Here is a 54,350-nt window from a genome sequence, read left to right as displayed (position 1 = left end):
CGGAACTCGCCCTGGCGCGTGAACATCCAGCCCGGATACTCGGGCGGCAGCGCGCTTACCTGATCCAACGCCGCCAGCTCGTCGTCCGTCAGACGGATCGCCGTGGCCGCCAGGTTGTCGTCGAGCTGATCGACGCGCTTGGCGCCGATGATGACGCTGGTGACCGCCTTCTGGTGCAGCAGCCAGGCCAGCGCCACCTGCGCCACCGACACGCCGCGCGCGTCGGCCACCCGGCGCAAGGCGTCGATGCTGTCGAAAGCGCGTTCGCGGTCGACCGGCGGGAAGTCGAACTGGGCGCGGCGATCGCCGGCGGCGGCCTGGCCGTCGCGGCTGTACTTGCCGCTGAGCAGGCCGCCCGCCAGCGGGCTCCACACCATCAGGCCCACGCCCTCGCTTTGCAGCATGGGCACGATCTCGCGCTCCAGGTCGCGCCCGGCGATGGTGTAGTAGGCCTGCAGCGATTCGAAGCGGGCCAGGCCCAGGCGCTCGGCGATGCCCAGCGCCTTCATGATCTGCCAGGCCGCCCAGTTGGACACGCCGACGTAGCGCACGTGGCCGTGTTGCACCAGGTTGTCGAGCGCCCGCACGGTTTCCTCGATCGGCGTGGCCGGATCGAAACCATGGATCTGGTAGAGGTCGATGTGGTCCAGCTGCAGGCGCGCCAGGCTCTTCTTGACGCCCTCCATGATGTGGACGCGCGAATTGCCCCGGGCGTTGACGCCCGCGCCGGTCTGGCCGAACACCTTGGTGGCGACGACGACGTCGTCACGCGCCACCTTCAGGTCGCGCAGCGCCTGGCCGGTGATCACCTCGGAACGGCCCTCCGAATACACGTCGGCCGTGTCGATGAGGTTGACGCCCGCCTCCAGCGCGCGGCCCACCAGGCGGTTGGCGTCCTCCTGCTGCAGGGCGCCGATCTTGCTCCACAGTTCGCCTTCGCCGCCGAAGGTCATCGTGCCCAGGCACAGTTCCGAGACGAACAGGCCGGTGCTGCCGAATTTCTTGTACCGCATCATTGCACTCCTTCCAGGGCGCGGCGCGGCGGCCGTCCCGGGATGGGCGGCGCCGGCATGGCCGGGGTGAAAACAGTATGCGTCGCCGGCGTCGGCGGATGGATGCTCGATCCTGCCCTTTTTTTGCCCGATTCTCTGACCGTCGACCGGCCTGGTGCGGGACGCGCCCGATCCTCCGCATTTTTTGCCTATTTCTCCGCACTCCGCTCGACACACGCCCGCACAAGTTCTGCCTGGGTCTACACTCGACATCGCCTGATTCTCCGGCGGCCCGCGCCACGCGCGCGCCAGGCCGCCTTGCCCGGAGCCCGCCCATGCCTCCCGCCGACCACACCCCCAATCCCGTCTTCGAGCCCGCCCGGCACGAATTGCTGTGCCTGCTGGAACGCATGACCGGCACGCTGGAAGGTTCCCTCGACACGCCCATCGAGGGCCTCTTCCTGCACCGCCTGTCACAGCCGACCGGCCCCAAGCCCGGCCTGCAGAAGGCCGCGCTGGCGGTCATCGCCCAAGGCTCCAAACGGATCCTGATCGGCGAGGAGACCTACGAGTACGACCCGTTCCACTACCTGATTTCGTCGGTCGACCTGCCGGTGGTGGCCAAGGTGTCCGTGGCCAGCCCGACCCTGCCCTACCTGGGGCTGCGGCTGGACCTGAATCCCGAAGAGATCACCGAGCTGATCAGCGACGAGAACCTGCCGCCGCTGGTGCCGGCCGAATCTTCGCGCGCGCTGTGCATCAACCCGCTCGGCGGCACGCTGCTGGACGTGATGCTGCGCATGCTGCGGCTGCTGGACACGCCGCGCGACATCCCGATCCTGGCGCCGATGATCAAGCGCGAGCTGCTGTACCGCCTGCTGATGAACGGCCAGGGCGTGGTGCTGCGCCAGACGGTGCTGCAGGACAGCCAGCTCAACCGCGTCGCCAAGGCCATCCGCATCCTGCGCGACAACTACGCCCTGCCGCTACGGGTCGAGGAAATCGCCCGCGACGTCCACATGAGCGTGTCGTCGCTGCACCATCATTTCAAGCAAGCCACGGCCATGAGTCCGCTGCAGTACCAGAAGCACCTGCGGTTGCAGGAGGCGCGCCGGCTGATGCTGACGGACGACGCCGGCGTGGCGCTGGCCGCCCACGCCGTGGGCTACGAGAGCTCGTCGCAGTTCAGCCGCGAATACAGCCGCCTGTTCGGCACCCCGCCCCTGCGCGACAAGCAACGCTGGAAGGACGAGGCGCTGGCGGCTGCCTGATCCTCCGGCGCACGGCCGCCGCCATCTCGCGGCGATGGCCGGCTCGGCCGCAATCGGCGATATGCTTGGGGATTGCCCATCGCGGAGGCCGGCGCGCCCATGCAAGACCTGAACGATCTCTACTACTTCGTCCAAGTCGTGCGCAACGGCGGCTTCGCGCCGGCCGGACGCGCCCTGGACATCCCCAAGTCCCGCCTCAGCCGGCGCATCGCGCTCCTGGAAGAGCGGCTCGGCGTGCGGCTGATCCAGCGTTCGACGCGCACCTTCGCCGTCACCGAACTGGGCCAGGAGTATTTTGAGCAATGCCTATCCATGCTGGCGGGCGCCGAAGCGGCGCAGGACGTCATCGACCGCACCCACGCCGAGCCGCAAGGCACCATCCGCATGAGCGCGCCGCCCGCGCTGATCTACTACTTCCTGGGCGACGTGGTAGCGCGGTTCATGGAAAAGTGCCCCAAGGTACACGTCTACATGAAGAGCTTCAGCCGCCCCGTGGACGTGCTGCGCGAGGGCTATGACCTGGCGGTCCGAGTGCGCTTCGGCGCCATCGAGAGCAGCGACCTGGTGATGAAGCATCTGGGCATCGGCCGCCAATGCCTGGTGGCCAGCCCCGAGCTGGCCCGCAGCCTGCCCGCCGGCGCCGATCCGCAGTTGCTCGGCCAGATGCCGACGCTGGCGCTGGGCGTCGAACAGCGCGAATGCCGCTGGAAACTGGATGGCGTCGATGGCGCGCGCGTCGAGGTGCCGTTCTCGCCCAGGCTGGTGACGGACGACATGCTGGCGCTGAAACAGGCCGCCCTGCGCGGCGTGGGCATCGTGGCGCTGCCGCTCCTGATGATCCACGAGGAGCTGGATGCCGGGCGCCTGGTCAACGTCGGCGGCCCCTGGCAGCCCGAGCAGGGCAACGTGCACGCCGTGTTTCCCTCGCGCCGGGGATTGCTGCCGGCGGTGCGCGAACTGCTGGACTTCATGGCGGACGAATATGACCGGATTGCCGAGCAGGAGGCGTCGACCCAGCAGCGGCACGCGTCACCGCTGTCATGGCTGCCACAGGCATCGTCCGAAAAATAGAACGCTGCGGATCAGTTTGGTGTACTACCGATGTATTCGGCTTGTATTTAGGATGAAGGCTCTCTCGGTTACCCCACCCCGGCGGCCACCGGCCCGCCATCCCCCAACGGAGCAAAGCCATGACCAAACCCTACGTGAAGCTGGACAAGAACGAAGCAGCGGTGCTGCTGGTGGACCACCAGGCCGGCCTGCTGTCCCTGGTGCGCGACTTCCAGCCCGACCAGTTCAAGAACAACGTGCTGGCGCTGGCCGACCTGGCCGCCTATTTCAAGCTGCCCACCATCCTGACCACCAGCTTCGAGGATGGCCCCAACGGCCCGCTGGTGCAGGAACTCAAGGACAAATTCCCCAAAGCGCCGTACATCGCCCGCCCCGGCAACATCAACGCCTGGGACAACGAGGACTTCGTCAAGGCGGTCAAGGCCACCGGCAAGAAGCAACTGATCATCGCCGGCGTGGTGACGGAAGTGTGCGTGGCCTTCCCCGCCCTGTCGGCGCTGGAGGAAGGCTTCGACGTGTTCGTGGTGACCGACGCCTCGGGCACCTTCAACGAAGTGACCCGCAACGCCGCCTGGAGCCGCATGGAACAGGCCGGCGCGCAACTGATGTCGTGGTTCGGCGTGGCCTGCGAACTGCATCGCGACTGGCGCAATGACATCGAGGGCCTGGGCACGCTGTTCGCCAACCACATTCCCGACTACCGCAACCTGATGGCCTCCTACTCGGCCACCAAGGGCAAGTAAACCGCGACGCGCGGGCCTACTTCTTGCGGAAGGGGTAGGCCTGCTGCGCCAGGAACGTGCCCGGCATGTCGTTGTCGAGGATGCCGTAGTTCTCCGGCAGGCGCTTGCCCGTGCCGCGCACCGCGGTGCCGAACAGGTAGTCGATGAACGACAGGTGGGCCGCGTAGTTGCGGTCGATCGCCTCGGTGTCCGACGAGTGATGCCAGTGGTGGAAGTCCGGCGTCACGATGATGTAGCGCAGCCAGCCCCACGGCAGCTTGACGTTCGAGTGGATCAGCACCGCCTGGAAGCCGACGATGATGATGTAGGCGTCCAGCACCGGCTTGGAGAAGCCCAGCGCGAACAGCACGCCCAGCACCGCCACGCGCGTGATCAGCAGCTCGACGATGTGCAGGCGCGAGCCGGCGAGCCAGTCGAGCGTGCGGGTGCTGTGGTGCACCGCGTGGATGCGCCACAGGAACGGCACCTCGTGATACGCGCGATGCGCGGCGTACTGCACTAGGTCGGCCACCAGCACCGCCACGAACAGCTCGGCCAGATACGGCAGCGACTGGATCGCCTGCTGCAGCGGTTCGTACGCCGCCCACGAGAACAGCCGGTGCACGAAGAAGTTGATGCACAGCAGCACCGCTCCCACCGAGAGGTGGTTGAACAGGAAGTGCTTCATGTCCACCTGCCACTCGCCGCGGAACACCGGTTGCCCCGGATAAAGCGGGAACAGCTTTTCGAAGATGATGAACACGGTGCTGGAGGCCAGCAGGTCGAGGATGAACCAGTCCAGGCCCAGGTAGGGATGGTGGCCGGTGTTGGACGTGGTCACCACCACCTGGCTGCCGCCGGCGGCGACCGCGCCGCACACCAGCACGAACGCGGCGATGTTGAGCCAGCGCTGGCGGCCGAACACGATGTTGGTCAGGGCGATGGTGCCGGACGCCAGCAACGCCGCGAACAACAGCGTGCGCATCGCGTCGACGGTATAGAAGGTGCGCAGTTCGGGCGTCGTCAGATACGCCGGAAAATGGAATGCCAAGACGCCCAGGACCGACAGGATCGCCAGGAACAGCGCGATCACGCCAGTGATCATCCCGGTGCCCGGGTGGATGCGGCCGTCCTGCTTGAACAAGTCCAGGACCCGGCGATGGATGGACGCGCGCTGATTCATTTCACTTTTATGGCAGACCACGGGGAAGCGAGTGTATCCCCCGCCTCCAAAAGCCATGTAAAGAAACGTGAGGAGATAAGACCAACCGATCTTCGCCCGCCCCCCCTTGCGCCGTGTCAATTCTCGCGCACCGCCGCGGCCGCGTCGGGTTGACTTTGAAGGGCCATTGCGCTGTCATGGAACCGACAGCTCATTTACGGGCCGGCCCGCCGGCCCCGCGCAGCCCCCCCCTTCAACCGGATCACGCAAGAGGCCGTCATGTTCCCTGAGTATCGCCAACTGATTACCCGCCTGAAAGCCGAAAACGGACATTTCTCCGCCCTGTTCCAACGCCACAACGACCTGGACCAGGAAATCAAGAACATGGAGGCGGGCATCGTGCCGGCCTCGGACACCAACGTCGAAGTCCTGAAAAAGGAAAAGCTGCTGCTCAAGGACAAGCTCTACAGCCTGCTGCGCGCGGCGGATCAGAACGCCGGCTAGCCTGGCTTCACGGATTCCCCTGCGACAAGGCGCCCATCCACGGGCGCCTTTTTGTTGCCCGCCTCCCACGCAGCGCTCATCGCTCGGTCCGAGTTTCGGCCACCACGCCGCTCCGCGGGTGAATGAGTCCGGCAACAGGATCCGCGTTTCCCCGGTCGGCTTGGGCCGCCATGCGATCCCGGCCCCGCCGCCCTCGCGCACTGCCCGTTCCGGCGCACTTGCTGACATTAAGCTGAATAAATAAAATCGCCGCATACGGCCGCCCGTCGGCCGCGTGAACAGGATGCCAAGGTGCAAGACAGAGATTTCAAGGCAGGCGAGGCCGTATCGCCAGTGACCGGCTGGGCCATGATGCCGCTGGTGGAACACGATTCACTGTTGCTGCGATTGGACTTCCTGACCGACCCATCGCCCGCGGCCGCCACGCGCAGCGAACGAGGCCGCGTCTATGCCGTGACCTCCGAGCAACTGCAACTGTTGCTCGATTCATTACAGGCCCAGCTCGCCAAGCTGCAGCCCGGCCAGGGCGGCCCGCGCCATTGAGCCGGGGCGGCGCCATGACGCCGCCACCCAATCTTCAGGATTGCTAAAGATAGATTAGGATCTTTAGATTCTCTAATTACACTGCAACCGCTAGTCTGTCGCCCTTGATTCAGGGTACGACATGACCAGCGCCTTTTTCCCCGGTTTTTTCCTCAGCCTCAGCCTGATCCTCGCGATCGGCGCGCAGAATGCCTTCGTCCTGCGGCAAGGCCTGCGCCAGGAACACGTCTTCGCCGTCTGCCTGGTCTGCGCCGTGTCGGACGCCGTGCTGATCGCCGCGGGCGTGGCCGGCTTCGGCCTGGCGTCGAACGCCCTGCCCTGGCTGGAGCCGGTGCTGCGCTACGGCGGCGCGCTGTTCCTGCTGACCTACGCGGCGCGCAGCTTCCGCTCCGCGCTGCGCAACCACGGCAGCCTGACGCCATCGTCGCGCCAGGCCGCCGGGCTGGGCGCCACGCTGGCGACCTGCCTGGCCTTCACCTGGCTCAACCCGCACGTCTACCTGGATACCGTGGTCCTGCTGGGCTCGATCTCCAGCCAGTACGAGGGCCGCAAGGTGGCCTTCGCGCTGGGGGCCATGACAGCCTCGTTCGCCTTTTTCTTCACGCTGGGCTTCGGCGCCCGCCTGCTTCGGCCGGTGTTCGCCAGCCAGACCGCCTGGCGGATACTGGATGCCCTGGTCGGCCTGGCCATGCTGGCGATCGCGGTCAAGCTGCTGTGGCCGTAACGGCGGCCTTGCGGGCGGCGGCCGGCGTATTGCGGAACGTGACGCCCAGGCGGTTGAACGCATTCATCAGCCCGATGGCATAGGCCAGGTCCGCCAGTTCCTTGTCGCTGAATTCGGCCGCCGCGGCCGCATAGTCGGCATCCGGCACGCCGGTTTCGGCCACCCGCGTCACGCATTCGGCCCAGGCCAGCGCGGCCTGTTCGCGGGCGCTGAACACCGCGCCGCCTTCGCGCCACACCGGCACCAGCACCAGCTTGTCCACCGTCACGCCCTGCTTGAGCAGGTCGCGGCTGTGCATGTCGATGCAGTAGGCGCAGCCGTTTATCTGCGAGACGCGCAGGTACACGAGGTTGACCAGCGCCTCCGGCAGGCCGCATTGGCGCAGATAGGCGTGAACGGCGCCGAAGGCCTTGTAGCCCTCCGGGGCGGCTTGGGCATAGTCGAGGCGATGACTCATGATGAAAGTCCTGATAACTGTGTGTCGAAGGCTCCATGCTGCGCCCGCGCCGCGTTTTGCGGTAGATCCAAGAACCGGGTTCCGGCGTGGGCCATGTCGCCGCGGAGCGGCGCCAGCCCCGGCGGCGCCTGGAGTATCCTGCGCGACAGCACAGCACGCCGCCACGCGGCGCCAACGGTTCGACCGGACACAAGGAACCCCCGCATGAAACGCCTCCTGCCCCTGGTGTTTTCCCTTCTCGCCTGGCCCGCCCACGCCGCCTGCCCGGCGCCGGCGGAGTGGGCACGCACGTTCCAGCAGGCGCACGCCGACTTCCACGTCGCGCCGGACCGCGACGAACCCTCGCTGTTCACCCCGGCCTTCGACGCGGCCTTGCGCCGCGAATGGAACTACGCCCAGGGCGAGGTCGGCCATCTCGACTACGATCCCTGGCTCGGCGCGCAGGATGGCGAGATCGGAGGCAAACCGGTGTTCGAGACCGAATCAGAAACCCGCGGCACCGCGATCGTGGCGATGCGCTACCCCTTCGTGCTGGAACCCGGCGGCCCGCGCACCCCGCAGGTCGTGCACCTGGTGCTCAAGCGCGAGGCGTCGCAATGCTGGCGCCTGGACGACTTCATCACCCCGCTGGGCGATTCGCTGCAACGGTTGTATGCGGCGCGCGAGGACACGCCCCAGGAACACAAGCCTACGAGTCCGCCTGCTGCCGATACGCACGCTCGTTAGCCTCATCCTTGTCGATGACCCAGACCATGAACATGCAGGCAAGGAGCAGGCCGAAGCCGATCCAGACCATGGCGGCGGGCGCGGCCTCCCGCCCCTGACGGATATCCGCGACGACTTTATCCGGCGACACCAGCAGCCGTCCGTCGTGTTCCATCAACAGGACGCGCCGGTTGCTGAAGAACGGATAGACCGACTGCTTGAACCAGACGATCTTCAGCTTTTCCCCCTCCATCGCCTCACGCACCTGCGCGACCTTACCGACGAAGCAATTGGGGCTTGCGTAAGCCGGCCCCGCACAGACATATTCCTGCCCGTCCACCACCAGCAACGCCGCGCGTGATTTGCCGACGGACTTGAACGTCGCGAGCCCTTCCGTGATACGTATCTCGGACTGTTCGGGAAAGCGCAGCTTCATATCGTAGATGCGCGGCAGGATCAGCCCCGCGAAGAAGACCAGGCAGAGGACGGCCACCCAGGTTGTCCGAGGATGGGCCTGCATGTGCCGCCATATCGTCCGTATTTTCATGCGACGGCAATATAGGCATGCGGGATGACGGGCCGATGACGCCTGCCGCGCGCCCAAATGCGCAAGGCCTTGCAGACGGATGCCTGCAAGGCCTTGATTGGATTGGTCGGGGCGGCGGGATTCGAACTCGCGACCCTCTGCTCCCAAAGCAGATGCGCTACCAGGCTGCGCTACGCCCCGAGGGTCGCAACTATACCAGATACCGGCGCGCCCCCGGCAAATCCCGGCAGGCCACGCCCGCGCAACGCGCAGCCCGGCGATCCCCTGATTGACACCTATATAGTTGAAGCATAAATTAATTCGACATACCTAATAACGACATTCATCGGGAACCACATGGCCAACGCCTCCTCTCCATCCGCCTGGGCCACGCCCACGCGGACCACCTACACCGTATTGTTCGTCTGCTGGCTGGCGATCCTGTTCGAGGGCTACGACGTCGGCGTCATGGGCGCGGTGCTGCCCGCCCTGGCCGACGACAAGAGCTGGAACCTGACGCCGATCGAACTCGGCATGCTCGGCAGCTACGCACTGGCGGGCATGTTCGTCGGCTCGTTCGCCGTCGGCACGCTGTCCGACCTGCTGGGCCGCCGGCGCATGCTGCTGGCCTGCGTGACGCTGTTCTCGCTGACCATGATCGGCGCGGCCTGGGCGCCGACGCCGACCTGGTTCGCCACCTTCCGCTTCATCGGCGGCCTGGGGCTGGGCGGCGTGATCCCGGTGGCGGCGGCGCTGACGATCGAGTATTCCCCGCCCGCCAAACGGGGCTTCAACTACGGCGTGATGTATTCCGGCTATTCGCTTGGCATCCTGTGCTCCGCCGCGGTGGCCATGGCCGTGCTGCAGCACTGGGGCTGGCGCGCGGTGATCCTGGTGGGCGCGGCGCCGCTGCTGCTGGTGCCGGTGCTGGCGCGCCTGCTGCCCGAATCGCTGGAATACCTGCTGGCCAAGGGCGACGAGGCCGGCGCCCGCGGCGTGGCGCAGCGCCTGGGCATCGCCTCGCTGGAACCGTTCCGTCCGCGCGAAGTGACGGGTGAAAAGACCACCTGGCGCGATGTGATGGCCGCGGTGTTCGCGCCGCGCCACCTGCGGGCCACGCTGTGCTTCTGGGGCGCGCTGTTCCTGGGGATGATGCTGGTGTATGGCCTGAACACCTGGCTGCCGCAGATCATGCGCAAGAACGGCTACGACCTGGGCTCTAGCATCTCGTTCCTGCTGGTCTTCAGCCTGGCGTCGGCCATCGGCGGCCTGGTGCTGGGCCAGTTCGCCGACAAGAGCGAGCCGCGCAAGATCGTGGCGCTGTTCTACCTGGTGGGCGCGATCGGCATCTACTGCCTGACCTACAACAATCCGCTGGCGGTCAATTACCTGTGGGTGGCGCTGGCCGGCATCGGCAGCATTTCGTCGTCGCTGATCCTGACCGGCTACCTGGCCGGCTACTACCCGGCGCACGCGCGCGGCGCGGCCACCGGCTGGGCGCTGTCGTTCGCCCGCATCGGCGCCATGAGCGGCCCCATCGTCGGCGGCTATCTGGCGGGATTGAAATTGCCGCTGGCCTGGAACTTCATCGCCTTCTCGTGCGCGGCGGTGCTGGCGGCGGTGTTCGTGATCCTGATTCCGGGCCGCTACGCGGGCGGCGCGCCGGCACGGCCGGCGGCCGGCACGCGGCCCGTGGAGCAACAACAGTCCTGACACGTCGATTGTCCGGCACCGCGACGCTCGCCGCGGAATCGGACTGACGGAAACGACAACGGCGCACCAAAAGGTGCGCCGTTGTTTCGCATGGGATCCGTGCCGGACCGCGCCGCCTGCCGGTTGCCCGCCAGGCTTGCGCTGCGGCGGACGATCAGCCGAAACGGCCGGTGATGTAGTCTTCGGTTTCCTTGCGCGACGGCTTCACGAAGATCTGGTCGGTCTGGCCGAATTCCATCAGCTCGCCCAGGTACATGTAGGCCGTGAAGTCCGAGCAACGGGCGGCCTGCTGCATGTTGTGGGTCACGATGACGACGGTGTAGTCGTTCTTCAGTTCGGCGATCAGTTCCTCGATCTTGGCGGTCGAGATCGGATCCAGCGCCGAACACGGCTCGTCCAGCAGCAGCACTTCCGGCTTGATGGCCACGCCGCGCGCGATGCACAGACGCTGTTGCTGGCCGCCCGACAGGCTGTTGCCGCTCTGGTGCAGCTTGTCCTTCACTTCATTCCACAGCGCGGCCTTGCTCAGCGCCCATTCCACGCGCTCGTCCATCTCGCCCTTGGACAGGCGCTCGAACAGACGCACGCCGAAGGCGATGTTGTCGTAGATGCTCATGGGGAACGGCGTGGGCTTCTGGAACACCATGCCGACCTTGGCGCGGATCAGCGAGATATCGGTCTTGGCCGTCAGCAGGTTTTCGCCGTCCAGGATGATTTCGCCCTCGGCGCGCTGGCCCGGGTACAGCTCGAACATGCGGTTGAAGGTGCGCAGCAGCGTCGACTTGCCGCAGCCCGACGGGCCGATGAAGGCGGTGACCTTCTTCTCCTGGATCGACATGTTCACATTGCGGATCGCATGGAACTTGCCGTAGTAGAAGTTCAGGTTCTTGACCTCGATCTTGTTCTTGACGGCGGTAGCGGTGTTTTCCATTTGGTTTCCCTAGGTCCGGCGCGGCGGGCGCGCCGGCAAAGCGATCTTTACTTGCGGAACATGTTGCGGGCAATGATGTTGATGCCCAGCACCAGCAGCGTAATCAGGGTGGCGCCGGCCCACGCCAGGTCGTTCCAGTCCTTGAAGGGGCTGGCGGCGTATTGGTAGATCACGACCGGCAGGTTGGCCATCGGGCCGTTCATGTTGGTCGACATGAACTGGTTCGACAACGCCGTGAACAGCAGCGGCGCGGTTTCGCCCGAGATGCGGGCGATGGCCAGCAGCACGCCGGTGATGATGCCGGTCTTGGCGGCGCGATAGCACACCAGGGTGATCATGCGCCACTTGGGGCAGCCCAGCGCGGCCGCGGCTTCGCGCAGGCTGTTGGGCACCAGCAGCAGCATGTTGTCGGTGGTGCGCACCACCACCGGGATCACCAGGATCGACAGCGCGATGGCGCCGGCCCAGCCCGAGTAGTGCCCGACCTGCGCCACGTACACGGCGTAGATGAACAGACCGATGATGATGGACGGCGCCGACAGCAGCACGTCGTTCAGGAAGCGCGTGGCCGGCGCCAGCCAGCCACGCTGGCCGTATTCGGCCAGGTAGGTGCCGGCCAGGATGCCGACCGGCGTGCCGATCAGCGTGCCCACGCCCGCCATCATCACGCTGCCGAAAATGGCGTTGACCAGGCCGCCGGACTGCCCCGGCGGCGGCGTGATTTCGGTGAAGAGCGTGTACGACAGCGCCGGCGCGCCCTTGAACAGCAGGGTCTGGATGATCCAGAACAGCCAGAACAGCCCGAACACCAGCGTGGCCAGCGAGATGGTCAGCATGATGCGGTTGACCACCCGGCGCCGGCGATACACGCCGTTCTGCATATTGAGTACGGATACAGCCATGATCTTTTCCTTGTGCGGCGGGATCAGGATTTCTTGCCTTCACCGGCCGACAGGCGGACCAGCAGCATCTTCGCCAGGGCCAGCACGATCGTGGTGATCAGGAACAGGATCAGGCCCAGTTCCAGCAGCGCCGACTTCTGGATGCCACCGGCTTCATTGAATTCGTTGGCCAGCGCCGAGGCGATCGAGTTGCCCGGCGAGAACAGCGAACCGGACCACTTGAAGGCGTTGCCGATCACGAAGGTCACCGCCATGGTCTCGCCCAGCGCGCGTCCCAGGCCCAGCATGATGCCGCCGATGACGCCCGACTTGGTGAAGGGCAGCACCACGCGCCACATCACTTCCCAGGTCGTGCTGCCCAGGCCGTAGGCCGATTCCTTCAGCATCGCCGGCACCAGTTCGAACACGTCGCGCATCACCGCGGCGATGAACGGGATGATCATGATCGACAGGATCAGGCCGGCGGTGAAGATACCGATGCCGAACGGCGGCCCGGCGAACATGCCGCCAATGATGGGCACGCTGCCCAGCGTGGCGATCAGGAACGGCTGCACGTACTGCTGGAACACCGGCACGAAGACGAACAGGCCCCACATGCCGTAGATGATCGACGGAATCGCCGCCAGCATCTCGACCGCGGTGCCCAGCGGGCGGCGCAGCCAGGTCGGCGACAGTTCGGTCAGGAAGATGGCGATGCCGAACGACACCGGCACCGCGATGATCAGGGCGATGGCCGAGGTCAGCAGCGTGCCGATGATGGGCACCACCGCGCCGTAATTCTGTTTGACCGGATCCCAGTCGTTCAACCACAGGAACGACAGGCCGTACTTGGCCAGCGATTCGCGGCTGCCGTAGATCAGGGATACCAGGATCGCCGCCAGCAGAATGAACACCAGGAAGGCGAACAGGCGGGTCAGGTTCTTGAACAGCGCATCCATCAGCGCGTTTTTATTTTGCTTCATAGGCGAAGGCGTGCCGGTAGTCACGGAATCCGCCACGCTGGGCGGGAGCGGCACACTATTATCCATTACCGCGCTCATGGATGGACTTTCCTTAGGAAACCTTGGGGGAAACTACAGGTGGGTCCGGGAGACCCGCCCTGGTAGCCGGCGGACCGGATACCAGGGCAGTTGGCCGATGCCGGCGCGGGGCGGAGCCGCCGCGCCAGGCACCTGCCTTACTTCCAGACGGCCTTGCCGTCGGCAGCCTTGACCTCGCCCCAGGCGGCGCGGATTTCCTTGGTCACGGCGTCGGGCAGCGGCACGTAGTCCATGGCTTCAGCCGACTTGGCGCCGTTCTTGAAGGCCCAGTCGAAGAATTCCAGGACAGCCTTGCCCTGAACCGGCTTGTCTTGCGACTTGTGGATCAGGATGAAGGTGGCGGCGGTGACGGGCCACGAATCGGCGCCCGGCTCGTCGGTCAGGACCACGCCCATGCCAGGCGCGCTCTTCCAGTCGGCGTTCGCGGCAGCGGCGGCGAAGGCCTTCTGTTCCGGCTGGACGAACTTGCCGGCCTTGTTCTGCAGTTGCGTCCAGGCCAGCTTGTTCTGCTTGGCGTAGGCGTATTCGACGTAGCCGATCGAGTTCTTCAGCTGGCCGACGTAGGCGGCGACGCCTTCGTTACCCTTGCCACCCTGACCCACGGGCCACTTGACGGCCTTGCCTTCGCCGACTTGTTCCTTCCACTCCGGCGACACCTTGGACAGGTAGTTGGTCCAGCCGAAGGTGGTGCCCGAGCCGTCCGAACGGTGCACGACGATGATGTCGGCCGAGGGCAGCTTCACGTCGGGGTTCAGCGCCTTGATGGCGGCGTCGTCCCACTTCTTGATCTTGCCCAGGAAGATGTCGCCCAGGACCTTGCCCGACAGCTTCAGCTTGCCCGGCTCGACGCCGTCGATGTTCACCACGGCAACCGTGCCGCCGATGACGGCCGGGAATTGCAGCAGGCCGTTCTTTTCCAGGTCAGCCGCCTTCATGGGATCGTCCGAAGCGCCGAAATCGACGGTCTTGGCGATGATCTGTTGCTGGCCGCCGCCCGAACCGATCGACTGGTAGTTCACGGCGTTGTTGGTCGCGGCCTTGTAGTCCGACGCCCACTTGGCGTAGATCGGGTACGGGAACGAAGCGCCGGCGCCGGTCACATCGGCGGCCTGGACGGCAAAAACGGCGGCGCTCAGCGCGACACCCAGGGAAACTTGTTTGAAGACACGTTTGAACATCTTGGTTCCTTCTGTGCTCGTTAGAGGAGTCTTTGGCAGGCTTTCTACTGCCTGTCTTTCAGCGACCCTCGCATCTTAGAAGCCCAACGTGACAAGATAGTGACAGTCATAAACCCCCCCCGGAGCGCTGCGCGCTTCCCCCCCAGGGGGGCGCCGGTGGCGGACCGGCGGAGCCGGATCCGCGCGGCCTGGCTTGGGAGGGGGGTGGCCTGGGGGGTGGTTTTCTGACGGTGATGAGGGTTGGGGACGGATGGTTTGGCTCGGGGGGAGCCTGCGTCGAGCGGCTTGGCTTTGTCTGGCGGATCTGGGGGACGGATAGGAAAGGCCCCGCTGGGCGGGGCCTGGTTCCGTTTCCGCATGGCCTGCGCGGAAGGGGTAAGGACGGGCGGGGCTATACGCCCAGCTTCTGCATCAGGTACTGGTGCAGGTTGAACGGCTCGCGGCGGCTGCGCACGCGGACGTAGTCGCCGTCGGCCTGTTGCTGCCAGGCCAGCTGGTTGTCGCGCAGCGCGAAGGTGAAGGCTTCGTCGATGACGCGCTTCTTGAGCGTCTTGTCGTAGATCGGGAAGGCGATTTCCACGCGGCGGAAGAAATTGCGGTCCATCCAGTCGGCCGACGACAGATACACCGTCTCGGCGCCCTCGGCGTAGAAATAGAACACGCGCGAGTGCTCCAGGAAGCGGCCGACGATGGAGCGCACCCGGATGTTCTCGGACAGCCCCGGCACGCCGGCGCGCAGCGCGCAGACGCCGCGCACGATCAGGTCGATCTTCACGCCGGCCTGGCTGGCCTTGTAGAGCTCCTCGATGATCTGCTCTTCCAGCAGCGAGTTCATCTTGGCCATGATGCGCGATCGCTTGCCCGCCTTGGCGGCGCGGGCCTCGGCGCGGATCAGCGCCACCATACCCTCGTGCATGGTGAACGGCGACTGCATCAGCGACTTGAGCGAGCGGCGCGCCCCCAGGCCGGTCAGCTGCGCGAACACCTTGTCCATGTCCTCGCACAGCTTGGGATCGGCGGTCAGCAGGCCGAAATCGGTGTACAGCCGCGCGGTGCGCGGGTGGTAGTTGCCGGTGCCCAGGTGGGCGTAGCGGCGCAGGCGGCCCTTTTCGCGCCGCAGCACCACCGCCATCTTGGCGTGGGTCTTGTGCGCCACCACGCCGTAGACCACGTGCGCCCCCACCTCTTCCAGCTTGGAGGCCCAGTTGATGTTGGTCTGCTCGTCAAAGCGCGCCATCAGCTCCACCACCACCGTCACTTCCTTGCCGGCGCGCGCCGCGGCCAGCAGGATCTTCATCAGCTCGGAATCCTCGCCGGTGCGGTAGATGGTCTGCTTGATGGCCATCACGTCCGGATCCAGCGCGGCGGCGGTCAGGAAGTCGATGACGGGCTGGAACGACTGATAGGGATGGTGCAGCAGGCGGTCCTGCTCGGCCACGGCCTCGAACAGCTCGGCCGGCTTGTCGCCGATGCGGTCGAACGGCGCCGGCACCGGCGCGCGGTAGTCGGGGAACAGCAGGTCGGGCCGGTTGGGCGAGTTGCACAGCTGCATCAGGCGCGACAGGTTCACCGGACCCGGCACGCGGTAGGTGTCCTCGGCCTTGAGCGAGAACTCGCGCTGCAGGAAGGTCTCCAGCTCGACCGGCGTCAGCTTGTCGATCTCCAGGCGCACGGCGGCGCCGAAGTTGCGCTGCGACAGCTCGCCCTGCAGGGCGTGGCGCAGGTTGGTGACTTCTTCCTCGTCCACGAACAGGTCGCTGTTGCGCGTCACCCGCCACTGGTAGCAGCCCAGCATCTCCAGCCCCGGGAACAGCTCGCCAACGAAGGCGCGCAGCAGCGAGGTCAGCAGGATGTAGCCTTCCGGATGGCCGGACAGCTCCGGCGGCATCTTGATCAGGCGCGGCAGCGCGCGCGGCGCCTGCACCACGGCGATCGAGGCCTGGCGGCCGAAGGCGTCGGCGCCGGACAGCGAGACGATGAAGTTCAGGCTCTTGTTGTAGACCCGCGGGAACGGGTGCGCCGGGTCCAGCCCGATCGGGGTCAGCAGCGGCATCACGTCGCGGTTGAAGACCTCGCGCGCCCATTCCTGCTGCTCTGCGTTCCATTCCGACGCATGGTGCAGCGCGATACCCTCGGCCTGCAGCGCCGGCAGGATGGCGTCGTTGAGCAGCGCGTACTGCCGTCCCACCAGTTCGTGCACCGCCTGCTGCACGTTCTCGAACGCCTGGTCCGGCGTCATGCCGTCCGGGCCGACCGAGTTGGGCGACTGGCGTTGCTGCTCTTTCAGGCTCGAGATCCGGATCTCGAAGAATTCGTCCAGGTTGGAACTGACGATACAGACATAGCGCAGCCGTTCGAGCAGGGGCGTACTGGGATTCTCAGCCATCGCCAGCACGCGTTCGTTGAATTTGAGCAGCGACAACTCGCGATTCAGGAGCAAGGGCTCGGCGGGCGGGCGTGTGGTCATACCGGATTCCATACGTAGGGAGAGCGTGGAGTTTTACTGCAAAATAGTGACGGTTCTATGACACAACGCCAAATGCGTAGCGTACGACAAAACCGGGACGCATGGAGCATGGTCTCCCGCCGCCAACTGCCTGTTCCATAAGCGAAAACCCGCAGCGGAAGGCGCTGTCATATGGGGTCTCTATAATCAGGCCACCTCACAGCCAATATTACGAGCCGCATGGATCAACTTCTGGCCGCCGTGGACCTCGGGTCCAACAGCTTCCGCCTCTCCATCGGACGCATCGTTCAGCAGGACGGTACGCCCCAGATCTACCAGATCGATCGCCTCAAGGAAACCGTCCGGCTCGCCGCCGGGCTGGACGCCGAAAAACGCCTCGGCGACGACGCCATCGAGCGCGCCATCGCCGTCCTGGAACGTTTCGGCGAACGCCTGCGCAGTTTCCATCCCAACCGCGTGCGCGCGGTCGCCACCAACACCTTCCGGGTGGCGCGCAATACCCGCGATTTCCTGCCCCGGGCCGAAGCCGCCCTGGGCTTCCCGATCGAAGTCATCGCCGGCCGCGAAGAGGCCCGCCTGATCTTCTCGGGCGTGGTCCACACCCTGCCGCCCTCGCCCAACAAGCGCCTGGTCATCGACATCGGCGGCGGTTCCACCGAAGTCATCATCGGCAAGGGCCACGAACCCGGCCTGATGTCGTCGCTCTACATGGGCTGCGTCAGCTACAGCCGCCAGTTCTTCTCGGACGGCATCGTCGACGCCCACCAGATGAAACAGGCCGAACTGGCCGCGCGGCGCGAGATCGAAGTCATCGCCAAGCAGTACCGCAAGACCGGCTGGAAGGAAGCCTACGGCTCCTCCGGCACCGCCAAGGCGCTGTACGCCATCCTCACCGAAGGCGGCATGTCCGAACGCGGCATCACCCGCGCCGGCCTGAGCAAGCTGAAAGACCGCATCGTGCGCGCCGGCCGCGTCATCCCGTCCGAGCTGCCCGGTATCAAGGTCGAGCGCGCCGACGTGCTGCCCGGCGGGCTGGCCATCATGAGCGCGCTGTTCGACGAACTGGGCATCGACGTCATGCACACCGGCGACGGCGCGCTGCGCCTGGGCGTGCTGTATGACCTGCTGGGCCGCGACGACGAGCACGACAAGCGCGACGAGTCGGTGCGACAGTTCATGAAGCGCTATCACGTCGACGTCAATCAGGCGCGCCGTGTGCACCGCGCCGCGCTCAGCCTGTTCGACACGATGATGCCCGAAGGCGCCGAACGCGCCGAACTGCGCGCCGCCCTGGGCTGGGCCGCCGACCTGCACGAAGTGGGCCTGTCGATCGCCCACAACGCGTACCACAAGCACACCGCCTACGTGCTCGAGAACGCCGACATGCCGGGCTTTTCGCGCGCCGACCAGCAACTGCTGGCACTGCTGGCGCTGGGCCACCAGGGCAAGCTGAGCAAGCTCGAGCCGCTGGTGCGCAACCGCGCCCAGTGGATCGCCATTCTCAGCCTGCGGCTGGCCGTGCTGCTGTTCCGCCGCCGCGGCGAGATCGACCCCCTGCCCCTGACCGCGTCCATGCGCAACGACTCCATCGTGGTGCGCGTGAACCGCGACTGGCTCGCGCAACACCCGCTCAGCGACTTCACGCTGCGCGCGGAAGAAGCCGAATGGTCGAAGGTGGGATTCTCGTTCGAACTGCTCGAGTTCTGAATCGCGTCCTGAAAACAGCACGGCCCCGGACAAGTCCGGGGCCGTGCGGCGAAGCAGGCTTCAGGCGCTAGAACGGCGAGAGATCAGTCTCGCGTTCGAGCTGCTTGAGTTCCAGGCGGAATGGCCGCGTTGCCCGCCGAATCAGTCTGATCTTCATACGGCGGAACAAGCGGCGCATGATCAGCGCTGACCGTTGGCCGTGGGTTGATCCAGGCCGAAATGGCGGCGGTAACGCTCGTCCATGCCGTCCATCTTCAGCAGCACCGGGAAGTCGGCGGCATTGAAATCCGGGTCCCAGGCAGGTTCGCCGCAGACCGTTGCGCCCAGCTTCAGGTAACCCTTGATCAGCGGCGGCACACGGGCCGGCAGCGTGCTGTTGAGCTTTTCCACCGGGTAGCGGTGCAGCGGCGTCACGTGCGGCTGGCCTTCTTTCGGCAGCTGCTTGGAAATGGTGCGCCACACTTCGGCGGCGGTGACGCCGTCGTCGCGCAGGCTGACGCTGGCGCAGCCCAGCACGTACTGGTAGCCGCCGCGGCGCAGGTATTCCGCCAGGCCGGACCACAGCAGCATGATGACCGCGCCGTTGCGGTAGTCGGCGTGGGTGCACGAGCGCCCCACTTCCACCAGTTCGTCGCGGATCGGGCCGAGGCCCGCCAGGTCGAATTCGGATTGCGAGTAGTAGCCGCCGGCCTCGCGCGCCTTTTCGGGCGTGAGGATGCGGTAGGTGCCCACGACACGGCCGGTGTCGAGCTCGCGCACCATCAGATGCTCGCAGAAGGGATCGAAGCGGTCGTGCTCGATTCCGTCCTGGGCATCGGGAAAGACCGCGCCCATGTCTTCGGTGAAGACGTCATAGCGCAGGCGCTGGATCTGTTCAATTTCCTCGGCCGTGCGCGCCAGGCCGACCACCAGCACCCGTGCGGCGGGGCCCGTCCACGGTTCTGTAGCATTACGGCTTGGGTTGATGCGTGCTAGTTCCAGCATTGCGCGAAGCTCCTAGAGAGTCCGGTCAGTTTGGACGCCCTGTATGTCAAAGACTTGACCAATATGTTACGTGACTATGAAGTTTAGTTCGGAGCGGTGCGGCCTTAATCCCGCAAAGTTCGACAAAACTTTACAAAACAATACTTATTTCTCACAAACAATGGCCATTCATCGCAAAGCAATGAATGGCCATGTCTGGTCCCGGTGGATTTGGCGTTATCCCAGGCTGGCCGCCAGTTTCTCGGCGGAGGTCACGGCCAGGGTTTCATCCTCGGCCTCGACCATGAGACGCAGCTTGGGCTCGGTGCCCGAGGCGCGGATCAGGACGCGGCCGCGGTCACCCAGTTCGGCCTCGACCGCCTGGCGCGCGGCGGTCAGGCCCGGATGGGTCTTCCAGTCCTGGCCCGGCGTCAGCGGCACGTTGATCATCTTCTGCGGGTACATGCGCAGGTCCTTGATCCACTCGGCCATCGAGACATGGTTGCGGCGCAGCGCGGTCAGCACCTGCAGCGCCGCCACGATACCGTCGCCGGTGGAGTGGCAGTCCAGGCACAGCAGGTGGCCGGAGCTTTCGCCGCCGTAGAGCCAGCCGCGCGCCTGCATCTGTTCCAGCACGTAGCGGTCGCCCACGTTGGCGCGCTCGAAGCCCACGTTCAGGCGTTGCAGCGCGCGCTCGAAGCCGAAGTTGGTCATCAGCGTGCCGACCACGCCGTCCACCTTGCCGCGCTGCATGCGCTCGCGCAGGATGGCGTACAGCAGCTCGTCGCCGTTGTAGATGCGGCCGTCGCCGTCCACCATCTGCAGGCGGTCGGCATCGCCGTCCAGCGCGATGCCGAGCTGGGCGCCGCGCGCCTTCACTTCCTTGGCCAGTTGCTCCGGGTGCAGCGCGCCCACGCCCTTGTTGATGTTGAAGCCGTCCGGGTGCACGCCGATGGCATGCACTTCGGCGCCCAGCTCGCGGAACACGTGCGGCGCGATGTTGTAGGCGGCGCCATGGGCGGCGTCCACCACGATCGTCATGCCGTTCAGGTCCAGATCGTTGGGGAAGGTGCTCTTGCAGAATTCGATGTAGCGGCCCTGGGAGTCCGACATGCGGCGCGCGCGGCCCAGTCCTTCGGAACTGACACAGCCCAGCGGCTCGTCCAGGGCGGCCTCGATGGCGGCCTCGATCTCGTCGGGCAGCTTCATGCCCTGGGCCGAGAAGAACTTGATGCCGTTGTCCTGGTAGGGATTGTGCGAAGCGCTGATCACGATGCCGGCGACCAGGCGCAGCGCGCGGGTCAGGTAGGCCACGGCGGGGGTGGGGATCGGGCCGGCCAGCAGCACGTCGATGCCCGCGGCCGACAGGCCGGCTTCCAGCGCCGACTCCAGCATGTAGCCGGAGATGCGGGTGTCCTTGCCGATCACGACCTGCGGGCGGCTGCCGCCGCGCACCGCGTGTTCACGGGCCAGCACGCGGCCGGCGGCGTAGCCCAGGCGCAGGGCGAATTCCGCGTTGATCACCGGGCCGCCGACTTCGCCGCGCACCCCGTCGGTACCAAAATACTTGCGTTGAGTCATGAAGTGATTGCTCCTTGTTCGGCCGCCTGCCAGACCTTGAGCGCGTCGACCGTGGCCGCCACGTCGTGCACCCGCACGATCGAGGCGCCACGGGCCACACAGGCCAGGGCGGCGGCAATGCTGCCAGCCAGCCGGTCGCCGACCGGCCGGCCGGTGGCCTGGCCGATCATGTTCTTGCGCGACAGGCCGATCAGCAATGGATAACCGCCGCTGCGCAGGCTGGACAGCCGGCGCAGCAATTGGAAGTTCTGGTCGGCGGTCTTGCCGAACCCGAAACCGGGGTCCAGCACGATGCGTCGGGGGTCGATCCAGGCGGCGCGCAGCTTCTGTGCGCGCGCCCCCAGGAAGAGTCCGATTTCGCCGATCAGGTCGGAATATTCGGGCGGCGTCGCCTGCATCGTGCGCGGCTCGCCTTTCATGTGCATGACGCACAGCCCGCAGCGCGACTGCGCCACCGCCTCGATGGCGCCGGGCTGCCGGAAGCCGTAGATGTCGTTGATCATGTCGGCGCCGGCATCCAGCGTGGCGCGCATGACCTCGGGCTTGAAGGTGTCGATCGACAGCGGCACGCCGCAGTCGCGCAGCGCCTCGATCACTGGCAGCAGCCGGTCCAGTTCGTCGGCGACCGACACCGGATCGGCGCCGGGCCGCGTCGACTCGCCGCCCAGATCGAGGATCTGCGCGCCTTCGTCGATCAGGCGGCGCGCATGCGCCACCGCGGCGTCGGTATCGTCGTGCTGGCCGCCGTCGGAAAACGAATCCGGCGTGACATTGACGATACCCATGACAAGCGGGCGCTCGAGATCAAACTCGAAGCGCCCGCAAAGGAAGTTATTCGCCATAACTCAGGACGAAAGACCTCAGACCGCGGCTGCCGTGTTACCGCCGGCGGCCAGGCCGGTCGGAGGCGTATCAGACGTATCCGACGGGCCTTGCGGCGTCTTCGGGGGACGCGGGGGGCGGCCCTCGATGATGTCGTTGATCTGGTCGGCGTCGATGGTTTCCCATTCGAGCAGCGCGGCGGTCATGACTTCGACCTTGTCGCGGTTGTCTTCCAGGATCTTGCGCGCGACGCCGTACTGCTCGTCGATGATGCGGCGGATCTCGGAATCCACCTTCTGCATGGTGGCTTCGGACATGTGCGTGGTCTTGGTCACGCTGCGGCCCAGGAAGACCTCGCCTTCGTTCTCGGCGTAGACCATCGGGCCCAGCTCGTCGGTCATGCCGTAGCGCGTGACGATGTCGCGGGCGATGGCCGTGGCGCGTTCGAAGTCGTTCGAGGCGCCGGTGGTCATCTGGTCCATGAAGATCTCTTCGGCGATACGGCCGCCGAACAGCACCGCGATGGTCGACAGCAGGCGGCTCTTGTCCATGCTGTAGCGATCGGTCTCGGGCAGCTGCATCGTCACGCCCAGCGCGCGGCCGCGCGGGATGATGGTGACCTTGTGGACCGGGTCGGTCTTGGGCAGCAGGCGGGCAACGATGGCATGGCCGGATTCGTGGTACGCGGTGTTCTTGCGTTCCTCTTCGGGCATGACGATCGAGCGGCGCTCGGCGCCCATGATGATCTTGTCCTTGGCCTTTTCAAAGTCGGACATATCCACCGTGCGGCCATTGCGGCGCGCGGCGAACAGGGCGGCTTCGTTGACCAGGTTGGCCAGGTCGGCGCCCGAGAAGCCCGGGCAGCCGCGCGCCAGGATGGTCGCGTCGACGTTGGGCGACAGCGGCACCTTGCGCATGTGGACCTTCAGGATCTGCTCGCGGCCGCGGATGTCGGGCAGCGGCACCACGACCTGGCGGTCGAAGCGGCCCGGACGCAGCAGCGCCGGATCCAGCACGTCGGGACGGTTGGTGGCGGCGATCACGATGACGCCCTGGCCCGACTCGAAGCCGTCCATTTCCACCAGCATCTGGTTCAGTGTCTGCTCGCGTTCGTCGTTGCCGCCGCCCAGGCCGGCGCCACGCTGGCGACCGACGGCGTCGATTTCATCGATGAAGATGATGCAGGGCGCGTGCTTCTTGGCGTTCTCGAACATGTCGCGCACGCGGGCCGCGCCCACGCCGACGAACATTTCAACGAAGTCCGAACCGGAGATGCTGAAGAACGGCACCTTGGCTTCGCCGGCGATGGCCTTGGCCAGCAGCGTCTTGCCGGTACCGGGCGAGCCGACCATCAGCACGCCGCGCGGAATGCGGCCGCCCAGCTTCTGGAACTTGCTGGGGTCGCGCAGGAAGTCGACCAGTTCCTGGACGTCTTCCTTGGCTTCATCGCAGCCGGCCACGTCGGCGAAGGTGATCTGGTTGGTGTTCTCGTCGAGCATGCGGGCGCGCGACTTGCCGAAGCTGAACGCGCCGCCCCTGCCGCCGCCCTGCATCTGGCGCATGAAGAACACCCACACGCCGATCAACAGCAGCATGGGGAACCAGGACACGAAGATGCTCATCAGCAGCGACTGCTCTTCGCGCGGCTTGCCCGACACCTGCACGCCGTACTTGAGCAGGTCGGAGACCATCCAGAGGTCGCCCGGCGAGGTCAGCGTGTAGGCGCGGCCCGCGTCCGGCGTGACGTAGAGCACGTCGCCGCCAGGGCCACCTTGCACGTCCACCTTGCGGATACGGCCCGCTTTGGCGTCATCCATGAACTGCGTGTAGGTCACGCCGTCCTGGGTCTGCGCGCGTCCGTCGAACTGCTTGAAGACCGTGAATAGCACAAGGGCTATCACCATCCAGACGGCGACTTTCGAAAATGAATTATTCAAGGTCGATCTCCTGCTTTCGATTCCGACCGGCGACCGCGCACCCGCATATGGCACAGTCACAAGTATGTCAATAGCCCATTCTACCCTGTCGGACCGGGTTGCGTCCTGGGAAGGGGCGGGGCCGCTAAGTTACGTCTGATTCGTGATTTTGCTGGTCGTTGTCTCGGCAGGCCGGCCGCCATCGGGCCGGTGGGTTCTTGTGACCGGGGCACGGGCCCCGGCGCGGGCTATTTCAGATCGCGGGCAACCAGAAAGGTTTCGGAGGACTTGTCCCGCGACGCCTTCGGCTTACGCTCGACCACCCGCTTGAAGTGCTGCTTGAAGGTTTCCACGATCTGCGAAAAGCCGGTTCCGTGGAATGCCTTGACGATCAGCGCCCCGTTGGGCTTGAGGTGAGCGAGGGAAAACTCCATCGCCAGCTCGCACACGTGCTGGATGCGCGCGGCGTCGGCGATACCCACGCCAGATAGGTTGGGGGCCATGTCGGAAATTACAAGGTCCACCGCGCGCGATCCGACCATGTCTTCCAACTGTTTCAAAATGTCATCTTCGCGGAAGTCGCCCTGGATGAATTCGACGCCCGCCACGGGCTCCATGGGCAGCATGTCCAGGGCGATGATGCGCCCGTCCACCACCCCGCCCGGCCCCGCCAGGCGCTCGCGCGCCACCTGCGACCAGCTGCCGGGGGCCGAGCCGAGGTCGACGACCAGGTCGCCGCGGCGCAGCAGTTTCTCGGTGTCGAGAATCTCGATCAGCTTGAAGGCGGCGCGGGCCCGGTAGCCCTTCTGTTGCGCCATCTTCACATAGGGATCGTTGATGTGCTGGTGAATCCAGTCTTTGGAGAATTTATTCTTGGCCATTACCGTACAATTCCACGCATGCCTATATTAGAACTTACCTCTCGTGAGCGCAGCGACCTTCGGTCCGCCGCTCACCCTCTGCGCCCCGTCGTCCTGATCGGCGACAATGGCCTGACCGAAGCCGTGCTCAAGGAAATCGACCTGGCACTCACTTCCCACGGCCTGATCAAGGTCCGGGCCGGCGGCGACGATCGCGAGGCCCGCGAGGCCATGCTGTCGACGATCTGCGACACCCTGTCCTGCGCCCCGGTGCACCACCTGGGCAAGACCCTGATCCTGTTCCGCCCGCTGGCCGGCAACATCAAGCCGCCGGTGCTGGCCGCCCTTGAGCCGGAACGCCCCGCCAAGCGCCGCGCCTCCGAGCCGCATACGCCCAAGAAGCTGGCCGCCGAAGGCAAGACCCTGGCCAAGCGTCCGCGCCGTTCCGAGACGGAAGAGCCCAAGCCGAAGACGCGCTTCGTGCCGCAGGACCAGCTCAACAAGAACGGCAAGCCGATGCGTCCCGGCACCAAGAAAACCACTTCCGGCAGCCACGGCATCCCGCGCCGCGCCGGCAGCGCACTGAGCCTGCGTGCCGGGGCACGCAGCGGCACCAGCCGCAAGTCGTCGCCCAAGCGATAGCACCGCCAGGCACAAAAACGGGCGCTTTACGCGCCCGGTCCACCATAGTGTTCCGCAATCTTGCCGCGGGAATCCTTCCGGATGCCCGGTTCGGTCTATGGTGTTTTGCTGATTTTACCGCTTAGGGCAAGCGTTAGATGTAACGCACGCCCAGGACTTCATACTCGCGAACGCCAGCCGGGGCCTTGACCTCGACCACGTCGCCTTCGCTCTTGCCGATCAGCGCGCGGGCCACCGGGCTCGACACGGAGATCAGGTTTGCCTTGATATCGGCTTCGACGTCGCCGACGATCTGGTACGTCACGCGATCACCCGAATCCAGGTCCTCGATGTCGACGGTGGCGCCGAACACGGCACGACCTTCGGCCTCGAGCGAGCTCGGATCGATCAGGTGGGCATTGGAAAGCGTGCCCTCGAGCTCGGCGATCCGGCCCTCGATGAAACCCTGGCGCTCGCGAGCCGCGTCATACTCGGCGTTCTCCGACAGATCGCCCTGCGCGCGCGCTTCGGCGATAGCGTTGATGACGGCGGGACGTTCCACGGTTTTCAGCCGCTGGAGCTCTTCTTGCAAGCGCTCGGCCCCGCGCACGGTCAAAGGAATGGCAGACATGTCGTTTCCCAAACAAAAGTAGAAAACGCCCCCGACGGAGCGTTCTCGGTGTGAAGGTCCTGGACCTGACGCATGGGCGCCGTCGGAAGCGGAATCGTGACGGGCAACGTCTTGAGCGGAACGGCCAGGGGCGGGCAAGGCTGAACCCGATGGATCCCCCGCTGCCCGCTCGGGCCGGCCCGCCGGACGAATGCGGCAAGCTGCGACCAAAACAAAACCCCGGCTCGGGTCGGAACCGGGGCAATCAAGGTCATATTGTGGTCAAAGTCCACGGGAATTGCAAGCCACCGGAGAAAACGGCGTTTTCGGCGCATTTCGGCGCTGTAACCCGCTAAAACCCGTCGTTTCCCCGATCGGCGCCGGCGTTGCGTAAAAGATACTCAACAGTAGGGACAAACCCGGCCGCCGCGGGGTTTATGTAAAAACGCCATGTTGTATTCAATAAAAAAGGTATAACCGACAAACTGGCCCATTAATAACAATTAAATACATGCCGGTATTCGCCGGCATTTTCCTGTTTTAAGCGAAGGGATACGCGGGTCTGCCGTTTCGGCCACGCGTAAAGCGATTGATTGTGCGTGTTGCAGGTTGGGCGGACGCATCGCAGTCATCCGGGCGCGACGTTCGTCCCTCTATCGCAGCGCTGGCGTGCAAAGGATCCGCGCCTGCGGTGGAGCGCGTTCAAGAACGGGAGCTCCCATGCTGGAAAAACTGAAAGTCCGTACGGGCATGATGCTGGTGCTGGCCTGCTTTGTGATTACCCTGGCGCTGGCTTGCGGCTTGAGCTGGATGAATGCCGAAAACAGCGTGCGGGAAATCGAGGACCTGAATAATGTGGCCGTGCACCAGGTCGATCCGCTTTATGAATCGAACGCCGCGTTGCTGCGCACCCGGCTGTCGCTGGCCGCGAGCATCGCCGACCTGCAGGCCGGCGCCAACGACCAGGCGGCCAGCGCGGAAGCCGCCGCCGCCGGGCAGCTGAAGCTGGCGCGCGAGCGCTTCGACCGCTACATGGCGGTGCCCAAGAGCGAGCGCGGCCAGGAGCTGGCGCTGGTCCTGCAGGGCCGCTTCAACGCCTACGCCGCCGGGCTGGACGAACTGGACGCGGCGCTCAAGGAGCGCTCGGTCGCGCGCTACCAGCAGAACGAAGCTCGCGTGCGCCAGGCCGACGCCGATTTCGCCAAGGACATGCAGGTGTTCCTGGCGCGGGTCCAGGAGCGCAGCGACAGCGTGCTGGACCGCTCTCAGACCACCTATTCGACCGCCCGCATCTCGGCCATCGTGCTGCTGTCGGTGGCGTTGCTGCTGGCGGTGCTGTGCTGGGCCTTCATCCGCCGCGGCGTGCTGCTGCCGCTGCAGGACGCGGGCCGGCATTTCGACCGGATCGCCGCCGGCGACCTGACCCAGCGGGTCGACGCCCGCTCCAGCAACGAGATCGGCACGCTGTTTTCCGCGGTGCGGCGCATGCAGGACGGCCTGACACGCACGGTGACGACGGTGCGCCAGGGGGTCGAGGAGATCAACGTCGGCGCGGCCGAGATCGCCGCCGGCAACGCCAACCTGTCGACCCGCACCGAGGAGCAGGCGGCCGCGCTCGAAGAGACCGCCTCGACCATGGAAGAGCTGGCCGCCACGGTCAAGCAGAACGCCGAGAATGCCGCCCAGGCCAACCAGCTGGCGGCGGTGAGCATGGAGGTGGCGCAGCGCGGCGGCCATACCGTCGGCCAGGTAGTGGCCACCATGCAAGGCATCTCCGACAGTTCGCGGCGCATCGCCGACATCGTCTCGGTGATCGACGGCATCGCCTTCCAGACCAATATCCTGGCGCTGAACGCCGCCGTGGAGGCGGCCCGCGCCGGCGAACAGGGCAAGGGCTTCGCCGTGGTGGCGGGTGAGGTGCGCACCCTGGCGCAACGCGCGGCGCAGGCGGCCAAGGAGATCAAGGCGCTGATCGAGACCTCGGTCGAAACCGTGGCGGCCGGCTCGTCCCAGGTGTCGGCGGCCGGCCAGACCATGGAGGAAATCGTGGTCTCGGTGCAGCGGGTGGCCGACATCATGGGCGAGATCTCGGCGGCCTCGGCCCAGCAGGCCGGCGGCATCGACCAGGTCAGCCTGGCGGTCTCGCAGATGGATGAGGTGACGCAGCAGAACGCCGCGCTGGTGGAAGAGGCCTCGGCCGCCGCCTCGGCAATGGAAGACCAGGCACGGCGCCTGGCGGAAGCGACCGCGGTCTTCAAGACCCAGTCGGGCCAGGTGATCGAGGTGGCGCCGGTGCAGGTCGGCGGCAGGACGCAAGCGTCGCGCCTGTCGCGCTCCTGAGCGAGGTGGCGCGGCCGCGGCCGATCACAGCCGGTCGCGGCTCCGCCCCGCCCTACTTCTTGCGGCGCAGCAACGCGTACAGGATGATCGCGCCGAAGGTCGCGGTACCGATGCCGCCCAGCGTGAAATTGCCCAGCTTGACGGTGAAGTCGCCCGCGCCCAGCACCAGCGTGACCGCGGCCACGATCAGGTTGCGGTTGTCGCTGAAATCGACCTGGTTCACCACCCAGATGCGGGCCCCGGCAATGGCGATCAGGCCGAACACCACCACCGACATGCCGCCGAGCACGGGCCCGGGAATGGTCTGGATCAGGGCGCCGAACTTGGGCGAGAAGCCCAGCACGATGGCGATCAGCGCGGCGATCACGAACACCAGCGTCGAATAGATGCGGGTCACCGCCATCACGCCGATGTTCTCGGCGTAGGTGGTGACGCCGGTGCCGCCGACGGCGCCCGAGACCATGGTCGCCACGCCGTCGCCGACGAAGGCGCGGCCCAGATAGCGGTCCAGGTCCTGGCCGGTCATGGCGCTGACCGCCTTGACGTGGCCCAGGTTCTCGGCGACCAGGATGATGGCCACCGGCACGATCAGGCCCATGGCCTCGGCCTTGAAGACCGGCGCGGCGAAGTGCGGCAGGCCGAACCAGGCGGCGGCCGACACGGCCGAGAAATCGATCGGCTTGCCCAGGTTCAGGCCGTTGGCGCAGATTGCGTAGACCACGCAGGCCAGAATCAGGCCGACCAGGATCAGCAGGCGTTGCACCATGCCCTTGGTGTAGACGGCGATGCCGCCCACGCACAGGATGGTGACGATCGCCATGGCGCTGTCGAAGCCCGAGGCGCCCATGGCGCCCTTGGCGGCGATCGGGGCCAGGTTCAGGCCGATCACCGCGACCACCGCGCCGGTCACGACCGGCGGCATCAGGGTGTCGATCCAGTTGGCGCCGCCGCCGGCGCGGCCGTTGGCGATCCAGACCAGGACGCCGATCAGGGTATAGGCCAGGCCGCAGGCGATGATGGCGCCCAGCGCCACGCCGATATTGGCGTTGGCGCCGCCGCCGGCATAGCCGGTGACGGCGATGACGCCGCCGATGAAGGCGAAGCTGGACCCCAGGTAGCTGGGCACGCGGCCGCCGACGAACAGGAAGAAGATCAGGGTGCCGATGCCCGACATCAGGATGGCGACGTTGGGATCGAAGCCCATCAGCAGCGGCGCCAGCACGGTGGAGCCGAACATCGCCACCACGTGCTGGGCGCCCATGGCCACGTTCTTGGGCCAGGACAGCCGTTCATCGGGGGCGATGATGACGCCGGGCTGGGCGTCGTCCGCCAGGCGCCAGCGCGGAAAATAGGTCTTGGACATGGATTCCCCGGGAGTGATTGGTGTGAGCGGGCGCCAGTGTAAAGGGGGCCGGGAACGGGCGGCAACTTAAGTTCCCCGGCCAGATGCCGTATTAGTGGAAACCCCAGTCAATCCTTCTGCCCCGGAGACTTCCATGGCCATCGATTCCATCAGCGGCACCTCGCGCATCGGCAGCATGGCGGACCTGTGGGCCCAGAAGATCCAGGCCAACAAGGAAGCCAAGGACGCCAAGGCCGGCGATCCGGGCGTCAGCGTCACGCCCGACGGCAAGATCCGCGTCAACAACGCCGGCGCCACGAAGGTGGGCCAGACCCAGGAAACCGAATCGTCCGAAAACGACGACTATTACACCCAGGTGATCAAGGAACTGCAACGCCAGCTCAAGCGCGTCATGGAGCAGATCGCACGCGTGCGCGACAGCAATGCGTCGGCGGAACAGAAAGCCACCCAGATGCAGGCGTTGAACGGACAGGCGCAGCAGATCATGGGCCAGATCCAGAAGGTGATGACCGAGAAGATCAAGGCGATGGCCAAGGCCACCGGCGGCGTCTCGGCCACGGCCTAGCTTTCTTCCCGCGGGTTCTCCCGAATGCCCGCCACACTGATGGCGCGCATCAAAATTTGTGATTGGACTGGCGGCGCATGCAGCCGCTAAGGTCTCCGGACAAATCAAAAAACCACGGAGACAAACCATGCATGCAATGCGCACAGCCCTTGCAGGGGCGCTGCTGGCCGCCTGCGCCGCCCCCGCCCTGGCGGGCACCGTCACGGTGATCACGTCGTTCCCGAAAGATTTGACCCAGGCCTACAAGACCGCGTTCGAGAAGGCCAACCCCGGCATCACGCTGGAAATCCTCAACAAGAACACCGTGTCCGGCATCGCCTACGTGCGCGAGACGCCGGCCGGGCAGCGTCCGGAAGTGTTCTGGGCCAGCGCGCCGGACGCCTTCGAGGTGCTGGGCCGCGACAAGCTGCTGGCCAAGTCGGCGGACGTCGCCAACAAGGACGTGCCGGACAAGATCGGCAACTACCCCATCAACGACCCGGGCGGCATGTACCTGGGCCAGGCGCTGGCCGGCTACGGCATCGTCTACAACACGCGCTACATCGCCGCGCACAAGATCCCCGCGCCGGTCGAATGGAAAGACCTGCTGGCGCCGCATTGGTTCGGCCACGTCGGCATCACCTCGCCGTCGCGCTCGGGCACCATGCACCTGACGGTCGAGACCATCCTGCAGGGCGAAGGCTGGGACGACGGCTGGAACACGCTGCTGCGCATGTCGGGCAACAGCAGCGCCGTCACCGAGCGTTCGTTCGGCGTGCCGGACGGCGTCAACAACGGCCAGTTCGGCGCGGGTCCGGTGATCGACTTCTTCGGCCTGTCGAGCAAGTACTCGAAGTTCCCGGTGGAATTCGTCTATCCCTCCGAGACCGCCATCGTGCCGGCCAACATCGCGCTGATCGACGGCGCCAAGAACACCGAAGAAGGCAAGAAGTTCATCGCCTTCACGCTCAGCCAGGCGGGCCAGGAACTGCTGCTGGAGCCGAAGATCTCGCGCCTGCCGGTGCTGCCGTATTCGGCGCTGGGCGGCAAGGTGCCGCAGGGTTATCCGGATCCCGCCGAGATCGCGCGCCGCAGCAAGGTGCAGTTCAACGCCGACCTGTCGCAGACGCGCTATTACGTGGTGCAGTCGCTGTACGACCAGACCGTCACGTTCCGCCTGAAGGGGTTGCAGGCGGCGACCAAGGCGATCTACGACGCCGAAGCCAAGCTCGGCGACAAGGGCAAGAGCGGCAAGCCGGCCGAACTGCTGGCGCAGGCCCGCAAGCTGGCCTGGGCGCCGCTGGTGGACGGCAAGCAGGCCGCCGATCCCGAGTTCCTGAAGATCTTCAGCGGCAACAAGAAGGACGCCGCGGTCAACCAGCAGATCACCAAGCTGGAAGGCGAATGGAACGGCACGGCCAAGAGCAATTATGAGCAGGCCGTGAAGCTGGCGCGGGAAGCCGCGGCGCTCTGAGCCCGGCTCGCGCCGGACGGGGGGCTCGCCCCGTCCGGCCGCCGCCCCGCCGCGGGCGGCCTGTCTTGAACCATTACGGGAATCTCGATGAATCTTCCGGGCCATTCACGCCTGCCCGCCGGCCCCGTGCTGGCCGCGCTCCTGGTGCTGGGTTTCCTGGCGCTGTTCCTGGCCGTGCCGGTGGGCACGGTGTTCTACAGCGCCTTCGTCAACGCCGACGGCGGCTTCACCATCGGCCACTTCGGCGCGTTCTTCAACCAGCCGCTGATGCTGGAGGCGTTCTTCAACAGCCTCTACGTGGCCGGCTGGTCGGCGCTGCTGGCCTCGCTGATCGCGGTGCCGCTGGCGTACTTCACGGTGCGCTTCGACTTCCGCGGCGCGCTCATCATCCAGACGCTGGGCGTGCTGCCGCTGATCATGCCGCCCTTCGTCGGCGCGGTGGCGATGCAGCTGATCTTCGGCCGCTCGGGCAGCGTCAACCTGCTGCTGAACGACTGGTTCGGCTTCACCATCCCGTTCATGGAAGGCCTGAACGGCGTCATCTTCGTCGAGGCGCTGCACTACTTCCCGTTCATCCTGATGAACCTGGTGGTGGCCCTGCGCAACATCGACGGCGCCATGGAAGAAGCCGCCTTCAATCTGGGCGCGCGCGGCTTCCGGCTGTTCCGCCGCGTGATCTTCCCGCTGGCGCTGCCGGGCTACGTGGCCGGGACTTCGCTGGTGTTCGTCAAGGTATTCGACGACCTCGGCACGCCGCTGGTGCTGGGCACCACCAACATGCTGGCGCCGCAGGCCTATCTGCGCATCACGCAGGTGGGGCTGGAGGATCCGCTGGGCTACGTCATCAGCGTCATCATGATCGCCTTCTCGATCCTGGCGCTGTGGCTGTCGGCGCGGGTGCTCAAGGGCCGCGACTATTCCACGCTGCAAAAGGGCGGCAACTCGATCCAGAAGCGCAAGCTGCGGCCGGCGGAAAGCGTGCTGGCCTATGGCTGGATCATCCTGGTGCTGCTGCTGGTGCTGTCGCCGCACATGGGCGTGCTGCTGCTGTCGCTGGCCAGTGTCTGGAGCTTCGCGCCGCTGCCGGACGGCTACACGCTGGCGCACTACAGCGCGGTGTTCAGCGAGTCGCAGGGCATGATCGCCAACACCCTGCTCTATTGCGGCCTGGCGGCGGGCGTGGACGTGATCCTGGGCACCGCCATCGCCTACCTGATGCTGCGCACCCGGCTGCCGGCTCGCCAGTGGCTGGACTTCCTGGCCTCGGCGGCGCTGGCGATCCCGGGCATCGTGCTGGCGATCGGATTGCTGCGCACGTTCCGCGGGGTGGAGATCCCGGGCACCGGCACGCTGCTGACCTCGTCCTGGATCATCATCATGATCGCGTACTCGGTACGGCGGCTGCCCTACGCGCTGCGCTCGTGCGTGGCCGCGTTGCAGCAGATCAACGTATCGCTGGAGGAAGCGGCGCAGTCGCTGGGCGCGACTCGCATGCGCACCATCCGGCGGGTGGTGGTGCCGCTGATGGCCGGCGGCATGCTGGCCGGCTTCGTGACCAGCTTCGTGACGGCGGCGGTAGAGCTGTCGGCCACCATCATGCTGGTCACCAAGGACAGCCAGGCGCCGATGAGCTATGGCATCTATCTGTACATGCAGAGCGCGGCGGGCCGGGGTCCGGGCGCGGCGCTGGGCGTGCTGGCGGTGGCCGCGGTCGCCATCGGCACCTATGTCTCGCACTTGCTGGTCGAACGGGCCCAGTCGCGCCAGCGGCCGGCGCGCCACGACGAGACGGCCTGAATCAAGGGGAATCGACATGAAGAAAGTCAGCGTTGAATGCCGCAACATCCGGCTGTCGTATGGCAAGACGGAAGTGCTCAAGGACGTCAACATCAACATCGAACCGGGCGAGTTCTTCGCCCTGCTGGGGCCGTCGGGCTCGGGCAAGTCCACCCTGCTGCGCCTGATCGCGGGCTTCAACCGGCAGGACGCCGGGCAGTTGCTGGTTGACGGCAAGGACATCAGCGCCATTGCGCCATGGAACCGCAACATCGGCATGGTGTTCCAGAACTACGCGCTGTGGCCGCACATGACGGTGTGGGACAACGTCGCGTTCGGGCTGGTCGAACGCAAGCTGCCGCGCGAGCAGATCCGCGCCAAGGTCGAGGCCGCGCTGGAGCTGGTGGGCCTGTCGCAATATGGCCGCCGCCGTCCCAACCAGCTGTCCGGCGGACAGCAGCAGCGCGTGGCGCTGGCGCGCACCATCGTGATCGAGCCGCAGGTGCTGCTGCTGGATGAACCGCTGCCCAACCTGGACAAGAAGCTGCGCGTGCAGATGCGCCAGGACCTGCTGAGCCTGCAGCGGCGGCTGGGCATCACCACCATCTTCGTCACCCATGACCAGGAAGAGGCCATGACCACCGCCGACCGCATGGCGGTGCTGGACCATGGCGTGGTGCAGCAGATCGGCGCGCCCAGCACGCTGTTCGACTACCCGGTGAACCGCTTCGTGGCCAACTTCGTCGGCACCATGAACGTGCTGGAGGGCGAGGTGCGCGAGCGCACCAGCGGCAGCGTGGTGCTGGCGGTGGAAGGCGTGGGCGACCTGCACCTGCCGCTGGCGGCCGAGGCGCCGGCGGCGCAGCGGCTGGCGGCGAGCTTCCGGCCGCACACGGTGCAGATCGAGATGGCCGACGGGCTGGGCGATGCGCGCTACGTGTGGCTGCCGGGCGTGGTGGAAAGCAGCGAGTTCCTGGGCGAATTCACCCGCTACCAGGTGCAGATCGGCGAGCAGCGCCTGACGGCCGACCAGTCGCACCTGGCGGGGCTGTCGCCGTTCCCGGTGGGCGCGCCGGTGTCGATCGGGCTGGAGCCGACCCAGGTGCGGCTGCTTGCCGCCTGAGCCGGCTTCCCCTACAAAGGCGGCATGGAAATCTATCAGATCCGCGCCTTCGTCACGGTTGCCCGCCTGGGCAACCTGACGCGGGCCGCCGAAGCGCTGTCGCTCACCCAGCCAGCCGTCACCGCGCAGATCAAGGCGCTGGAGCAGAGCCTGGGCGTGGCGCTGTTCGACCGCAGCGGCGGACGGCTGGCGCTGGCCAAGGCCGGCGAGATGCTGCTGCCCACCGCCGAATCACTGCTGGTGCTGGGCGCGCAATTCAAGTCCGAGGCGCAGCAGCTGCAGGGCAGCCTGCAAGGCGTGGTGGAGCTGGGCCTGCCCAGCGAAAAGCCCGACTTCCTGCGCCTGGGCGAACTGGCCGCGGCCATCACGCAGCGGCTGCCGCTGATCGAATTGAAGACGCAGATCCAGCCCACCGTGGTGCTGGCCGAGCAGGTCAGCACCGGCCGACTGCCGGCGGCGCTGACCATCGCCGCGCACCCGCCGCGCGGCGTGCTGTGGCTGCCGCTGCGCAGCGTGCGCTACCGCATCGCCTTGCCGACCGAACACGCCGCGGTGCTCAAGCGCGGCGGCTGGCGCGAGGTGGCGCAATTGCCGTGGCTGGACGGGCCGGCCAGCAGCCATACCCACCTGCTGCTGCGCGACATGTTCGAACGCCACGGGCTGTCGCCGCGCATCGCCATGCAGAACGACGATCAGGCCAACCTGGAGGCGCTGGTGCGGGCCGGCGCCGGCTGCGCGCTGCTGCGCGAGGAGACCGCGCTGGCCGGCGCGGCCTCGGGCGACTTCATGGTGTGGGGCCAGGCGCGGGCCGACGCCATGCTGGGTTTCATCCTGCCTTATGAACGCGCTAGCGAGCCCGCGCTGGTCGCGTTAAGCTCGATCATTCAAGCCATCTGGAAGCCGCGCGCGCCAGTCGCGCCCGAGCCCCTCTGAGCCGGGCCGGCCCGCCGCCCGCGCCCTTCCCTACCGTATCGACACCGCAATGACTGAAATCTGGTTCATCCGCCACGGCGAAACCGACTGGAACCGCCAGCGCCGACTGCAAGGCTGGCAAGACATCCCCCTGAACGAATTCGGCCGCAACCAGGCCGGCCTGCTGGCCTCGCGCCTGCGCGAAGACGCCCGCAGCACGCCGATCGATGCGATCTACAGCAGCGACCTGCAACGCGCCCACGCCACGGCCACGCCAGTGTCCGAACAGCTGGACCTGCGCGTGCGGGTCGAACCCGGCATCCGCGAGCGCGGCTTCGGCGTGCTCGAAGGGCTGGACCTGGAACGCATCGACGTGCTGGCGCCGGAAGCCGCGGCCGCCTGGCGCAGCCGCGATCCGCTGCGCGCGCTGGACGGCGGCGAGACGCTGGGCCAGTTCCAGTCGCGCGTCATTTCGACGGTCGACGACGTGGCCAGCCGCCATGACGGCGAACGCATCCTGATGTTCACCCACGGCGGCGTGCTGGACATCATCTGGCGCCACGCCAGCGGCGTGCCGCTGAACGCGCCGCGCGACGCGGCGCTGCTGAACGTCAGCATCAACCGCGTCGGCGTGCGCGGCCGCCAATGGGAAGTGCTGCATTGGGGCGACGTGGGCCATGTGGCCACGGAAGTGGGCGACGACGTGGTGCCGTGACGGCCGGCGCCGGGCCTGCGTCCGGCACGCCCGCCCACCCCGGCGGCTGCATGATCGCCGGCTCAGCCGGCCTTGTCCGCCTTGCGCGGCTTGCGCGGCGCGTTGCGCGCCAGCCGGTCGTAGACCGCGTTGGGCAGCAGCCGCATCAGTTTCGCCACCACGCCCATCTGCCACGGGATCACCGTGTATGACGTGCCGCGGCCGATCGCCGCGTGGGCGCGCTGCGCGAACTTGTCGGCGTCCATCAGGAACGGCATCTTGTACGGGTTATGGGCCGTCATCGCGGTCCTGATATAGCCTGGCGCAATGGTGACGACACGGATGCCGTCGCCCCACAGCTCCAATCGCAGGCTCTCGCAGTAGGTCACCACCGCCGACTTGGACGCGCTGTAGGCGCCCGCGCCCGGCAGGCCGCGCACGCCGGCGACACTGGCGATCCCCACCAGCCTGCCGCCCCCCGCCGCGCGCATCGGTTCGACGAAGGGCTCGAAGGTCGCCACGGTCGCCAGGAGGTTGGTGTCGACGATGGCCTTGAAGACCTCGTAGTCCTCGTGGTGCCCGGTCAAGGTGCCGGCGCTGATGCCGGCGCTGGCGATGACCACGTCCACCCGCCCCTGGCAGAACGCGATGAAGTCCTGCGCGGCCGCGTGCAGCGCCTGGCGGTCGCAGACGTCCACGGCATAACAGCGATGCTGGCCGGGCAGGCTGTCGGCCAGTTCCCGCAGCGCGTCTTCGCGCCGGCCCAGCAGGCCAAGCGTGGCGCCGCTGGCGGCGTAACGCTGCGCCAGCGCGCGGCCCAGGCCGCTGCTGGCGCCGGTGATGAAGACTCTGTCCATGCTCGCCCCGGGTCGGATGAAAAAAGGCGGAGCCTCTCTGAAGAGAGGCTCCGCCCGCTATGCTACAGGAACGCCGGCGCCGGGGTTTACAGGAAGATCAGCGCGAAGATCGCCGCCACCAGCGCCCATTTGGACAGGTAGTACAGCGGCTTGCTCTTTTTCTTGAGCGCCTTGCCGAAGCGGCGCACGGCATACACCGCGCCGAAGATGCGGTTGATGCCGCCGGTGGCGTCGCCTTCCTGGTTGGGCGCGGCGGCCGCGCGCAACAGGAAGCCGCCGACCACGCGGTTGAACGCCCGGGCCCAGCGGTAACGCATGGGCCGCTCGACGTCCGCGAACAGGATGATCCGGTTCTGGTCGGTCTTGTTTTCGGCGTAATGGATGAAGGTCTCGTCGAACACGACCGCCTCGCCGTCGCGCCAGTAGTATTCCTGGCCGTCGACGTTGATGTAGCAGTCGGGGCTGTTCGGCGTGATCAGGCCCATGTGAAAGCGCAGCGAACCGGCATACGGATCCCGGTGGCGCGGCAGGCGGCTGCCCGGCGGCAGCGAAGCGAACATCGCGGCCTTGATGGTCGGAATGCCCGCCAGCAGCTTGGTCGTGACCGGACAGAGGGCCTCGGCCGACGGATGGTCGGCGTCGTACCACTTCAGGTAGAAGCGCTTCCAGCCCGTCTTGAAGAACGAGTTGAAGCCCGCGTCGTTGTACTTGTCCGAGGCCTTGATGTGACCGTCACCATACAGGTTGACGGCCTCGGCCCGGATTTCCTCGCAGCGGTCCAGCAAGACCTTCAGCTCCGGGAACTGGTCCAGATCGAGATAGGGCTTGTTGGGCACGCTGGAGAATGCGTACATGAAACAGTTCAGCGGCGCCGTGAAGGTGGAATGATCCAACGCCTGCCGCGAGAACTTGTGTCGGACGCGGCCACGGTAGTGAACTACCGTGGCGCATACGATAAACAACGCCAGAATGAACCACTTCATTCTTTTGCCTCACTTCACTTGCGGCGCGCCCTCTGCGCGCCCAAGCGCTATTTGTCCAACAAGGACGCGTGAAGTTCCTGCAACGGATACACCTGCAGGCCCAGACCCTGACGCAGATATTGCATGCCCTCGACGGCCGCGCGAGCGCCGGCGATGGTGGTGAAGAACGTGACGCGGGCCGCCAGCGACTGCGTCCGGATGGTGCGCGAGTCGACGATGGCGTTGCGGCGCTCTTCGACGGTGTTGATGACCAGCGAGATCTCGCCGTTCTTGACCATGTCGACGATGTGCGGACGGCCTTCGGTGACCTTGTTGACCCGCTGCACCGGAATGCCGGCCGCTTCGATCTCGGCGGCCGTGCCGCGCGTGGCCACCAGCTTGAAGCCCAGGGCATGCAGGCCGCGCGCCACTTCCACGGCGCGGGGCTTGTCCTGGTTCTTCACGCTGATGAACACCGTGCCGGATTCCGGCAGGCGCACGCCAGCGGCCAGCTGCGACTTGACGAAGGCTTCGCCGAAGCTGGTGCCCACGCCCATGACTTCACCGGTCGACTTCATTTCCGGGCCGAGGATGGTGTCCACGCCCGGGAACTTCACGAACGGGAACACGGCTTCCTTGACCGAGAAGTAAGGCGGCACGACTTCCTTGGTGATGCCCTGGGCCGCCAGCGTCTGGCCGGCCATGGCGCGCGCGGCGATCTTGGCCAGTTGCAGGCCGGTGGCCTTGGACACGTAGGGCACCGTGCGCGAGGCGCGCGGGTTCACTTCCAGCACGTAGACGTCGCCGCCCTGGATGGCGAACTGCACGTTCATCAGGCCGCTGACGTTCAGGGCCTTGGCCATCATGCCGGTCTGGCGCTTGATCTCGGCGATGACGTCGGCCGACAGCGAGTAAGGCGGCAGGCTGCAGGCGGAGTCGCCCGAGTGCACGCCGGCCTGCTCGATGTGTTCCATGACGCCGCCGATGAAGACGGTTTCGCCGTCGGCCAGGCAGTCCACGTCCACTTCGGTGGCGTTGTTCAGGAAGCGGTCCAGCAGCACGGGCGAGTCATTGCTGACCTTCACGGCTTCGCGCATGTAGCGCTCGAGGTCCTGCTGCTCGTGCACGATTTCCATCGCGCGGCCGCCCAGCACGTAGCTGGGACGCACCACCAGCGGGTAGCCGATCTCGGTGGCGTGAGCCAGGGCCTCGGCTTCGGTGCGGGCCGTGCGGTTGGGCGGCTGGCGCAGGCCGAGCTTGTTCAGCAGCTTCTGGAAGCGCTCGCGGTCTTCGGCGATGTCGATGGATTCCGGGCTGGTGCCGATGATCGGCACGCCGTTGGCTTCCAGCGCGCGCGCCAGCTTCAGCGGGGTCTGGCCGCCGTACTGGACGATCATGCCGACCGGGTTTTCCTTGTGGACGATTTCCAGCACGTCCTCGAGCGTCAGCGGCTCGAAGTACAGGCGATCGGACGTGTCGTAGTCGGTCGAGACGGTTTCCGGGTTGCAGTTGACCATGATGGTCTCGTACCCGTCGTCACGCAGCGCCAGCGCGGCATGCACGCAGCAGTAGTCGAACTCGATGCCCTGGCCGATGCGGTTCGGGCCACCGCCCAGCACCACGATCTTCTTGCGGTCGGTGGGCGCGGCTTCGCACTCTTCCTCGTAGGTCGAGTACATGTAGGCCGTGCGGGTGGCGAATTCGGCGGCGCAGGTGTCGACGCGCTTGTAGACCGGGCGCACGTTCAGCTGGTGACGCAGCTTGCGCACTTCCGATTCCACGGTGTCCAGCAGGAAGGCCAGGCGGCGGTCGGAGAAACCGCGGCGCTTCAGTTCCCACAGGGTGGCGTAGTCCAGGTCGGACAGCGTCTTCTGTTCGAGCGCCAGCTCGATGTCGACGATTTCCTTGATCTGCGACAGGAACCACGGGTCGATGTGCGTGATGTTGTGCACTTCGTCCAGCGTGAAGCCTTGCGCGAAGGCGTCGCCCACGTACCAGATGCGTTCCGGACCGGGTTCGCCCAGCTCGACCTGCAGCTTTTCGCGGTCGGTGGTCTTCTGGTTCAGGCCGTCTACGCCGACTTCCAGGCCGCGCAGCGCCTTCTGGAACGATTCCTGGAAGGTGCGGCCGATGGCCATGACTTCACCCACGGACTTCATCTGGGTGGTCAGGCGCGCGTCGGCGGTGGGGAATTTCTCGAAGGCGAAACGCGGCACCTTGGTGACCACGTAGTCGATCGACGGCTCGAACGAGGCGGGCGTGGCGCCGCCGGTGATTTCGTTCTTGAGCTCGTCCAGCGTGTAGCCCACGGCCAGGCGCGCGGCGACCTTGGCGATGGGAAAGCCGGTGGCCTTGGACGCCAGCGCCGACGAACGCGACACGCGCGGATTCATCTCGATGACGATCATGCGGCCGTTCTCGGGGTTGACCGCGAACTGCACGTTCGAGCCGCCCGTGTCCACGCCGATCTCGCGCAACACCGCGATCGATGCGTTACGCATGATCTGGTATTCCTTGTCGGTCAGCGTCTGGGCCGGCGCCACGGTGATCGAGTCACCGGTGTGCACGCCCATGGGGTCCAGGTTCTCGATGGAGCAGACGATGATGCAGTTGTCCGCCTTGTCGCGGACCACTTCCATCTCGAATTCCTTCCAGCCCAGCAGCGACTCTTCGATCAGCAGCTCGCTGGTGGGCGAGGCTTCCAGGCCGCGGCGGCAGATGGTTTCGAACTCTTCGGCGTTGTAGGCGATGCCGCCGCCCGAGCCGCCCATGGTGAAGCTGGGGCGGATCACGGCGGGGAAGCCCGAGGTGCCGACTTCCGCGGCGATGCGGCGCTGCACTTCCCAGGCTTCGTCCATGCTGTGGGCGACGCCCGACTTGGCCGATTCCAGGCCGATGTCGGTCATGGCCTGCTTGAACTTCTGGCGGTCCTCGGCCTTTTCGATGGCGTGCTCGTTGGCGCCGATCAGTTCGACGTTGTGCTTCTTCAGCACGCCGTGGTGGGCCAGGTCGAGGGCGCAGTTCAGCGCGGTCTGGCCGCCCATGGTGGGCAGCAGCGCATCGGGCTTTTCACGCTCGATGATCTTTTCGACGGCTTGCCAGGTGATGGGCTCGATGTAGGTGACGTCGGCCGTTTCCGGGTCCGTCATGATCGTGGCGGGGTTGCTGTTCACCAGGATGGTGCGGTAACCCTCGGCCTTGAGCGCCTTGCACGCTTGCGCGCCGGAATAGTCGAATTCGCACGCCTGCCCGATGATGATGGGGCCGGCGCCGATGATGAGAATGCTTTTTAGGTCTGTACGCTTGGGCATGATGCAATCTTTACTTTTGGCCGGACATCAGGCTGATGAACTTGTCGAACAGCTCCAGGATGTCGTGCGGACCGGGGCTGGCTTCGGGGTGGCCCTGGAAGCAGAAGGCCGGACGGTCGGTGAGCTCGAAACCCTGCAGCGTGCCGTCGAACAGCGAGACGTGCGTGACGCGCGCATTGGCCGGCAGGCTGGCCGCGTCGACCGCGAACCCGTGGTTCTGGCTGGTGATGAACACGCGCTTGGACGCCAGGTCCTGCACCGGGTGGTTGGCGCCGTGGTGGCCGGTCTTCATCTTGAGCGTCTTGCCGCCCACCGCCAGGCCCATGATCTGGTGGCCCAGGCAGATGCCGAACACCGGCAGCTTCTTGTCCAGGAACACGCGGGTGGCGTCGATGGCGTAGTCGCAGGGCTCGGGGTCGCCGGGGCCGTTGGACAGGAACACGCCGTCGGGATTGAGCTTGAGGACGTCCTCGGCGCTGGTCTGGGCCGGCACCAGCGTCAGGCGGCAGCCGCGATCGGCCAGCAGGCGCAGGATGTTGGACTTGATGCCGAAGTCGTAGGCGACGACATGGAACTTGGACTGGTCGGGCTGGGTGTAGCCTTCGCCCAGTTGCCAGGTGCCTTCGGTCCAGGTGGTGCTGTCCTTGATGGACACGACCTTGGCCAGGTCCTGGCCGGCCATGCCGGCAAAGCCGCGGGCCAGTTCGACGGCGCGGTCGGCATCCGAACCCACGAAGATGCAGGCGCCCTGGGCGCCCTTTTCACGCAGGATGCGGGTCAGCTTGCGGGTGTCGATGCCGGAAATGGCAACGATGCCCTGCTCGGACAGGTACTCGGGCAGCGATTGCGTGGAACGGAAGTTCGACACGCGGGCGGGACAGTCGCGCACCACCAGGCCGGCGGCGTAGACACGATTGGCTTCGACGTCCTCGGCGTTGACGCCGGTGTTGCCGATATGCGGATAGGTCAGCGTGACGATCTGGCCGCTATAGCTCGGATCGGTGAGAATTTCCTGGTACCCGGTCATCGCGGTGTTGAACACCACTTCGGCAACGGTATGCCCAGGCGCACCGATCGACACGCCTCGAAAAATGGTACCGTCCGCCAGAGCCAGAATTGCAGGAGGGAAGCGGTTGATCCCCTCGGGAAAGAGTTGCGGCAGCACAGTAAACCCCGGTTTTAGAATCGATAATCAAACCTTGGAATTATACCTTGAGTAGGCGTTTTCCCTGGAAAGCCGCGCCAAATAAGGCTGGCATCGAAGATTTCAACGGGTCGGTGATACGCTAAAGCACCTTCAACCCTGATGTTGCGAGCCGTATTGCCCATGTCCAGCCAACTTGACGCCCTGCGCAATCACACCACCGTTGTCGCCGACACGGGCGATTTCGAAGCGATGAAGGCGCTGCGTCCCACCGACGCCACCACCAACCCGTCCCTGATTCTCAAGGCCGTCCAGCAGGACGCCTACCGCCCCCTGCTCGAAAAGACCGCCCGCGACCACCGCGGCGCCCCCACCGCCGAACTGATGGACCGCCTGCTGGTGGCCTTCGGCCGCGCCATCCTGGACATCGTGCCGGGCCGGGTCTCGACCGAAGTCGACGCGCGCCTGTCGTTCGACACCCGCGCCACCATCGAGCGCGCCCGCGCCCTGATCGCCCTGTACCAGGCCGCCGGCGTGCCGCGCGAGCGCGTGCTGATCAAGATCGCCTCGACCTGGGAAGGCATCCAGGCCGCCCGCGCGCTGCAGGCCGAGGGCGTGCGCTGCAACCTGACGCTGCTGTTCTCGCTGCCGCAGGCGGTGGCCTGCGCCGACGCCCGCGTGCAATTGATCTCGCCCTTCGTCGGCCGCATCTACGACTGGCACAAGAAGGCCGCCGGCGCCAATTGGGTCGACGCCGACAACGCCGGCGCGCGCGATCCCGGCGTGCAGTCGGTGACCCGCATCTACCAGTACTACAAGCGTTTCGGCATCGCCACCGAGATCATGGGCGCGAGCTTTCGCAACGTCGGCCAGATCCTGGCGCTGTCGGGCTGCGACCTGCTGACCATCAGCCCCGAACTGCTGACCCAGCTGTCGCAGACCGAAGGCGACGCGCCGGCGCAGTTGCGCGCCGACGCCGTCGGCGGCGACATCGCCCGCATCGCCTCGGACGAAGTGGCGTTCCGCACCCAGCTCAACGACGACGCCATGGCCAGCGACAAGCTGGCCGAAGGCATCCGCGCGTTCGTGGCCGACGCCATCAAGCTGGACGCGCTGATCGAGGCGCAACGCGCCTGATCGCGCCGCCGCCCGGCCTTCGCGGCCGGGCGCCGCCCTCAGCGGTGGTCGTGCGAGTGCACCTGTAGCGCTTCCAGGAAGCGCGACACCATGTTGTAGGCGGCGACGGTGGCGGTCAGCTCGACGATCAGCTTGTCCGAACCCATGGCGGCGCGCGCCGCCTGGAACACCGCTTCCGGCACCTGCACCTGGCGCGTCATGGCGTCGGTGTAGGCCAGCACCGCGCGCTCGCGCTCGCTGAACAGGGTCGACGCTTGCCACTCGGGCAAGGCGTCCAACTGGGCCTGTGACAGCCCCTCTTTCAGCGCGATCGGCGCGTGCTGGTCGGCCTCGTAGGGCGCGCCGTTGACCGCCGCCACCCGCATGATCACAAGTTCGCGAATATCGCCCGGCAAGGTGGACAGCTGGCGGATCGACGTCAGGTAGTTGAGCCAGCCGCCTGCCACCGCCGGGCTGTGCAGCAGCATCTGGTAGAGGTGCAGCACGCTGCCGCGCTCGGCGACGATACGGTCGACCAGGGGCCGCGCTTCGGGATGAGACAGATCGGCGTAGGGAAGACGCGCCATGAAAACTCCGTAGAGGGATTAGGGCCGGTTGGCGCCATCGATCCTAGGGCTTCCCAGCATCGAAAGGCCGAGGCGCAGCAAATGCACACATTCGCAAGAACTTTGACATAATGACAACACATTGCGCACCTCCAGGACAAGCCTAGAATGAATGCGCCGACCCAGTCCCACCCGCCCGTCACCCTCGCCAACTGCGATAGCGAACCGATCCACGTACCGGGCGCGATCCAGCCGCTGGGCGCGCTGCTCGCGTTCGACGCCGCGGGGGTGCTGCGCTACGCCAGCGAAAACGCGCCGCAGGTGCTGGGCATGCCGCTGGCACTGGGCTACCCCTGCGCACCGGCGGCGCTGCCGCCGGGCCTGGCGCACATCCTGCCGACCTGGCTCGCCGGCGCCGACCCCGTCTTCGACCCGCTCGCCATCGCCCTGGGCGAGCACACCTACGACGTCATCGCCCACCGCAACGCCGACGGCCTGACGCTGATCGAACTCGAGCGCCGCGGCGACGATCCCGGCATCGCCGACCCCGCGCGCATCTACCGCGGCATCGAGCGCATCCGCTCGCAGCGCGACATCGCCGGCCTGCTCGACCGCACGGTCCAGGAAGTGCAGCGCGCCACCGGCTTCGACCGCGTGATGGCCTACCGCTTCCACCCCGACGACAGCGGCGAGATCGTGGCCGAGCGGCGCGGCGACCCGGCGCTGCAGGACTGGATCGGACGGCGCTATCCGGCCGGCGACATCCCGGCGCAGGCGCGCCGCCTGTACACCGTGAACACGCTGCGCCAGATCGCCGACGGCCAGTACCGGCCGGTGCGCGTGCTGGGCCAGGATGGCCACGACGGCGCGCCGCTGGACATGAGCTTTTCGGTGCTGCGCAGCGTATCGCCGATCCATCTCGAATACATGGCCAACATGGGGGTGCGCGCCTCGATGAGCCTGTCGCTGGTGATCGGCGGCCGGCTGTGGGGCATGATCGCCTGCCATCACCATTCCCCGCGCCTGATCCCCTATTCCGCCCGCCTGGCCTGCGAAGCGCTGGCGCAGGTGCTGTCGGCGGCGCTGGCCAACATCGAGGGCGGCGAACGCGCCGAGCAGGCGCGCCGCAGCGCCGCGCTGGTGAGCCGGCTGGCCGAGCGCGTATCCGCGTCCGAGAACGTGCACCAGGCCCTGTCGGGCGGCCCCGACACCCCCGCCTCGCTGCTTCCCAGCGACGCCGCGCTGTGCCTGTGGGGCAACAGCGTGACGGTGTTCGGCGGCATCGCGCCGCGCGGCGAGCTGGCGGGCATCCTGTGCGCGCTCGACCAGAGCGGCCAGCGGCTGGTCCACAGCGACAACATCGCGCGCGACTATCCCGGCCTGCAGACCGACCTGGTGCCCTACGCCGGGCTGCTGGCCTGCAAGTTCGACCCGATGAACAACGGCTGGCTGATCTGGCTGCGGCGCGAGCAGATCGAGACCGTGGTCTGGGGCGGCAAGCCGGAAAAGCACTATGCCGTGGGCACCCTCGGCCCGCGCCTGACGCCGCGCGGCTCGTTCGAGGCCTGGCGCGAAGTCACGCGCGACACCAGCGCGCCGTGGCTGCCGGCCGAGCTGGACGCGGCCGACAACCTGCGCGACGAGCTCTCGCACATCGCCACCAGCCGCGCGGCAGACGTGGACCGCGCCCGCACCGCGCTGCTGGCCATGCTCGGCCACGACCTGCGCGATCCGCTGCAGTCCATCTCGATGGCCGCCACGCTGCTGTCCAAGACCGATTCCGGCGCCCGCATGGGCGAACGCATCCGCTATTCCAGCGGCCGCATGCAGCGCCTGATCTCGCAGGTGCTGGACCTGTCGCGGCTGCAGGGCGGCATGGGCCTGGGCATCGAAAAGCGCGAATGCCAGCTGTCGGAACTGCTGAACGGCCTGATCGAGGAAAAGCGCCAGGCCTACCCCGGCCTGCGCATCGAACCCGAAGTGGCCCCCGGGCTGACGCTGATGGCCGACACCGACCGCATCGCCCAGGTGGTCACCAACCTGATGAGCAATGCCCGCCAGCATGGCGCGCCACGCATGCCGATCCGGGTCGTGGCCACGCGCGCGGGCGACACGATCGAACTGACGGTGGCGAACCACGGCGCGCCGATTCCCGACGACGTCATGGCGCATCTGTTCTCGCCCTTCAAGCCGGAATCACTGGGCCACTCGCGCAACCGCACCGGCCTGGGGCTGGGCCTGTATATTGCCAACCAGGTGGTGCGCGACCACGACGGCGACATCGCCGTCGCCTGCCACGATGGCCTGGTCATCTTCACCGTTACCCTGCCGCGCGGCCTGCCCGCGCCGCAAACACCCTGAATCCTGGAGACATCTTTGAACGATGCGCGCGCGTTACGCGTCCTGCTGGTCGACGACAACGAAATGGGCTCGGAACTGCTGGCCGAATTCCTGGCCATGTCCGGGCTGGAAACGCGCTGCGCCGGCACCGGCGAGGACGCGCTGGCGCAGGCCGCCAGCTTCGACCCGCAGGCGGTGCTGGTGGACATCCTGCTGCCCGACATGGACGGCTACGAACTGGCGCGGCAACTGCGCCGGCGCAACGCCGCATCGCGCATCTACGCCCTGAGCGGGCTGGCGCGCCACGAACGGCATGAAGACGCCGCCAGCCTGTTCGACGGCTGGATCGAAAAACCCGCCGACCCCGACGCACTGCTGACCGTGCTGCGGCAGGCGGGCTGAGGCGGTCGCGATGCACGCCGCCGATCCCTCCCCGCACGCCCAGGCGCTGGCCGCGCAAGGCGTGCGCTTCCAGGTCCTGGCGCAGATCTTTCCGGTGCTGCGCCACGAGGCCCTGGCGCCGCTGTCCAACGCCACGCTGGCCACGGCCATGCTGCGCCAGGCGCCCGAAGGCGCCGAGGCCGACGCCCTGCGGCAGCGCACCCAGCGCCTGGCCAGCGACCTGCAACACATGCTCGAAGACAGCGTCGACGTCCTGCGCGGGCTCGATCAATGGCTTGTCGACAATGGCGCCTCGCTGCCGGCGGCGACCCTGCTGAAGGAATGCCGCAAGCTGCTGTTCTCGCAACTGATGTGGTCCAAGCGGCGCGTCCACTGGCCCGACGAACCGGCGCCGGTCGACCTGCCGGCCTTTGCCGCGCGCTACCTGGTGATGGCCTGGGTCCTGTGCCTGCTGCCGTGGCTGCCCGAGGACACCGAACTGACGCTGGACGCCTCCGATCCCGCCGTGTGGCACGCGCGCCTGCCCGCCCCGGCCGACGCCCCGGCCGCGCCGGCGCTGTTCGACCCTCGGGACATCGAAAACCTGGCGCTGGCCTCGGGCTGGCGCCTGGAACGACAACCCCAATGCTGGTCGCTGCACCTGCCTGCCGCGCCCGCCAAGGATCCCGCATGATTTCCCCTGTGCACCAGGTGCTGCGCGACGGCACCCTCGAACGCCACGAAACCCTCGACCAGGGACTGGCGCTGGCCGATGGCGACGTCAGCCCGGCCCGCTACCTGGCCTATCTGCGCGCCCTGCTGGGCTGGCTGGAGCCGGTCGAACGGCGGCTGTGGCAATTGGACTGGCCGGCCGGCCTGCAGGCCGGGGCCCGCGCCGGCAAGAGCGCCCTGATCCGCGCCGACCTGCGCGCCGCGGGCGATGCCGCCCCCGTGCCGGAATGCCCCGCCGCGCCCGCTCCCCAGGCCGCCGACGCCTACGCCCTGGGCGTGGCCTACGTGGTCGAGGGATCGCAGCTGGGCGGGCGTTTCCTGGCCAAGCGGCTGGAAGCCGCCAAGCCGCCGTTGCCGCTCAGTTATCTGCGGGGATATGGCGACGACACCGGCGCGCTGTGGAAAGGTTTCCTGCTGCACCTGGACAGCGCCGCCAGCGGCCACGAAGCGCAGGCGCTGCAAGGCGCGCGCGATGCGTTCGACAGTCTCACCGTCTGGCTGCGGGCGCACGGCGCCATGATCACCCCGGCCGCCCGCGTTGCCTAGATCTTTTCGGTCTCGCCCGACTTGGGCTGCCACTTCATCAGGCGCTTCTCGCCGATCCCGACGATGTAGTCCAGCACCAGCGCGAATGCGGTCAGCACCACGATGCCCGCGAACACGGTATTGACGTCGAAGGTGCCCTCGGCCTGCAGGATCAGGTAGCCGACGCCGCTGGCCGAGCCCAGGTATTCGCCCACCACCGCGCCGACGAAGGCCAGGCCCACCGAGGTGTGCAGACTGGAGAACACCCAGCTGGTGGCCGACGGCAGATAGACGTGGCGCAGCAGCTGGCGGCGGCGCGCGCCCAGCATGCGGGCGTTGTCGAGCAGCGTCGGGCTGACCTCGCGCACGCCCTGGTAGACGTTGAAGAAGACGATGAAGAACACCAGCGTCACCGCCAGCGCCACCTTGGACCAGATGCCCAACCCGAACCACATGCCGAAGATCGGCGCCAGGATCACGCGCGGCATCGAGTTGGCCGCCTTGATGTAGGGATCGAGGATCGCGCTGGCGCGCGGCGACAAGCCCAGCCACAGGCCGAACCCCAGCCCGGCGATGGTGCCGATGAAGAAGGCCAGCACGGTTTCGGTCAGCGTGACCCACAGGTGGGTGTAGATGTCGGCGTTGGTGACGAACCAGGCCCAGATGCGGCCCCACACCTTGAGGGGCTCGCCGAAGAAGAACGCCACCTTGGAATCGCGCGAGGCGAAATGCCACACGCCCAGGATGACGACGAGCAGCAGCAACTGCCAGAAGCGCAGGCTGGCGGAACCCGGTTTGAACGACTTGGACATGGTCAGGGCCTGTTCGTTGGGAAGCGGGCGCGGCCTGGATCAGGCATGGGCCTCAGGCCCGCTTCTGTTGTTGGGCATAGCCCTTGAGCACTTCCTCGCGCAACACCGCCCAGATGGCCGCGTGCAATTCGACGAAACGCAGGTTGTTGCGCACTTCGGCCACGTCGCGCGGACGCGGCAGGTCGATGACGAACTCGCCGATGGGATGCGTGCCCGGCCCGGCCGACAGCACCACCACGCGGTCGCTCATGGCGATGGCTTCGTCCAGGTCATGGGTGATGAAGAGCACCGCCTTGCGCTTGGCCATCCACAGGTCCAGCACCTCGTTTTCCATCAGCTGGCGCGTCTGGATGTCGAGCGCCGAGAACGGCTCGTCCATCAGGATGATGTCGGGGTCGCGGATCAGCGTCTGCGCCAGCATGGCGCGCTTGCGCATGCCGCCCGACATCTGGTGCGGATAGCGGCTTTCGAAGCCGCCCAGGCCGACGCGGCGCATCCAGTCGCGGCCGCGCTCGAGCGCCTCGGCGCGCGGCACGCCGGCGAAATCCAGCCCGGCCACCACGTTGTCGAGGGCGCTGCGCCAGGGCAGGAGCGCCTCGCCCTGGAACATGTAGCCGGCGCGCGAATTGATGCCCGACAGCGGCTGGCCGAAGACCTTTACCTGGCCCGACGACGGCGTCAGCAGGCCGGCGCTGACGTTGAGCAGGGTGGACTTGCCGCAGCCCGTGGGGCCCACCACCGACACGAACTCGCCCGGCGCGATGGCCAGGCTGGTGTCGCTGACGGCGGTGTAGCGCTGCGAGCGGTCGTCGCGGGAGACAAAAGTGCAGCTGATGTTTTCCAGCGATAGCGCGGCGTCAGCCATTGGGGTACTTCTCGTTGGCGCGGCGGGCGAAATCGTTGGTCCAGACCTTGGACGGGTCGATCTTGGCGCCGTCGAAGTCCGCTTGATACGCGGCCAGGGCCTTGAGCGCGGTGGCGGCACCGTCCTCGGGGATCATGCCGTCGGGCGACAGGCCTTCGAGGCTCTTGCCGATGGCGGCCTTGTACACCGCCGGGTCGCCCAGCAGGTAGGTCTCCGGCACGACCTTGGCGATCTCGTCGGGGCCGGCCTTCTGGATCCACTTGTCGGCGCGCACCATGGCGTTGGTCAGCGCCTGCACGGTGTTGGGGTTGGCGTCGACGAACGCCTGCGGCGCATACAGGCAGCCGGCCGGCATGTTGCCGCCGAAGATGTCCTGGGTGTCCTTGAGCGTGCGGGTGTCGACGATGATCTGGATGTCGCCCGGCATTTCCAGCATCGACACCACGGGGTCGGTGTTGGAGATGGCGTCGATCTGGCCGCTGCGCAGCGCGGTCACCGCGCCGGCGCCAGCGCCCACGCCGATGATGGAGACGTCGGAAGCCTTCAGGCCGTGCTTGGCCAGGAAGAAGCTGACCACCATGTTGGTGGACGAGCCCGGCGCGGTCACGCCGATCTTCTTGCCCTTGAGGTCGGCCGGGCCCTTGTAGTTGGGCAGGTTCTTCTTGGAGACGCCCACGCCGATCATCGGCGCGCGGCCCTGCAGCACGAAGGCGCGGTAGGCCTGGCCCTTCGACTGCATGGCCAGCGTGTGTTCGAACGCGCCCGAGACCACGTCGGCGCTGCCGCCCACCACGGCCTGCAAGGCCTTGGAGCCGCCGGCGAAGTCGGCGATGGAGACATCCAGGCCCTCGTCCTTGAAATAACCGCGGGCCTCGGCGATGGACAGCGGCAGGTAATAGATCAGGGGCTTGCCGCCCACGGCGATCTGGACCTTGGTCTTCTCCAGCTTCTGGGCGCGCACGATGGCGGGGGCCATGCCCATGACGCCGGCGGCGCCGGCCATCTTGAGCAGATCACGACGAGTGACTGACATGTGTTGTCTCCTTGGGTGCGGGGATACCGATAGCGCCGGTCTGCGCCAGCTTGTCGATAGCCGCTGAATCATACCCCAGCGATTTCAGGACTTCCTCGGTATGTTCCCCTAATGACGGACCGATCCAGCGGGTCCCGCCCGGGGTTTCCGAGAGCTTGGGCACCACCGCCGGCAGCTTGACCGGCTGGCCGTTGGCGAAGTGATGCTGCTCGATCATGCGGCGCGCCAGGAACTGCGGGTCGGTGAACATGTCGGCCACGCTGCAGATCTTGCCGACCGGCACGTCGGCCGCCTTCAGGGTGTTGAGCGCCTCGTCGATGCCGCGGCCGTCGCACCATTGCTGGATGGCGCCGTCGATTTCCTCGACGCGGCGGGCGCGGCCGTCGTTGCGCACCAGGTCGGGGTCGGAAGCCAGGTCGTCGCGGCCGATGGCCAGCATCAGGCGGTGGAAGATCGCGTCGCCATTGCCGGCGATGACGATGTTCTGGCCGTCGCGCGTCGTATAGGTGTTGGACGGCACGATGCCGGGCAGCGCGCCGCCGGTGCGCTCGCGCACCACGCCGGCCACGTCGTACTCGGGCACCAGGCTTTCCATCATGTTGAACACGGCCTCGTACAGGGCGACGTCGACCATCTGGCCCTGTCCCGCGCGGCAGGCCTCGCCGGTCTGGCCATTCCAGCGGCCGCCGGTGGCGTCGCGATGGCGCAGCGCCATCATGGCGCCGATCACGCCATGAAGCGCGGCGATCGAATCGCCGATCGAGATGCCGACCCGCAGCGGCGGCCGGTCGGGATGGCCCGACACGTAGCGCAGGCCGCCCATGGATTCGCCGATGGCGCCAAAGCCGGGCTGATCCTTCATCGGGCCGGTCTGGCCGTAGCCGGACAGGCGCACCATGATCAGGGCAGGGTTGATGGCGCGCAGCTGCTCGAAGCCCAGGCCCCACTTCTCCAGCACGCCGGGTCGGTAGTTCTCGACCACCACGTCGGCGTCCAGCGCCAGCTTGCGGGCGATCTCGCGGGCTTCGGGATGCTTCAGGTTGAGGGCGATGGATTGCTTGTTGCGGGCCTGCACGGTCCACCACAGCGAATTGCCTTCGTGCAGGTGGCGCCAGCTGCGGATGGGGTCGCCGCCGCCGGTCCCGTCGGGGCCGTGCGGGGTTTCGACCTTGATGACGTCGGCGCCGAATTCACCAAAGATGCGGGCGGCGAACGGGCCGGCGATGAGCGTGCCGAGTTCCAGGACCTTCAGGCCGGTCAGGGCTGACATGGCGGTTGTCTTCCTCTTGTGGATGCCGCGCCGCGCGGGCGGGCAGTTCTTCCAATGCCCGCCGGTACATTGCCGGCGGACTGTTGTGGAGGCGTATCAGGTGGTCTTGCGCTCCATCAGCGCCCAGGCGATGGTGCCGGCGTCGACGTATTCCAGCTCGCTGCCGGCCGGCACGCCGCGCGCCAGGCGCGTGACCCGCAGGCCGCGCTCGCCCAGGGCCTCGCCCAGGAAGTGCGCGGTGGTCTCGCCTTCGGCGGTGAAGTTGGTGGCCAGGATGACCTCCTGCACCACGCCATCGGTGGCGCGGCGGATGACGCGGTCGAAATCCAGCTCGCGCGGGCCGATGCCCTCGAGCGGCGCCACCCGCCCCATCAACACGTAGTACAGGCCGCGGTAGCCGTGGCTGGACTCGATCATGTTCTGGTCGGCCGGCGTCTCGACGATGCACAGCAGGGAAGGATCACGCTTGGGATTGGCGCAGGTGGCGCACACATCCTCTTCGGCGAAGCTGTTGCAACGCGAGCAGTGGCGCAGGTCGCGCACCGCCCCCGCCAACGCGCGTCCGAGCATGTCGGCGCCCTGGGGGTCGTGCTGCAACAGGTGATAGGCCATGCGCCGCGCGGAACGCACACCCACGCCGGGCAGGCGCCGCAGCGCCTCGATCAGCGAGACCAGCGGTTCGGGTTCGGGCAGTAAAGGATCCATGACACGACGGCAACTTGCGGACGGCAAAGGCCGCGCCGCCCGGGGCGGCGGCGGCCGGAACGTTCGATCAGAACGGCAGCTTCATGCCCGGGGGCAGCGGCATGCCGGCGGTGACGGACGCCATTTTTTCCTGCGAGGTGGCTTCGGCCTTGCGCAGCGCGTCGTTGAAGGCGGCGGCGACCAGGTCTTCCAGCATGTCCTTGTCGTCGGCCAGCAGCGACGGATCGATCTCGACGCGCTTGACGTCGTGGCGGCAGCTCATGGTGACCTTGACCAGACCGCCGCCGGAGGCGCCTTCGACCTGGATCTCGGCCAGCGCGTCCTGCGCCTTCTTCATGTTTTCCTGCATCTGCTGCGCCTGGCGCATCAGACCGGCCAATTGTCCTTTCATCATGATGGAGCTTCCTTGAACGAGGGAATGTGGGGATTGCCGGCGCGTTACGCGGCGGCGGAAGGAGGATCGACGTGGCGGATCGAACCCGCCACGACATGGGCGCCGAAGTCGGAGACCAGCGCCTGCACAAAGGGATCGACGGCGACCGCGTCCTCGGCGGCCTGCTGGCGCGCCGCGCGCTCGGCCTGGGCCACGGCGTGGGCCGTGGCTTCACCGACCGCGCCGACGTCCACGTCCAGCCGGATGCCCTGGCCGAAGTGTTCGCACAGCACCGTCTGCAGGCGCACGCGGCTTTCACTTTCGGCCAGCGTCTTGACCGCCACGCGCAGGATGATGGCATCGCCCTGCACGCCGGCCCATTCGCTCTGGCGCGCCAGCTCGGCGGCCAGGCCGGTGACCGGCAGGCGCGCGGCCAGCTCGGGCCAGGCGGCGGAGGTCATGTCGGTCAGGCGCGCGCGCGACTGGCGCTTGCGGGCCGGGGCCGGGCCTTCGCGCCGGGCGGGCGCCGCCGACGGCGCGGGCGCGGACGAGGGCGCGCTGGCCAGCGTTTCGAAATCGTCGTCGGGGTCCGACGTGAAACCGCCATCGGGCGCAAAGCCAGCTTCGGGCACGAAGCCGCCTTCGGCCTCGAACGGGATTTCCTCGTCGACCCAGGACGGCGGGCCGTCGTCATCCGCGGCCGGCGCGACCGCGGCGGCCGCGGGCGTCACGGCCAGCGGGGCCGACTTGGCGGATGCCGGGGCGGCAGGAGCGTCCGTGACCGGCGGCTGCGCGGCGGGCGCGGCCGCGACGGCGGGCGTGGCAACGGGCGATGCCGTGGCCGGCGCGCTCGTGGCGGCGGCATTCATGGGGGACGATGGCTGGGCGGGGGCCTCGACGGCGGCCTGCGCGGCACCCGCGGCGGCGGGCGCATCTTCCCAGGGCGGCACGCTGGCAGCGGCCGGCTGGGTGGGCGCGGCGACCGGTGCGGCAACAGGCGCTGCGACGGGCGGCGTGGTCACCGGCGCGGGCGCAACGGCAGCGGGCGCGGCGGCCGGAGCCGGCGCGACGTTCGCTTGCGGCACGCTCGCGGGCGCGGACGGCGCGGGGGCCGGCGCGGGCGCAACCGGTTGCGCCACCGGCG

Annotated in this window: 50 protein-coding genes and 1 tRNA gene; 22 read left to right on the top strand and 29 right to left on the bottom strand. The window is 67.0% G+C overall.

What is annotated here, in order from left to right; translation table 11 throughout:
• Positions 1-1,013 (bottom strand): aldo/keto reductase (locus tag AOZ49_RS25625; protein ID WP_054478497.1); only part of this gene is annotated, 1,013 nt, incomplete at its 3' end.
• 314 nt (positions 1,014-1,327) lie between these two features.
• Here AOZ49_RS25625 and AOZ49_RS25620 point away from each other — a divergent pair.
• The 3 genes from AOZ49_RS25620 to ycaC all read left to right on the top strand — a co-directional run bounded on the left by AOZ49_RS25620 (position 1,328) and on the right by ycaC (position 4,077).
• On the top strand, positions 1,328-2,263 hold the full coding sequence (locus AOZ49_RS25620; RefSeq protein ID WP_054428348.1) for an AraC family transcriptional regulator: 936 nt from the start codon (positions 1,328-1,330) through the stop codon (positions 2,261-2,263).
• A 99-nt stretch (positions 2,264-2,362) separates the two neighbouring features.
• On the top strand, positions 2,363-3,334 hold the full coding sequence (locus AOZ49_RS25615) for a LysR substrate-binding domain-containing protein (RefSeq protein ID WP_054478505.1): 972 nt from the start codon (positions 2,363-2,365) through the stop codon (positions 3,332-3,334).
• 119 nt (positions 3,335-3,453) lie between these two features.
• Complete coding sequence (ycaC, locus tag AOZ49_RS25610; RefSeq protein ID WP_054428349.1) at positions 3,454-4,077, top strand: isochorismate family cysteine hydrolase YcaC; 624 nt, start codon at positions 3,454-3,456, stop codon at positions 4,075-4,077.
• 16 nt (positions 4,078-4,093) lie between these two features.
• Here ycaC and AOZ49_RS25605 read toward each other — a convergent pair whose 3' ends face one another.
• Positions 4,094-5,239 (bottom strand): sterol desaturase family protein, encoded by a 1,146-nt coding sequence (locus AOZ49_RS25605; protein WP_054428351.1) that lies wholly within the window; start codon positions 5,237-5,239, stop codon positions 4,094-4,096.
• A gap of 258 nt (positions 5,240-5,497) precedes the next feature.
• Here AOZ49_RS25605 and AOZ49_RS25600 point away from each other — a divergent pair, with 258 nt between their 5' ends.
• The 3 genes from AOZ49_RS25600 to AOZ49_RS25590 all read left to right on the top strand — a co-directional run bounded on the left by AOZ49_RS25600 (position 5,498) and on the right by AOZ49_RS25590 (position 6,989).
• Positions 5,498-5,722 (top strand): YdcH family protein, encoded by a 225-nt coding sequence (locus AOZ49_RS25600; protein WP_054428352.1) that lies wholly within the window; start codon positions 5,498-5,500, stop codon positions 5,720-5,722.
• A gap of 291 nt (positions 5,723-6,013) precedes the next feature.
• On the top strand, positions 6,014-6,265 hold the full coding sequence (locus tag AOZ49_RS25595) for a hypothetical protein (protein WP_054428354.1): 252 nt from the start codon (positions 6,014-6,016) through the stop codon (positions 6,263-6,265).
• 121 nt (positions 6,266-6,386) lie between these two features.
• Positions 6,387-6,989: a LysE/ArgO family amino acid transporter gene (locus AOZ49_RS25590; protein ID WP_054428356.1), complete on the top strand. Its 603-nt coding sequence runs from the start codon at positions 6,387-6,389 to the stop codon at positions 6,987-6,989.
• Here AOZ49_RS25590 and AOZ49_RS25585 read toward each other — a convergent pair.
• On the bottom strand, positions 6,970-7,446 hold the full coding sequence (locus AOZ49_RS25585) for a carboxymuconolactone decarboxylase family protein (protein WP_054478495.1): 477 nt from the start codon (positions 7,444-7,446) through the stop codon (positions 6,970-6,972). The two genes, AOZ49_RS25590 and AOZ49_RS25585, sit on opposite strands and share 20 nt — an antisense overlap.
• Before the next feature lie 204 nt (positions 7,447-7,650).
• Here AOZ49_RS25585 and AOZ49_RS25580 point away from each other — a divergent pair, with 204 nt between their 5' ends.
• The gene (locus AOZ49_RS25580; protein WP_054478493.1) at positions 7,651-8,172 is read left to right on the top strand and encodes a hypothetical protein; all 522 of its coding nucleotides are present in this window, start codon (positions 7,651-7,653) and stop codon (positions 8,170-8,172) included.
• Here AOZ49_RS25580 and AOZ49_RS25575 read toward each other — a convergent pair.
• Positions 8,135-8,671: a hypothetical protein gene (locus AOZ49_RS25575; protein ID WP_054478491.1), complete on the bottom strand. Its 537-nt coding sequence runs from the start codon at positions 8,669-8,671 to the stop codon at positions 8,135-8,137. The genes AOZ49_RS25580 and AOZ49_RS25575 overlap by 38 nt on opposite strands.
• 130 nt (positions 8,672-8,801) lie before the next feature.
• Positions 8,802-8,878 (bottom strand) — tRNA-Pro (locus tag AOZ49_RS25570).
• 156 nt (positions 8,879-9,034) lie between these two features.
• Here AOZ49_RS25570 and AOZ49_RS25565 point away from each other — a divergent pair.
• Positions 9,035-10,390, top strand: a complete 1,356-nt coding sequence (locus AOZ49_RS25565; RefSeq protein ID WP_054478488.1) for an MFS transporter — start codon at positions 9,035-9,037, stop codon at positions 10,388-10,390.
• A gap of 154 nt (positions 10,391-10,544) precedes the next feature.
• On the opposite strand, the gene pstB is transcribed toward AOZ49_RS25565, so the two are convergent.
• From pstB to ppk1, 5 genes are all read right to left on the bottom strand, one after another.
• The gene (pstB, locus tag AOZ49_RS25560; protein WP_006385463.1) at positions 10,545-11,321 is read right to left on the bottom strand and encodes a phosphate ABC transporter ATP-binding protein PstB; all 777 of its coding nucleotides are present in this window, start codon (positions 11,319-11,321) and stop codon (positions 10,545-10,547) included.
• Between the two features lie 47 nt (positions 11,322-11,368).
• Positions 11,369-12,223 carry a phosphate ABC transporter permease PstA gene (pstA, locus tag AOZ49_RS25555; RefSeq protein ID WP_080977466.1) on the bottom strand — a complete coding sequence of 285 codons (855 nt, stop codon included), beginning with the start codon at positions 12,221-12,223 and terminating at the stop codon, positions 11,369-11,371.
• A gap of 23 nt (positions 12,224-12,246) precedes the next feature.
• Positions 12,247-13,263 (bottom strand): phosphate ABC transporter permease subunit PstC, encoded by a 1,017-nt coding sequence (gene pstC / locus AOZ49_RS25550; protein ID WP_006390677.1) that lies wholly within the window; start codon positions 13,261-13,263, stop codon positions 12,247-12,249.
• Positions 13,264-13,400: 137 nt separating this feature from the next.
• Entirely contained in the window at positions 13,401-14,441 is a 1,041-nt protein-coding gene (gene pstS / locus AOZ49_RS25545) for a phosphate ABC transporter substrate-binding protein PstS (protein ID WP_006390678.1), read from the bottom strand.
• Positions 14,442-14,832: 391 nt separating this feature from the next.
• Complete coding sequence (ppk1, locus tag AOZ49_RS25540; RefSeq protein ID WP_054478486.1) at positions 14,833-16,908, bottom strand: polyphosphate kinase 1; 2,076 nt, start codon at positions 16,906-16,908, stop codon at positions 14,833-14,835.
• A gap of 219 nt (positions 16,909-17,127) precedes the next feature.
• On the opposite strand from ppk1, the gene ppx reads away from it, so the two are divergent.
• Positions 17,128-18,615 (top strand): exopolyphosphatase, encoded by a 1,488-nt coding sequence (gene ppx, locus AOZ49_RS25535; RefSeq protein ID WP_054428414.1) that lies wholly within the window; start codon positions 17,128-17,130, stop codon positions 18,613-18,615.
• Positions 18,616-18,795: 180 nt separating this feature from the next.
• Here the strand turns inward: ppx and AOZ49_RS25530 are convergent, their stop codons facing one another.
• The 5 genes from AOZ49_RS25530 to AOZ49_RS25510 all read right to left on the bottom strand — a co-directional run bounded on the left by AOZ49_RS25530 (position 18,796) and on the right by AOZ49_RS25510 (position 24,778).
• Positions 18,796-19,599, bottom strand: coding sequence for a GNAT family N-acetyltransferase (locus AOZ49_RS25530; RefSeq protein WP_054428415.1), 804 nt, complete (start codon positions 19,597-19,599; stop codon positions 18,796-18,798).
• Positions 19,600-19,815: 216 nt separating this feature from the next.
• A complete protein-coding gene (gene glmM, locus AOZ49_RS25525) occupies positions 19,816-21,159 on the bottom strand; it encodes a phosphoglucosamine mutase (RefSeq protein WP_054428416.1) in 1,344 nt (447 codons plus the stop codon).
• On the bottom strand, positions 21,156-22,001 hold the full coding sequence (gene folP, locus AOZ49_RS25520) for a dihydropteroate synthase (RefSeq protein ID WP_054428417.1): 846 nt from the start codon (positions 21,999-22,001) through the stop codon (positions 21,156-21,158). The genes glmM and folP overlap by 4 nt, the downstream gene beginning before the upstream one ends.
• A gap of 18 nt (positions 22,002-22,019) precedes the next feature.
• On the bottom strand, positions 22,020-23,918 hold the full coding sequence (gene ftsH / locus AOZ49_RS25515) for an ATP-dependent zinc metalloprotease FtsH (protein WP_006390684.1): 1,899 nt from the start codon (positions 23,916-23,918) through the stop codon (positions 22,020-22,022).
• A gap of 227 nt (positions 23,919-24,145) precedes the next feature.
• The gene (locus AOZ49_RS25510) at positions 24,146-24,778 is read right to left on the bottom strand and encodes an RlmE family RNA methyltransferase (RefSeq protein ID WP_054428418.1); all 633 of its coding nucleotides are present in this window, start codon (positions 24,776-24,778) and stop codon (positions 24,146-24,148) included.
• Positions 24,779-24,796: 18 nt separating this feature from the next.
• On the opposite strand from AOZ49_RS25510, the gene AOZ49_RS25505 reads away from it, so the two are divergent.
• On the top strand, positions 24,797-25,399 hold the full coding sequence (locus tag AOZ49_RS25505; RefSeq protein WP_020926788.1) for a YhbY family RNA-binding protein: 603 nt from the start codon (positions 24,797-24,799) through the stop codon (positions 25,397-25,399).
• Between the two features lie 133 nt (positions 25,400-25,532).
• Here AOZ49_RS25505 and greA read toward each other — a convergent pair whose 3' ends face one another.
• Positions 25,533-26,009, bottom strand: a complete 477-nt coding sequence (gene greA, locus AOZ49_RS25500; RefSeq protein ID WP_006390687.1) for a transcription elongation factor GreA — start codon at positions 26,007-26,009, stop codon at positions 25,533-25,535.
• Positions 26,010-26,708: 699 nt separating this feature from the next.
• Between greA and AOZ49_RS25495 the strand changes: the two genes are divergently transcribed.
• Positions 26,709-28,328 (top strand): methyl-accepting chemotaxis protein, encoded by a 1,620-nt coding sequence (locus AOZ49_RS25495; protein WP_054478484.1) that lies wholly within the window; start codon positions 26,709-26,711, stop codon positions 28,326-28,328.
• Positions 28,329-28,380: 52 nt separating this feature from the next.
• On the opposite strand, the gene AOZ49_RS25490 is transcribed toward AOZ49_RS25495, so the two are convergent.
• Positions 28,381-29,691: a solute carrier family 23 protein gene (locus AOZ49_RS25490; RefSeq protein WP_054478481.1), complete on the bottom strand. Its 1,311-nt coding sequence runs from the start codon at positions 29,689-29,691 to the stop codon at positions 28,381-28,383.
• A 133-nt stretch (positions 29,692-29,824) separates the two neighbouring features.
• Here AOZ49_RS25490 and AOZ49_RS25485 point away from each other — a divergent pair, with 133 nt between their 5' ends.
• From AOZ49_RS25485 to AOZ49_RS25460, 6 genes are all read left to right on the top strand, one after another.
• Entirely contained in the window at positions 29,825-30,256 is a 432-nt protein-coding gene (locus tag AOZ49_RS25485) for a FlxA-like family protein (protein ID WP_054478479.1), read from the top strand.
• A 127-nt stretch (positions 30,257-30,383) separates the two neighbouring features.
• Complete coding sequence (locus tag AOZ49_RS25480) at positions 30,384-31,709, top strand: ABC transporter substrate-binding protein (RefSeq protein ID WP_054478478.1); 1,326 nt, start codon at positions 30,384-30,386, stop codon at positions 31,707-31,709.
• A gap of 87 nt (positions 31,710-31,796) precedes the next feature.
• Entirely contained in the window at positions 31,797-33,506 is a 1,710-nt protein-coding gene (locus AOZ49_RS25475; protein ID WP_054428423.1) for an ABC transporter permease, read from the top strand.
• A gap of 16 nt (positions 33,507-33,522) precedes the next feature.
• A complete protein-coding gene (locus AOZ49_RS25470) occupies positions 33,523-34,608 on the top strand; it encodes an ABC transporter ATP-binding protein (protein ID WP_054478476.1) in 1,086 nt (361 codons plus the stop codon).
• A gap of 24 nt (positions 34,609-34,632) precedes the next feature.
• Positions 34,633-35,541, top strand: coding sequence for a LysR family transcriptional regulator (locus AOZ49_RS25465; protein ID WP_054478473.1), 909 nt, complete (start codon positions 34,633-34,635; stop codon positions 35,539-35,541).
• A 49-nt stretch (positions 35,542-35,590) separates the two neighbouring features.
• On the top strand, positions 35,591-36,235 hold the full coding sequence (locus AOZ49_RS25460) for a histidine phosphatase family protein (RefSeq protein WP_054478471.1): 645 nt from the start codon (positions 35,591-35,593) through the stop codon (positions 36,233-36,235).
• 62 nt (positions 36,236-36,297) lie between these two features.
• Here AOZ49_RS25460 and AOZ49_RS25455 read toward each other — a convergent pair whose 3' ends face one another.
• The 4 genes from AOZ49_RS25455 to carA form a co-directional block, all read right to left on the bottom strand.
• Positions 36,298-37,071 (bottom strand): SDR family oxidoreductase, encoded by a 774-nt coding sequence (locus tag AOZ49_RS25455; protein WP_054428427.1) that lies wholly within the window; start codon positions 37,069-37,071, stop codon positions 36,298-36,300.
• A gap of 86 nt (positions 37,072-37,157) precedes the next feature.
• Complete coding sequence (gene lpxO / locus AOZ49_RS25450) at positions 37,158-38,054, bottom strand: lipid A hydroxylase LpxO (RefSeq protein WP_054428428.1); 897 nt, start codon at positions 38,052-38,054, stop codon at positions 37,158-37,160.
• A gap of 47 nt (positions 38,055-38,101) precedes the next feature.
• On the bottom strand, positions 38,102-41,344 hold the full coding sequence (gene carB, locus AOZ49_RS25445) for a carbamoyl-phosphate synthase large subunit (RefSeq protein WP_054428429.1): 3,243 nt from the start codon (positions 41,342-41,344) through the stop codon (positions 38,102-38,104).
• A 10-nt stretch (positions 41,345-41,354) separates the two neighbouring features.
• On the bottom strand, positions 41,355-42,509 hold the full coding sequence (gene carA, locus AOZ49_RS25440; protein WP_054428430.1) for a glutamine-hydrolyzing carbamoyl-phosphate synthase small subunit: 1,155 nt from the start codon (positions 42,507-42,509) through the stop codon (positions 41,355-41,357).
• A gap of 162 nt (positions 42,510-42,671) precedes the next feature.
• Between carA and tal the strand changes: the two genes are divergently transcribed.
• Positions 42,672-43,625: a transaldolase gene (gene tal / locus AOZ49_RS25435; RefSeq protein ID WP_054428431.1), complete on the top strand. Its 954-nt coding sequence runs from the start codon at positions 42,672-42,674 to the stop codon at positions 43,623-43,625.
• A gap of 38 nt (positions 43,626-43,663) precedes the next feature.
• Here the strand turns inward: tal and AOZ49_RS25430 are convergent, their stop codons facing one another.
• Positions 43,664-44,191 (bottom strand): carboxymuconolactone decarboxylase family protein, encoded by a 528-nt coding sequence (locus tag AOZ49_RS25430; RefSeq protein WP_054428432.1) that lies wholly within the window; start codon positions 44,189-44,191, stop codon positions 43,664-43,666.
• 147 nt (positions 44,192-44,338) lie between these two features.
• Between AOZ49_RS25430 and AOZ49_RS25425 the strand changes: the two genes are divergently transcribed.
• Genes AOZ49_RS25425 through AOZ49_RS25410 form a run of 4 tightly spaced genes read left to right on the top strand, consistent with a single transcriptional unit; the run spans position 44,339 to position 48,169 of the window.
• Positions 44,339-46,531 (top strand): ATP-binding protein, encoded by a 2,193-nt coding sequence (locus AOZ49_RS25425; protein WP_054478470.1) that lies wholly within the window; start codon positions 44,339-44,341, stop codon positions 46,529-46,531.
• Between the two features lie 15 nt (positions 46,532-46,546).
• Positions 46,547-46,912 carry a response regulator gene (locus AOZ49_RS25420; protein WP_054428434.1) on the top strand — a complete coding sequence of 122 codons (366 nt, stop codon included), beginning with the start codon at positions 46,547-46,549 and terminating at the stop codon, positions 46,910-46,912.
• Between the two features lie 10 nt (positions 46,913-46,922).
• Entirely contained in the window at positions 46,923-47,585 is a 663-nt protein-coding gene (locus AOZ49_RS25415; RefSeq protein WP_054428435.1) for a hypothetical protein, read from the top strand.
• On the top strand, positions 47,582-48,169 hold the full coding sequence (locus AOZ49_RS25410) for a biliverdin-producing heme oxygenase (protein ID WP_054478468.1): 588 nt from the start codon (positions 47,582-47,584) through the stop codon (positions 48,167-48,169). The genes AOZ49_RS25415 and AOZ49_RS25410 overlap by 4 nt, the downstream gene beginning before the upstream one ends.
• Here the strand turns inward: AOZ49_RS25410 and AOZ49_RS25405 are convergent.
• The 7 genes from AOZ49_RS25405 to AOZ49_RS25375 form a co-directional block, all read right to left on the bottom strand.
• Positions 48,166-48,960, bottom strand: a complete 795-nt coding sequence (locus AOZ49_RS25405) for an ABC transporter permease (RefSeq protein ID WP_006390706.1) — start codon at positions 48,958-48,960, stop codon at positions 48,166-48,168. The genes AOZ49_RS25410 and AOZ49_RS25405 overlap by 4 nt on opposite strands.
• Before the next feature lie 52 nt (positions 48,961-49,012).
• The gene (locus tag AOZ49_RS25400; protein WP_054478467.1) at positions 49,013-49,825 is read right to left on the bottom strand and encodes an ABC transporter ATP-binding protein; all 813 of its coding nucleotides are present in this window, start codon (positions 49,823-49,825) and stop codon (positions 49,013-49,015) included.
• Entirely contained in the window at positions 49,818-50,858 is a 1,041-nt protein-coding gene (locus tag AOZ49_RS25395) for an ABC transporter substrate-binding protein (protein ID WP_035359350.1), read from the bottom strand. Before AOZ49_RS25395 ends, AOZ49_RS25400 begins: the two co-directional genes overlap by 8 nt.
• On the bottom strand, positions 50,839-52,128 hold the full coding sequence (locus AOZ49_RS25390; protein ID WP_054478465.1) for a CaiB/BaiF CoA transferase family protein: 1,290 nt from the start codon (positions 52,126-52,128) through the stop codon (positions 50,839-50,841). Before AOZ49_RS25390 ends, AOZ49_RS25395 begins: the two co-directional genes overlap by 20 nt.
• A gap of 96 nt (positions 52,129-52,224) precedes the next feature.
• Entirely contained in the window at positions 52,225-52,833 is a 609-nt protein-coding gene (gene recR, locus AOZ49_RS25385; RefSeq protein ID WP_006385499.1) for a recombination mediator RecR, read from the bottom strand.
• 67 nt (positions 52,834-52,900) lie between these two features.
• Positions 52,901-53,227 (bottom strand): YbaB/EbfC family nucleoid-associated protein, encoded by a 327-nt coding sequence (locus AOZ49_RS25380; protein WP_006390710.1) that lies wholly within the window; start codon positions 53,225-53,227, stop codon positions 52,901-52,903.
• 44 nt (positions 53,228-53,271) lie between these two features.
• Positions 53,272-54,350: DNA polymerase III subunit gamma/tau C-terminal domain-containing protein (locus tag AOZ49_RS25375; RefSeq protein WP_304439440.1), on the bottom strand; the 1,079-nt coding region annotated here is incomplete at its 5' end.

Origin of the sequence: Achromobacter sp. 2789STDY5608615 (assembly GCF_001298995.1) — a bacterium.
GTDB classification, from domain to species: Bacteria; Pseudomonadota; Gammaproteobacteria; order Burkholderiales; family Burkholderiaceae_B; genus Achromobacter; species Achromobacter insuavis.
The sequence above is the reverse complement of the archived record's forward strand: the minus strand, read 5'-3'. Positions and strand labels throughout refer to the sequence as shown.

Excerpts from the sequence above, each read along its gene's own strand:
- AOZ49_RS25380 (WP_006390710.1), bottom strand. The coding sequence starts at position 53,227 with ATGATGAAAGGACAATTGGCCGGTCTGATGCGCCAGGCGCAGCAGATG.
- AOZ49_RS25505 (WP_020926788.1), top strand. The coding sequence starts at position 24,797 with ATGCCTATATTAGAACTTACCTCTCGTGAGCGCAGCGACCTTCGGTCC.
- greA (WP_006390687.1), bottom strand. The coding sequence starts at position 26,009 with ATGTCTGCCATTCCTTTGACCGTGCGCGGGGCCGAGCGCTTGCAAGAA.
- AOZ49_RS25480 (WP_054478478.1), top strand. The coding sequence starts at position 30,384 with ATGCATGCAATGCGCACAGCCCTTGCAGGGGCGCTGCTGGCCGCCTGC.
- pstC (WP_006390677.1), bottom strand. The coding sequence starts at position 13,263 with ATGAGCGCGGTAATGGATAATAGTGTGCCGCTCCCGCCCAGCGTGGCG.
- AOZ49_RS25585 (WP_054478495.1), bottom strand. The coding sequence starts at position 7,446 with ATGAGTCATCGCCTCGACTATGCCCAAGCCGCCCCGGAGGGCTACAAG.
- pstS (WP_006390678.1), bottom strand. The coding sequence starts at position 14,441 with ATGTTCAAACGTGTCTTCAAACAAGTTTCCCTGGGTGTCGCGCTGAGC.
- AOZ49_RS25510 (WP_054428418.1), bottom strand. The coding sequence starts at position 24,778 with ATGGCCAAGAATAAATTCTCCAAAGACTGGATTCACCAGCACATCAAC.
- AOZ49_RS25410 (WP_054478468.1), top strand. The coding sequence starts at position 47,582 with ATGATTTCCCCTGTGCACCAGGTGCTGCGCGACGGCACCCTCGAACGC.
- AOZ49_RS25615 (WP_054478505.1), top strand. The coding sequence starts at position 2,363 with ATGCAAGACCTGAACGATCTCTACTACTTCGTCCAAGTCGTGCGCAAC.
- AOZ49_RS25590 (WP_054428356.1), top strand. The coding sequence starts at position 6,387 with ATGACCAGCGCCTTTTTCCCCGGTTTTTTCCTCAGCCTCAGCCTGATC.
- AOZ49_RS25475 (WP_054428423.1), top strand. The coding sequence starts at position 31,797 with ATGAATCTTCCGGGCCATTCACGCCTGCCCGCCGGCCCCGTGCTGGCC.
- AOZ49_RS25620 (WP_054428348.1), top strand. The coding sequence starts at position 1,328 with ATGCCTCCCGCCGACCACACCCCCAATCCCGTCTTCGAGCCCGCCCGG.
- ppk1 (WP_054478486.1), bottom strand. The coding sequence starts at position 16,908 with ATGACCACACGCCCGCCCGCCGAGCCCTTGCTCCTGAATCGCGAGTTG.
- AOZ49_RS25530 (WP_054428415.1), bottom strand. The coding sequence starts at position 19,599 with ATGCTGGAACTAGCACGCATCAACCCAAGCCGTAATGCTACAGAACCG.
- ppx (WP_054428414.1), top strand. The coding sequence starts at position 17,128 with ATGGATCAACTTCTGGCCGCCGTGGACCTCGGGTCCAACAGCTTCCGC.
- AOZ49_RS25470 (WP_054478476.1), top strand. The coding sequence starts at position 33,523 with ATGAAGAAAGTCAGCGTTGAATGCCGCAACATCCGGCTGTCGTATGGC.
- AOZ49_RS25390 (WP_054478465.1), bottom strand. The coding sequence starts at position 52,128 with ATGTCAGCCCTGACCGGCCTGAAGGTCCTGGAACTCGGCACGCTCATC.
- AOZ49_RS25395 (WP_035359350.1), bottom strand. The coding sequence starts at position 50,858 with ATGTCAGTCACTCGTCGTGATCTGCTCAAGATGGCCGGCGCCGCCGGC.
- AOZ49_RS25575 (WP_054478491.1), bottom strand. The coding sequence starts at position 8,671 with ATGCAGGCCCATCCTCGGACAACCTGGGTGGCCGTCCTCTGCCTGGTC.
- folP (WP_054428417.1), bottom strand. The coding sequence starts at position 22,001 with ATGGCGAATAACTTCCTTTGCGGGCGCTTCGAGTTTGATCTCGAGCGC.
- AOZ49_RS25565 (WP_054478488.1), top strand. The coding sequence starts at position 9,035 with ATGGCCAACGCCTCCTCTCCATCCGCCTGGGCCACGCCCACGCGGACC.
- AOZ49_RS25605 (WP_054428351.1), bottom strand. The coding sequence starts at position 5,239 with ATGAATCAGCGCGCGTCCATCCATCGCCGGGTCCTGGACTTGTTCAAG.
- AOZ49_RS25465 (WP_054478473.1), top strand. The coding sequence starts at position 34,633 with ATGGAAATCTATCAGATCCGCGCCTTCGTCACGGTTGCCCGCCTGGGC.
- AOZ49_RS25485 (WP_054478479.1), top strand. The coding sequence starts at position 29,825 with ATGGCCATCGATTCCATCAGCGGCACCTCGCGCATCGGCAGCATGGCG.
- AOZ49_RS25460 (WP_054478471.1), top strand. The coding sequence starts at position 35,591 with ATGACTGAAATCTGGTTCATCCGCCACGGCGAAACCGACTGGAACCGC.
- AOZ49_RS25415 (WP_054428435.1), top strand. The coding sequence starts at position 46,923 with ATGCACGCCGCCGATCCCTCCCCGCACGCCCAGGCGCTGGCCGCGCAA.
- pstA (WP_080977466.1), bottom strand. The coding sequence starts at position 12,223 with ATGGCTGTATCCGTACTCAATATGCAGAACGGCGTGTATCGCCGGCGC.
- AOZ49_RS25580 (WP_054478493.1), top strand. The coding sequence starts at position 7,651 with ATGAAACGCCTCCTGCCCCTGGTGTTTTCCCTTCTCGCCTGGCCCGCC.
- AOZ49_RS25430 (WP_054428432.1), bottom strand. The coding sequence starts at position 44,191 with ATGGCGCGTCTTCCCTACGCCGATCTGTCTCATCCCGAAGCGCGGCCC.
- recR (WP_006385499.1), bottom strand. The coding sequence starts at position 52,833 with ATGGATCCTTTACTGCCCGAACCCGAACCGCTGGTCTCGCTGATCGAG.
- glmM (WP_054428416.1), bottom strand. The coding sequence starts at position 21,159 with ATGACTCAACGCAAGTATTTTGGTACCGACGGGGTGCGCGGCGAAGTC.
- carB (WP_054428429.1), bottom strand. The coding sequence starts at position 41,344 with ATGCCCAAGCGTACAGACCTAAAAAGCATTCTCATCATCGGCGCCGGC.
- AOZ49_RS25425 (WP_054478470.1), top strand. The coding sequence starts at position 44,339 with ATGAATGCGCCGACCCAGTCCCACCCGCCCGTCACCCTCGCCAACTGC.
- AOZ49_RS25405 (WP_006390706.1), bottom strand. The coding sequence starts at position 48,960 with ATGTCCAAGTCGTTCAAACCGGGTTCCGCCAGCCTGCGCTTCTGGCAG.
- AOZ49_RS25400 (WP_054478467.1), bottom strand. The coding sequence starts at position 49,825 with ATGGCTGACGCCGCGCTATCGCTGGAAAACATCAGCTGCACTTTTGTC.
- tal (WP_054428431.1), top strand. The coding sequence starts at position 42,672 with ATGTCCAGCCAACTTGACGCCCTGCGCAATCACACCACCGTTGTCGCC.
- AOZ49_RS25495 (WP_054478484.1), top strand. The coding sequence starts at position 26,709 with ATGCTGGAAAAACTGAAAGTCCGTACGGGCATGATGCTGGTGCTGGCC.
- AOZ49_RS25490 (WP_054478481.1), bottom strand. The coding sequence starts at position 29,691 with ATGTCCAAGACCTATTTTCCGCGCTGGCGCCTGGCGGACGACGCCCAG.
- AOZ49_RS25455 (WP_054428427.1), bottom strand. The coding sequence starts at position 37,071 with ATGGACAGAGTCTTCATCACCGGCGCCAGCAGCGGCCTGGGCCGCGCG.
- AOZ49_RS25600 (WP_054428352.1), top strand. The coding sequence starts at position 5,498 with ATGTTCCCTGAGTATCGCCAACTGATTACCCGCCTGAAAGCCGAAAAC.
- pstB (WP_006385463.1), bottom strand. The coding sequence starts at position 11,321 with ATGGAAAACACCGCTACCGCCGTCAAGAACAAGATCGAGGTCAAGAAC.
- ycaC (WP_054428349.1), top strand. The coding sequence starts at position 3,454 with ATGACCAAACCCTACGTGAAGCTGGACAAGAACGAAGCAGCGGTGCTG.
- lpxO (WP_054428428.1), bottom strand. The coding sequence starts at position 38,054 with ATGAAGTGGTTCATTCTGGCGTTGTTTATCGTATGCGCCACGGTAGTT.